Origin of the sequence: Halodesulfovibrio spirochaetisodalis, assembly GCF_001672295.1 — a bacterium.
In the GTDB taxonomy this organism is placed as follows: Bacteria; Desulfobacterota; Desulfovibrionia; order Desulfovibrionales; family Desulfovibrionaceae; genus Halodesulfovibrio; species Halodesulfovibrio spirochaetisodalis.
This window is the reverse complement of sequence record NZ_JXMS01000005.1, coordinates 115,343-156,378: the sequence shown is the minus strand read 5'-3', so window position 1 is coordinate 156,378 and position 41,036 is coordinate 115,343. Positions and strand designations below refer to the sequence as shown.

The 41,036-nt window shown below is 46.3% G+C and carries 29 protein-coding genes and 1 tRNA gene (1 of these 30 cut by a window edge); 6 read left to right on the top strand and 24 right to left on the bottom strand.

Going from position 1 to position 41,036, the window contains the following annotated elements:
- Positions 1-215 precede the first annotated feature (215 nt).
- Positions 216-1,403, bottom strand: coding sequence for a class I SAM-dependent rRNA methyltransferase (locus tag SP90_RS04650; RefSeq protein WP_066853090.1), 1,188 nt, complete (start codon positions 1,401-1,403; stop codon positions 216-218).
- 160 nt (positions 1,404-1,563) lie between these two features.
- Positions 1,564-4,203, bottom strand: a complete 2,640-nt coding sequence (gene polA / locus SP90_RS04645) for a DNA polymerase I (RefSeq protein WP_066853088.1) — start codon at positions 4,201-4,203, stop codon at positions 1,564-1,566.
- A 360-nt stretch (positions 4,204-4,563) separates the two neighbouring features.
- Between polA and SP90_RS04640 the strand changes: the two genes are divergently transcribed.
- From SP90_RS04640 to SP90_RS04630, 3 genes are all read left to right on the top strand, one after another.
- Positions 4,564-4,641 (top strand) — tRNA-Glu (locus SP90_RS04640).
- A gap of 230 nt (positions 4,642-4,871) precedes the next feature.
- Positions 4,872-5,864 carry a hypothetical protein gene (locus SP90_RS04635; RefSeq protein WP_066853086.1) on the top strand — a complete coding sequence of 331 codons (993 nt, stop codon included), beginning with the start codon at positions 4,872-4,874 and terminating at the stop codon, positions 5,862-5,864.
- A 784-nt stretch (positions 5,865-6,648) separates the two neighbouring features.
- A complete protein-coding gene (locus tag SP90_RS04630) occupies positions 6,649-7,434 on the top strand; it encodes a DUF1963 domain-containing protein (RefSeq protein WP_066853084.1) in 786 nt (261 codons plus the stop codon).
- Positions 7,435-7,830: 396 nt separating this feature from the next.
- Here SP90_RS04630 and SP90_RS04625 read toward each other — a convergent pair whose 3' ends face one another.
- The 11 genes from SP90_RS04625 to SP90_RS04575 all read right to left on the bottom strand — a co-directional run bounded on the left by SP90_RS04625 (position 7,831) and on the right by SP90_RS04575 (position 20,591).
- Complete coding sequence (locus tag SP90_RS04625) at positions 7,831-8,748, bottom strand: SdiA-regulated domain-containing protein (RefSeq protein WP_082936297.1); 918 nt, start codon at positions 8,746-8,748, stop codon at positions 7,831-7,833.
- A gap of 496 nt (positions 8,749-9,244) precedes the next feature.
- On the bottom strand, positions 9,245-10,705 hold the full coding sequence (locus SP90_RS04620; protein WP_066853083.1) for a pyridoxal-phosphate dependent enzyme: 1,461 nt from the start codon (positions 10,703-10,705) through the stop codon (positions 9,245-9,247).
- A gap of 166 nt (positions 10,706-10,871) precedes the next feature.
- Positions 10,872-11,882: a TRAP transporter substrate-binding protein DctP gene (gene dctP, locus SP90_RS04615; RefSeq protein ID WP_066853082.1), complete on the bottom strand. Its 1,011-nt coding sequence runs from the start codon at positions 11,880-11,882 to the stop codon at positions 10,872-10,874.
- A gap of 41 nt (positions 11,883-11,923) precedes the next feature.
- Positions 11,924-13,198 (bottom strand): TRAP transporter large permease, encoded by a 1,275-nt coding sequence (locus tag SP90_RS04610; RefSeq protein WP_066853081.1) that lies wholly within the window; start codon positions 13,196-13,198, stop codon positions 11,924-11,926.
- Position 13,199: 1 nt separating this feature from the next.
- The gene (locus SP90_RS04605) at positions 13,200-13,718 is read right to left on the bottom strand and encodes a TRAP transporter small permease (protein WP_066853080.1); all 519 of its coding nucleotides are present in this window, start codon (positions 13,716-13,718) and stop codon (positions 13,200-13,202) included.
- Between the two features lie 93 nt (positions 13,719-13,811).
- On the bottom strand, positions 13,812-14,582 hold the full coding sequence (locus SP90_RS04600; protein WP_066853079.1) for a maleate cis-trans isomerase family protein: 771 nt from the start codon (positions 14,580-14,582) through the stop codon (positions 13,812-13,814).
- 59 nt (positions 14,583-14,641) lie between these two features.
- Entirely contained in the window at positions 14,642-15,022 is a 381-nt protein-coding gene (locus tag SP90_RS04595; protein ID WP_066853076.1) for a RidA family protein, read from the bottom strand.
- A 14-nt stretch (positions 15,023-15,036) separates the two neighbouring features.
- Complete coding sequence (locus SP90_RS04590) at positions 15,037-16,248, bottom strand: YgeY family selenium metabolism-linked hydrolase (RefSeq protein WP_066853074.1); 1,212 nt, start codon at positions 16,246-16,248, stop codon at positions 15,037-15,039.
- Between the two features lie 8 nt (positions 16,249-16,256).
- Positions 16,257-17,417: a M24 family metallopeptidase gene (locus SP90_RS04585; RefSeq protein ID WP_082936296.1), complete on the bottom strand. Its 1,161-nt coding sequence runs from the start codon at positions 17,415-17,417 to the stop codon at positions 16,257-16,259.
- Positions 17,418-17,452: 35 nt separating this feature from the next.
- On the bottom strand, positions 17,453-18,661 hold the full coding sequence (dpaL, locus tag SP90_RS04580; RefSeq protein ID WP_066853070.1) for a diaminopropionate ammonia-lyase: 1,209 nt from the start codon (positions 18,659-18,661) through the stop codon (positions 17,453-17,455).
- Positions 18,662-18,854: 193 nt separating this feature from the next.
- Positions 18,855-20,591 (bottom strand): sigma-54 interaction domain-containing protein, encoded by a 1,737-nt coding sequence (locus SP90_RS04575; RefSeq protein ID WP_066853068.1) that lies wholly within the window; start codon positions 20,589-20,591, stop codon positions 18,855-18,857.
- Between the two features lie 233 nt (positions 20,592-20,824).
- Here SP90_RS04575 and SP90_RS04570 point away from each other — a divergent pair, with 233 nt between their 5' ends.
- Entirely contained in the window at positions 20,825-21,646 is an 822-nt protein-coding gene (locus SP90_RS04570) for a DUF169 domain-containing protein (RefSeq protein ID WP_066853065.1), read from the top strand.
- Positions 21,647-22,175: 529 nt separating this feature from the next.
- On the top strand, positions 22,176-23,306 hold the full coding sequence (locus SP90_RS04565) for a glycosyltransferase family 4 protein (RefSeq protein WP_066853063.1): 1,131 nt from the start codon (positions 22,176-22,178) through the stop codon (positions 23,304-23,306).
- An 84-nt stretch (positions 23,307-23,390) separates the two neighbouring features.
- Here SP90_RS04565 and SP90_RS04560 read toward each other — a convergent pair whose 3' ends face one another.
- From SP90_RS04560 to SP90_RS04535, 6 genes are all read right to left on the bottom strand, one after another.
- Complete coding sequence (locus SP90_RS04560) at positions 23,391-24,080, bottom strand: DsrE family protein (protein ID WP_231895531.1); 690 nt, start codon at positions 24,078-24,080, stop codon at positions 23,391-23,393.
- Between the two features lie 572 nt (positions 24,081-24,652).
- Positions 24,653-25,924, bottom strand: coding sequence for a sensor histidine kinase (locus SP90_RS04555; RefSeq protein WP_066853061.1), 1,272 nt, complete (start codon positions 25,922-25,924; stop codon positions 24,653-24,655).
- Complete coding sequence (locus tag SP90_RS04550; protein ID WP_066853058.1) at positions 25,908-26,594, bottom strand: response regulator transcription factor; 687 nt, start codon at positions 26,592-26,594, stop codon at positions 25,908-25,910. The genes SP90_RS04555 and SP90_RS04550 overlap by 17 nt, the downstream gene beginning before the upstream one ends.
- A 44-nt stretch (positions 26,595-26,638) precedes the next feature.
- Positions 26,639-29,806: an efflux RND transporter permease subunit gene (locus tag SP90_RS04545; protein ID WP_066853057.1), complete on the bottom strand. Its 3,168-nt coding sequence runs from the start codon at positions 29,804-29,806 to the stop codon at positions 26,639-26,641.
- Complete coding sequence (locus tag SP90_RS04540) at positions 29,796-30,974, bottom strand: efflux RND transporter periplasmic adaptor subunit (RefSeq protein ID WP_066853055.1); 1,179 nt, start codon at positions 30,972-30,974, stop codon at positions 29,796-29,798. The genes SP90_RS04545 and SP90_RS04540 overlap by 11 nt, the downstream gene beginning before the upstream one ends.
- Entirely contained in the window at positions 30,964-32,403 is a 1,440-nt protein-coding gene (locus SP90_RS04535; protein ID WP_066853053.1) for a TolC family protein, read from the bottom strand. Before SP90_RS04535 ends, SP90_RS04540 begins: the two co-directional genes overlap by 11 nt.
- A gap of 408 nt (positions 32,404-32,811) precedes the next feature.
- Between SP90_RS04535 and SP90_RS04530 the strand changes: the two genes are divergently transcribed.
- The gene (locus SP90_RS04530) at positions 32,812-33,699 is read left to right on the top strand and encodes an outer membrane beta-barrel protein (protein WP_066853051.1); all 888 of its coding nucleotides are present in this window, start codon (positions 32,812-32,814) and stop codon (positions 33,697-33,699) included.
- Positions 33,700-33,946: 247 nt separating this feature from the next.
- Here SP90_RS04530 and SP90_RS04525 read toward each other — a convergent pair whose 3' ends face one another.
- The 5 genes from SP90_RS04525 to fdnG all read right to left on the bottom strand — a co-directional run.
- Positions 33,947-35,620 carry an FmdE family protein gene (locus SP90_RS04525; RefSeq protein ID WP_066853050.1) on the bottom strand — a complete coding sequence of 558 codons (1,674 nt, stop codon included), beginning with the start codon at positions 35,618-35,620 and terminating at the stop codon, positions 33,947-33,949.
- 29 nt (positions 35,621-35,649) lie between these two features.
- Positions 35,650-36,528, bottom strand: a complete 879-nt coding sequence (fdhD, locus tag SP90_RS04520) for a formate dehydrogenase accessory sulfurtransferase FdhD (protein WP_066853047.1) — start codon at positions 36,526-36,528, stop codon at positions 35,650-35,652.
- 16 nt (positions 36,529-36,544) lie between these two features.
- Positions 36,545-37,480, bottom strand: a complete 936-nt coding sequence (locus SP90_RS04515) for a formate dehydrogenase accessory protein FdhE (protein WP_066853045.1) — start codon at positions 37,478-37,480, stop codon at positions 36,545-36,547.
- Positions 37,481-37,541: 61 nt separating this feature from the next.
- Entirely contained in the window at positions 37,542-38,270 is a 729-nt protein-coding gene (locus tag SP90_RS04510) for a 4Fe-4S dicluster domain-containing protein (RefSeq protein ID WP_066853043.1), read from the bottom strand.
- Positions 38,271-38,315: 45 nt separating this feature from the next.
- On the bottom strand, positions 38,316-41,036 hold the 3' portion of the coding sequence (fdnG, locus tag SP90_RS04505; RefSeq protein WP_157471186.1) for a formate dehydrogenase-N subunit alpha. 321 nt of this gene lie beyond the right edge of the window; the window shows 2,721 of its 3,042 coding nt (coding positions 322-3,042); the start codon falls outside the window, past its right edge; the stop codon is at positions 38,316-38,318.

Here is a 41,036-nt window from a genome sequence, read left to right as displayed (position 1 = left end):
TGTATTTATTTTATTTTTATTGATTAGAACGTTGTAGTTATGAGAAACAAGACTAAAATGGTAAGGTTTTTTATATAGAAAATTCAAGTTGTTATCTGAGGGTAGCGAAGCGAGGGGAATGGTGTAGTGCAGGGATTTTGTGAGGTGTTGCAATAAAAAAAGCTGGTGGAAGTGATTCCACCAGCTTGATGATGCAAAAAGGTACGCGGTTAAGCTTAGCTTTTAAAAACGCGCACTGTGTAGCTTTTAAGGTAGTGTGTTTCCGGCATTGCAGGATGTACCGGATGATCCGGCCCCTGATGACCCTGAATGAGGGTCTGGATGCGGGTTTTGGATTTGGAGGCAGCATGCAGAAGTACGCGGTTCAGGTCCTGTGCACTCAGGTGCTGGGAGCAGGAACAGCTTGTTACAATGCCGCCGTCTACAACGAGATCCATAGCAAGCTTGTTTACTCGCTGGTATGCAGAAAGACCTTCTTTAAAGGCTTTTTTACGCTTGATGAATGCAGGCGGGTCTACGCAGATTACGTCAAACTGTGCGCCGGAGTCCTTGAGTTCCTGCAAGGTGTCGAGGGCGTCACCGTATACGGTATCAACTTTGTCAGGAGAGCCGTTGAGACCTGCGTTATGGACTGCTGCATCAAGAGCAATTTGGGAAGCGTCAAGGAAGGTTACTTCTTTGGCACCGGCTTTTACAGCATTGCAACCGAAGCTGCCTGCGTAGCAGAATGCATCTAGAACGCGTTTACCGTTACAGAATGACGCAAAGTCTCTGCGGTTGGTACGCTGGTCGTAGAACCACCCTGTTTTCTGTCCCTCAATCATAGGAACTTCAAATTTAACGCCGTTTTCTTCAATAGCAACTTTAGCCGGAACAGTGCCTACTGCCTGCTCAACATAGCGGTCGAGTCCTTCAAGAGGACGGTTTGCTGAGTCGTTGCGGAAGAGGATTGCTTTCGGGTGAACAATGTCACACAGAACAGAGGTGATCTGGTCTTTCATTTTTTCCATGCCCGCAGTGGTAAGCTGCGCAACCAGCAGGTCGTCGTAGCGGTCGATGACCAGACCCGGCAGGAAGTCGCCTTCTGCGAACACCATACGGTAGAATGGCTTGTCGAACATGGATTCACGCAGGGTAAGTGCCTGAGAGATACGTTTGTCGAGCAGTGCCTCAGTGAGCCCTTCATGCGGACGGTTGCTGATCATACGTGCGCAGATAAGGGAGTTCGGGTTCACATAAGCAGAGCCAATAGCACGTCCCTGAGCATTAACGACGACTGCGTTTTCACCCGGTTCAAATTCTTTGAGCGGGCTTTTTTTAGTGTCTACTTCGTTGCTGAAAATCCAGAGGTGACCGAGGCGGATACGACGGTCTTCACCTTTTTTAAGAATAAGTTGTTTCATCTGTTCTATTCGGTTTCCTGTAAACCGTACTGTTATGTTTGGGTTCGCTGTATGCGCCCCGATAAAGGCAGTGTGCCTTAGGTGGGTAAGGGGTACATGTGATCGCTATGCCTGATGTGTTTGGCTTCGCGGTACTCCCTCACTCCCCTTCCAAAAAGTGTTAGTGTGCTTCGTTCCAGCGGTCGCCGATTCCGGCATCAACTTTAAGTGGAACATCCATCAGATGTTTTCCGTCCGGTGCCACGTTGGACATGATTTCCTGAAGGCGTTTTGCTGCTGCCTCTGCATGTTCTGCTGGTACTTCAAGTACCAGTTCATCGTGAATCTGCAGGATGAGCTGAGCACCAAGCTGCTTAAGCTGCTGGTCGTGCGCAGTCTTGATCATGGCTATTTTGATGATGTCAGCGGCGCTGCCCTGAATAACGGTGTTGATAGCTTGTCTGCGTGCCTGAGACTGTAGCATGTTGTTACCGGATGTGATTTCCGGCAGGTACCGGCGACGGCTGGCAAGGGTGGACACATAGCCGTGCTGTTTAGCGTCCTCTTCAACCTTGTCGTAAAATTCTTTAAGGTGCTGCAGCTTTTCAAAGTAACGGGCAATGAACTCTTTTGCTTCCTTAAGGGAAATTTTGAGCTCGCCAGCCAGCTTCTGTGGTCCCATGCCGTAGATAAGACCAAAGTTGATAGTTTTGGCGTCACGACGCTGATCTGCAGTAACCTCGTCAACAGATGCCTCAAACAGGAGTGCTGCTGTGCTGCTGTGGATATCCCTGTCGTGTTTGAACGCATCAAGCAGTGTCGGGTCTTGTGAGCAGTGTGCAAGTACGCGCAGTTCAACCTGCGAGTAGTCAGCAGATACCAGTTTTTTGCCTTCCGCAGCGATAAAGCAGCTGCGCATGCGCGTGCCGAATTCGCCACGTGCAGGAATGTTCTGCAGATTCGGGTTACTTGAAGACAGTCGACCGGTTGCAGTTGCCAGCTGGTTGAACGTTGTATGAATACGATCATCTTTGTCAGCAAGCTTCGGCAGTGGCTCAAGGTAGGTGGAGCGGAGTTTCTCAAGCTTTCTGTACTCAAGAATGCGATCCACAATCTCGTGCTGGCCTGCCAGTTTTTCCAGAACAGCCTGTGAAGTGGAAGCCTGACCTCCGCTTGTCTTGGTTTTGGAAACAAGACCTAAATCTTCGAACAATACTTTTCCGAGCTGCTGGGCAGAGCGGATATTGAACGGCGTGCCCGCGATGTCGTAGATAGTACGGGTAAGATTGTCGAGGTCGGCCTGCACTTCCTGAAGAAACTCTGCAAAGGCTGCGCGGTCGATGCGGATACCTGCTTCTTCCATTTCAGCAAGAACACCTACAAGCGGGAGCTCTATGTCGAGCATGAGCGGACGCAAATGGCCGCCGTCGAGGCTGCGTTCAAGTTCTTCTGCAATGGCAAGCGCAAGGATGCCGCCGTTTTTGCGGGAGATTTCCAGTTCATCAGCCTTACGGGAAAGCTTTTTCCATGAGTAATCACGGTCTTCCGGATTCAACAGGTATGCCATTAAACCAAGATCGAGCAGCTTGTTCGGATCTATGGAAGACCATCCTGCGTGCTGATGGAAGAGTGCTTTGGCATCTGGAGTAATGATTTGCTTTGCTGCTTTACAGAACTCGGCAAGTTCATCCATTTTGCCTGCATATAAAAACTCTGTCTTATCAATAGCAACCAGAACGGAATTGCTTTCTGTCTGATCAGCGAGAAGCACTGCAACACGCTTATCTGCACAGGAGGTAAGGCCGGTCACGTCATTAACAGACATGGCAGGGCTTGCGTCAGGCTCTTCCGGTGTGAGTTTTTCTCCGCCTCCAAAAAGACCGAGCTGGTCTGTGGCGACTTTTTTCTTTTTTGGTTCCGGCGCAGGTGTGTCTGCATGTGCGATGGCGTTTACCTCGCGTGCCAGTGCTCGCAGTTCGTACTCTTTTACAAAGTCGAGCACGGTTTCGCGGGAGATCGGCTTTAGTTTGAAATCTTCAAGCTTTTCATTGTCGCAGGAATCGGTTCCGAGCGTAGTAAGCTTTCGGAAAACAAACATATTGTCGAGATGGTCTGCGAACTTTTTTTGCAGGTTCGGCTTGAGTTTTTCAAAACCGTCGCGGATTTCTTCCAGTGTTTTAAATTGGGTGAAAATTTTGTCAGCAGTTTTAGGGCCGATGCCCGGCACACCCGGAATGTTATCTGAAGAGTCACCGATAACGGCCTGATAGTCTGCCCACTGGGCAGGGGTAAGGTTTGTCTCTTCGATAAAATCTTCAAGAGAGGTGAGCTTTTCCTGCTTTGCGCCCGGATCCCATAGGTATACGTTTGTATCGAGGCACTGTTTTAAGTCTTTATCAGCCCCGACAATGACAACCGGATGGTCTTTTTTCAGTCTGCTGGCAAGAGAGGCAATGCAGTCGTCTGCCTCGCAGCCATCGGAAACAATAAGATGAATACCGAGGTGCTTTACCATCTCTTTGATAGGCTCAAGCTGGAGAACCAGATCTTCCGGCGTGGCAGAACGGTTCGCCTTGTACTCTGTATACAGGTCGTGGCGGAAGTTCTTACCGCGTCCATCAAGAACAAAGGTGATGTATTCAGGAGATTCATCCCGCAGCATTTTTAATAAAATACGAGAGACAATAAATAGGGCGTTTGTTGGGAATCCATCAGCACGCTTGAGATGCTGCATGGCGTAAAATGCCCGAAAAATGAATGCGGAACCGTCAATAAGGTAGACCGGCTGTGAAGAGAGACCAAGGCGTTCTTGTAAAGACATATGATAGATGGGTGGTTCGGGTTGTTAACAGGCGGCAAGGAAGTGTCATCAGAAAAGTGAACGTGGGAAAATGGCTGCCGCTTCATTTACCTTTGTGCGAAAAAACGCTGCGCAAAAAGTGATGATACTCACTTACTCTTTTGCCTGCAAATACTATTAGTCATGAATGTTAGTCTGTAGAGAAACAACGTTGAAATATAAAATAAGAACTAACTATCTGAATTAATGTGTTATGTTTTGTTAAAGCGATTGCCTGTCTGAAATTAATACAAAAAAAGATAAAAAACAGTTTGACACTCGGCATAGTTTTCCATAGATACGTTTTCGCACGTGAGGGAACTCACGAAGCACGAACCAAGCGTCCCCATCGTCTAGCCTGGCCCAGGACACCTGCCTTTCACGCAGGCGACGGGGGTTCAAATCCCCCTGGGGACGCCAACGCAAGTTAAGCTCTTACACGAAAGTGTAAGAGCTTTTTTGTGTTTGTCATCCGCTCAGATAGCATCGTCGGGTAATACTGTTCATTTTTGCATGTCTACTTTGAAGTAGTTGTTTTTCGACGGATATAAATATTTGAATATATGTTTATTTATTTCAATTGCAAAGAGTCTTTGCTAGGAAGAGACATAATTTCATGAACAGTTGATTTAAACGAACTAGGATTAAAAATGAGAAAGATACTCGTGATGTGCTTGCTTGTATCCAGTCTTGGACTATTGGGTTGTGCAGCAAATCGAATGAATACACCTTCAGGCTTGCCTGAGGCTTCAATTAATGCTCCCTTAGGAAATGTGCAAGAAGCTCTGATTACATTAATGCTAGAAGATGACTATGTTCTTGAGTCGAAAAGCCGTAATAGCATGTTGTTTAAGAGGTCTGCGATGAGTTCTTTTGTACCAGCACTTTACAGTGTTTTGACGCAAAAGGAAAATTTAGTATTGAAGGTTGCTTATAGGTTCACTCCTTTAGATGAGGGTTACCTGACAACCGTTAATTTAAGAGAGGAGTATATAGATAAACGAGGCGAATTTCGGATTAAAGACTCCACTGCTGGAAAAGGTGCTGAAAAATATCAGAAGCGTTTGGATCAAGCCAAAAAAATTGCAGAAAAGGCTGTAGTGAACTCGCTTAACAAGCAATCAGTTAAGTCTTATTTATTCTCTTTTAGAAAAACCAATTGGGGAATGACGAAACAAGAGGTTAAGCAATCCGAGACAGCTAACCTTGTTACTGAGCTTGGAGACGCTCTAATGTTCGAAGATTACCTACTCCAAAGGGAATATGAGATCATTTACGTATTTGTTAAGAACAAGTTGGTCAGAGCGAAGTATGTTCTGAAAGATAAATATAGCAATGAAAATATGTACTTATTTGCATATCGAGAAATGTCTAATGTTCTTACAAAAAAGTACGGTACTCCCATTGGCGATGAAAAGTTCTGGTCTAACTCTTTATATAAAGATGATATTGAGAAGCATGGATTCGCTGTAAGTATAGGACATCTTTTACAGTACCAAGAGTGGGTGCTCCCTGAAACAGATATTTCTTTGAATATGCAAGGGAACAACTACGAAGTTAGATGTGCCGTTGAATACAAGAGTACGAAGTTTCGTAGTCTCGAAGAGGCGTTGGAAGAAAAGAAGAATATGGACGCATTCTAAACTGTCGTGGTCAGCACTTAATCTAACACATATCCTTATAGGTTGACCGCCGTTAGGTTTATCTAATGTCGACGTCGCGTATTGTTTACTGACACTTTCTCATAGTTTATCAAGGCTGTCATGATTTTTGCTTTGTTAACTTAGGGTAACATCCTGATAATATTAATTGATTCTAGTGACTGTAAAACGATACAGGCTAAAGTTATTTTCGTTTTAAACGCAGGATAAGCGTCCGATTTATAGCTTTACTTTCTGCTTTTCACGCAGGCGACGGGGGGTCAAATCACCCCTGGTGACGCCAATGCAAGTTAAGCTCTTATACGAAAGTGTAAGAGCTTTTTTGTGTTCGTTGCCTTGCACGGTGTAAGTTTTCAAACTTTCACTTTATTTCCATGATCTGGAAATGGCTCTCTTTTTGTCTGTCAGCTCTCTAAGCTAATGGTAAGGCCGATTCTTATATTTCACCAAATTCTTTGGCATTCCTACTACTCCTTGATCTCGTTTATCACAGAGCAAAGCAGCATTTTTCTTGAACTCAGGATCGTATGATCTACGCTCTTGGACATTCATCTTCATCTCACTCCTCTCTTTAGAGCAGGGTAATGACTAAATGATGTATCTACACGCTTGTTGCAGTGTCACTATCACTTCAAGATGATTTAATTTTTGTCCTAAACGAGTCTGTACAGAGAAGCTTATTTTATATATTGCCTCAGCTTAAAAATCTGGGACGCGTTACAATGAGCGAATCCAGACAACTATCCAGTGAGAGAGGACTTTGGATATGAAATTACCAGAATTGTTGGTCTCGTACAAAGCAGAGATCGAAAAATTTAAAAAAGTTGCTGTTGAAATCAATCTGACTTCTACGGGCTGTCACCTTATGGACGATGATTCATCCCTCACCACCTCCAAGTTTTGCGGTAAACCCTTTGTGCCTAGCGGGATGGATTATCCAGTGGGCAAATACAATAAAATGCCTATGTACTTGGTGGCTCAGATCAACTTTGAACAGTTGCCCCTTTTAGAGGGCTATCCTCGGGAAGGACTGCTGCAGATTTTTAGCGAAAGTGATGATGACACCATTTTTGAATCTGCAAAGGTAAGGTTCATATCCAAAGAGCAGATGCTCGAGGAGCCGATGACTGATTTTTCCTTCTTGGATAAAATAGCCGATGATGCGTATCTGGAATCCCCAACACATCTTTTTGCCTTCAAGGAAAGAGAGGACTACGGGAACACAGCCAATGCTTCCACCATAGAGATTAACGGTCATGATAATTTTTATGATTTCATTCAGGAAGTAGCCGAGGAAAACGGCTTAGATGAAGGTGACCATGAAGATCTGGAAGACAGTTTTAATGAGTCGTCCATCTATAGTAAAATCGGTGGGTACTCGGCAGGTGTTCAGGAGCCCTTTAGCGAAGATGAGCTGGCACTTGTGCTGCAGCTGAACTATTCGGACATAGAGAATGCTCAAGGGGATGGCTCGATATTCGTTCATGTGCCGAAAGAGGATCTGGTGGACTCAAACTTCAGCAAAGCAGAAGTTGTTTATGAGTGCACCTAACTCCAGACAGGGTAGATTGAAGTTTACAATGTAATGATTTTCCCTGCCGTTCAAGTTGCCTGCATTGTGGGTGTTTTTCAGAAAGAAATCAGCATCTGTTGTTAGGCATGGTTCCTGTCTTTCATGCTGGCGCAGGGGAGGCAAATCCCCATGTGGCGTCAAAGCAAGTTAAGCTCTTACACGAAAGTGTAAGAGCTTTTTTATTCTATGAGTCGGGAGAGCCGTTCATTATGTATTGAAGCTTGAGGCATATCATGAGCATACGTTTTTACTTTCAGCATGAGTGTGCTCTATTTACATTAGGTTGTGGCAAAATACAGTGCTATCGGTATGCCTTTGGCTGCAAGAAAAGAACGCGTTATTAGCTTTCAAAAGCTAGTGCACAAATTGTTGGAGCTACTTGCCACTCTTTTTGAATCGATAGATCAGGTTAGGTTCACTGACAATGTAGAGATTTCTATCAGCGTCCATTGTGACCCCTTCTGCTTGGGGAATTTTATCTGTCAGGCCAAAAAAACCTGCTTCTAAGTCGAAGTAGCTAATGTCATTTTCTTGCATACTAACTTCCACAAGAAGTTTGGACTCGTCGCTTAGCATCAAAAGGTGGCCTGTTTTTGAATCAAAGTGCAGACCGGATAAATCTCTAAGGTTAAGAGAGGTGACATCAATGTTTGGGGGAGTACCAATCTCGATACCTCGCTTTCCGTCTGCTAATCCTGAAATGGTAATTATCTTTAAAGGATTTCGTTCCTGAACCGCAAATATGACATTGGTCTCAGGATCTATTGCAATCCCTTCTAAGCCGATGTTCTCTGTACCACCTTTTTTAAGCGTGATGTGCTTTAGATTTTGGCGATCAAGTTCTGTTGTCTTGGGAGTAACAGGTGCGAGAACAATGGAAAAATCGCGTTCATCCGCAATAACAAGGTGGCCATCACCCATATATGCAACAGCCTCAGTGTCAGAAAAGTTTTTAAGAGATATTACTCTGATAGGATTCATCTCCATATCCAGCTCAATAAGTTCTTGAGGCTGGTTGGTGATAATCCACAGTGTGTTGTTGTCGTAGTCAAAGGTAATACCGGATACATTTTTATCCACACCGGTAATTGGCTTTGCTTGCACATCAACTATGTAGTTGGGTAGCCAGATAGATTTTTCTTTAATTGTTTCTGACGTCTTCCAGTCCATCCATATACTGTGAATTTTATCATCCAGTTCGAAAAACAGGAACATGAAGAAGGCGCAGAACGTTATCAATCCGATTAGTAATGTGCTTTTGATAAGCCTGATGATAGCTTTTTTTGAGAGCATTCAGTGTTTCCTTACTGCGGGTACCAGCTGACAATATGCCAACAGTGCATAGAATAGGCTGGCTTTATAATAACACAAACGTTTTCATTATTTATTTTTCTAATGTATGCTGGAATCATTCACTATTATTAGAACTTCGGTAGTAATAAACAAAGGCTACGATAAGATAACCGAATAGTTACCAATGAGCGTCGGTATTCTGCTATATATTTATTTGAGGCTTGCTACCGTTCGAATCAAATCAAGGGTAATCTTAGCAAAATGGTTGAACTGCACCTATTGTTGCAATATCTGCAAGATACGGTGCTAAATGTTCAACAAGCCCTACAATTTCGTGTAATGATTTACCAGAATTTTCTGTAAGAACAGTGGCGTAACGTTCTAGTATTAAATTGATATTGGGTACAGTGTGTTTTGCTTCCAGATGACTAGAAATAAAATACCCCTCTGTAGCAGTGGCTACAGAGGGGTATTGATTATGCTATAGAACGATTAACTAACGTGAAGATACCTTCGCATTAAAGGCTGTAATAAGGGCATCAAGCTCTTCTACTTGCGCAAAGGTTTTTGTCCAGTATTCTTCATGGTCGTACCACTGTCTGTTAAGCTCTTCAGCGGTCTTTCCTTGCTGTTCAACCCAAGTGAAGTACTTCAGATTATGGATTGCTTTTTTCTCGTAGTAGGTAAGTTCTTTTGTGTAATCAAAGGTGATGGACTGCAACAGTTCAACATCTCGCTCTGCATTTGCTTCCGAGTACTTGCCTCTTTCTTCTTCAAGCTCCTGTAAGCGGGAGCCATAGAGTTGCAGAGAATCTGTAGCAATACTTACTACGTAGTCGTCTTCGGTAAGTTCATTATATTTAGCAAACTTGATGGCAGCAACAAGGTTGCCTATGCCGGAAATTCCGAGGAAGTTCAGCGTGTCTAACAACTCTTGCGAAACCCCTTCTTTTGCCAAGGAAGCTTTGCCTTCTGGGGAGTTGAAGAGGCGAAGCAGGCGAATTGGTACCTCATCATCGACAGCAATGGTAAAGTCTGTGTTTTTGCAGTCGTGAATCCACGGAATATGCTTATCGCCGATGCCTTCAATGCGGTGGTCTCCGAAGCCGTTCTGGAGCAAGGTCGGGCACTGTAATGCTTCAGCCGCACCTACTTTCATGTGCGGGAATTTTGTCTTCAGGTAATAGCCTGCGCCCAGTGTTCCACCGGAACCGGAGGAAGATATGTACCCTGCGAGTTTTCCATGTTCACCAAGGTAGGCGGAGGCTGCTTCTTCAATGGCTGGGCCTGTTACATTGTAATGCCACAGCGGGTTACCCAGCTCATCGAACTGGTTGAAAATCTGCAGATCTTCACCGGAGTTGCGCAGTTCCCAACACTTATCAAAGATTTCTTTAACGTTGGATTCACAACCCGGAGTCGCGATTACTTCACCCGCAATTTTATTTAACCATTCAAAGCGTTCTTTGCTCATTCCTTCCGGTAGAATGGCAATAGCTTTGCAGGCGAGCAAAGCAGAAATGTATGCGCCGCCACGGCAGTAGTTACCTGTGGATGGCCATACTGCCTTGGTCTTTTGCGGATCAAACTGGCCTGTGACTAGTCCCGGGATAATGCATCCGTATGTTGCGCCTACCTTGTGTGCTCCGGTAGGAAACCATTTGCCCACCATCATGATTATGTTGGCACGGCACCCTGTCAGTTCCGGTGGCAGAACAATGTGGTTTACGCCCCCAAAAAGCCCGCCGTTATCAGTCGGCTGGTTCTTCCAGGATATTCTGAATAAGTTTGCTGGATGAATATCCCACAGACCGACCTCTTCTAGCTGTTCTTGAATCTCAGCCGGAATGGTTTCCGGATTTTGCATCATGCTGAAGGTCGGCAGGGTTATTCCTTTCTCACGGCAATAGGCGATATTTTTTGCCAAAATTTCTTCATTAATAGTGAGATCGATCATGTTTCATCCTTTCGAGATAGCATGTTAATTTCTTTCGTGGTCTACGGCTGTATGCGTGGGAAAAGACAACGCATACGTAGCGCCGGATTGTGCTAAGCCGGTAAAAATATAAGGAAGAGGAGAAATGCCGGAGCATGTGCATGCTCCGGCATTATAAGAGGTAGAATTATTTGTAGGCAGCAAGCTCGTTTTCAAGCTTGGTTAACATGCTTGCACAACGATCGCTTAATGTCTCTTTGTAGTATTTACGTACAGGCAGAGCAGCTTTCTTGAACATTTCAACCTGTTCTGGGGACAGCTCGATAACTTCTGTGTGCTTTGCAAGAGTTTTTGCAGCATCAGCATTTGCTTTTTTCTGAAGTTCGTAAGCGTAGTCATGCATTTCAGCAATAGTATCGCTGATGATAACCTGCAGATCTTCAGGCAGGGAGTTAAAGAAGCGGTCGTTTAAGAATACGCCTTCAAGGTACATGATGTGGTTGGACATGATGAGGTACTTCTGTACTTCGTACCATTTCATATCTCTAAGAGCGCCGAGCGGGTTCTCTACACCGTCAACCATGTTCAACTGAAGCGCGCTGTATACGTCAGTGTACGCTACAGGAGTTGGGTTAGCGTTGTATGCTTCGTAGTTTTTGATAATGAGCGGAGTATCCATTGTACGGAAAGGGAGACCTTTGAAGTCAGCAGGGCTGGTGATCTTTTTGTCGCTCAACCAGTCACTTGCGCCAAGCGGCCATAAGTCCATGAGGCGGAGGTTTTTCTCTGCGTACACTGCAGCAAGATCTTTCTTAACAACTTCACTCTGTGCGAGGAAGTCGTATGCTTTTTCTACACTGGACGGGAGCAGGAAGTGCAGCGCAAACATCTGACCTTCAGGAACAATGGTTGCCACGTTACCCGGGCTGATAATAGCCATCTGGATAGAACCGGTAAGAAGGTGTTCTACTAAGTCAACACCAACGCCGAGCTGGCCTACCTGATAGATTTGAAACTCGATTCTGCCGTTACTTTTTTCAGTAACGCGACGTGCGAATTCTTTTGCATACAGATCAGGAACTGTATCTGCATATTCTTCATGGGTGATTTTAAATGTGTAGGTATCTTTGGCTGATGCTGAATATACACCAGCAAACAGAACGAACAACATGACAGCGAGTGAACAGAACTTTCTCATCTTTTTCTCCAAAGTTATTTATGTATTACTTAGTTGATGAATTACTTCATCAACCCTCCCAGGAATAATGAGATTTCAGGGAATGCTGAAATCAGGAAACAGGCAAACAGTAGTATAGCAATGTACGGCCCTTCATTTCGAATAACCTCGATATACGGTTTGTCGAAAATGGCACAGCAAGTGAAAATACTTGTCCCGAATGGTGGTGTGCCCGAGCCGATGGCAACTTGCAGCGTAATAAGAATGCCCAGATGCACCAGATCAATGCCTGCATTGTGCGCAATAGGGGCGAAGATAGGGGTGAGGATAAGGATTACAACAACTGCTTCCACAAACATACAGCCGATAAAGAATACAAGGTTAACTGTAAGCAGGATGAGGAAAACAGAGGCGGAATCTCCAAGCAGACCCTGTGTTAGCATCTGAGGGATTCGGTCGTATGAAATAACCCATGAGAAGCCTTGGCCGACAGCAACCAGAATGAAGACAACAGTGGTAAGAACACCTGTGGAAAGCGCGATGCTGAAAAGGTCTTTAGGCTTAACCGATTTGTATATGACCATCTCAACGAATGCTGCATAAAGAACACTTACCGCAGCTGCTTCAGTCGGGCTGAAAATACCTGAGTAAATTCCGCCCATGATGATGATAGGGAAGCCGAATGGCAGAATGCAGCGCTTGGTTGCCAGCAGGCGTTCAGCCATGGATGCTTTAGGTAATCGTGGAATGTTGTTTTTGGTTGCGTAGAATACGTTGTACGCAGAGAACAGAAGAATGATAACAACAGCAGGGCCGATGCCTGCAATGAAGAGATCACCGATAGAGGCACCACTTGCTACACCGTATACAATCATCCCGAGGCTTGGCGGGATAAGGTAGGCCAGGTTACTTGAGTTGATGATAAGTGCCATAGCTTCGCTATCACTGTAGCCTCGAGCCAGAAGTTTCTTTCTGACAGGTGTGCCTACAGCAACAACTGTTGCCTGTGTGGAGCCGGAAACCGCTCCGAACAGCGCACAGGTAATGGAGGTTGTGGAGGCGATGCCGCCATTAAGGTGACCCACAAGGCTTTCAACAAAGTCCAGCAGGCGCTCGGATGTCTGTCCCATACTCATAATGTCAGCGGCGAGAATGAACATAGGAATCGCCATGAGAACAGGTGCCTGCACCCCGAGAATCATTTGCTGAACTGTGATGAACGGCTGAACCATTGGTGCGTAAATGGCAACGTACGCAAGGGTGGAAAGCAGCATTGTCATCATCATAGGGAAGCCCATGATCAGCAACAGGATCATTATACCGAAAAGTACAAGCATTCTATTCTCCCCCTGCTGTTTTTTCAGTACCAATATAAAGTTCAGGTTCTTTAATATTGATAATAATGTTCATGAAGTACTGGATGGCACCCAGTCCGAACCCTACTGGAACAACAGCAGCACGAATCCAGTCAGGCATTTGCAGGGCGGAGGTCACTTTGCCCAGCATTTTGGTGTATTCGATATATTCGAATGCGATAAAGCAGACGTAGATATAGGTCGCCATGGTTACAAAAGAGATGAATACCATGAGCCATTTTTGCACCTTGTGCGGAAGCGTATCGAAAATAGCTGTCATTCTGATGTGACGGCCTTTGCGAGCAGCGTACCCGATTCCGCTGAAGGTTACTAAAATGAGCAGAGAACCACCTAATTCATCTGCCGAGGCCATACTCTTCATAAATATTTTTCGAGAGACCACATTGCAGATAAGGAGTCCGGCCATGAGGAGAACTCCACTGGCCAGCACCCACTCTGTAATAAGCGCGATGAGGTCATCTATTTTCCAAAAAAGCTTCATGCTATCCCTTCTTGCCCGTCCCGTGCGGGGAGCTACTTTTTTCTTGATAATTGTCTGGTGACAGTAACAGCGAGGAAACAAACCACACTTTTGCTATCCTGCTAACAGCTGTCCAAATCCCTCAATTTTAGGCTGTTTGCCTACAAGCGTCATTGCGTGCCAGTACATTGCCTGCGTGCTTGTGACGATAGGAACCCCTAGTTCAGCCTCAATTTTTTCAATATGTTCTAATGCCCGTAAATTTGTGCACGACATAAAAAGAGCATCGGTTGGCGAATGTTCAAGGATGCGTCTTGCCCCTTCCAGCATTGATTCAAACGAAACCGTCGTAATGTCGGTATCTTTTTCGATTCGTAACGCTCCGATGGTCGGTACTGTAAAACCTTCAGCAACAAGTTGCTGGTAGAGCGGGTAATTCACCTCTGTTGGGTAAGGTGAAAAAATCGAAACACGTTTTGCTCGTAAATGCTCAAAAGCGGCGAGTGCGCCCATCCATGGATTTGTTGCAGGAATTCCGGGGTTATCTACCGTAAGCAGTTCTCTGATTTTATCATTACCGATTACGATAGATGCGGAAGTACACCCGAAAGCCATTACATCCATAGGAAGTCCAGTTGCGATCAGACTGGCAGATTTAGTGATCCCCTGGGAGATTTCAGCAAGAGCTTCTTTTGTCATGGAGCTGGAGTAGTACACTCTGTTGCTGAAGATCATAGCTGACGATCCGATCAACCTGTTCAGATCCGCTTCAATCGAATGGTCTGTTGAAAGCTGAACGAGGCCGATATGGACTTTGTCCGGGCGCGGTGCTTTTGAATGTTCAAGAAAAAGTTCGTTTGTCTCATACTCATGTTGGGTCAGCATTCTATCACTCCTTGCCCACTTTCACGTAAACCGATGCTCTTTGGTAAAAGAACCCGTTGTTACTTCAGAACAACAATGGCTTCTATTTCAATACGTGCGCCAAGCGGCAGTGCCGCTACCTGAAATGCGCTGCGTGCCGGATACGGCTCGCTGAAGAATTCAGCGTAGACTTTGTTGGCAGCAGGGCCGTCAGCTACGTCTGCGAGGAAAACAGTCGTTTTTGCTACGTCATCCATTGTTGCGCCTGCTTCTTCAACAATCGCCTTGAGGTTGTTGAGGGATTGTCTGGTGCTGTCTTCAATAGAGCCTTCGCAGATTGCGCCTGTTGCAGGATCAATAGGGAGCTGACCTGAAATAAAGAGCAAATTGTCCATGCGGATGGAGTGCGAGTACGGGCCTACTGCTGCCGGTGCGTCTGCCGGTTTTATTTGAACTTTCATACGTGGGTCTCCTGTTATTGTTTATTTGTGGCGTAAGTCAGGCACATTGCGGCATACATCATGGCAGCCTTGAGCACCTGTTCTTTTTCTACGTATTCATCCGGTACATGGCAGGCTGCAAGAACGCCCGGTCCGTACCCGATGACTGGAATATTGTGTTTGCCCATAATGGCGACACCGTTTGTGGAAAACGGCCACGTTGTCAGTGTTGGCGCTTTGTTGAAGAGTTTTTCGTACGCTTCAACAGTACTGCGGGTTACAACGTGATCTTTCTCAATTTTCCATGCAGGGAATGTGCACTCTTTTTCTGGAACCAGTCCTGTGTAGGACGGCTCCTCAAAGGTGTGCAGTGTGACAGTAGCCTGAGCTGCGATAACAGAAGGCAGCTGCTGGATTTGCTCTAAGGCGTACTGAGGGGATTCTCCCCATGTCAGGCGTCTGTCGATAAAGATTTCGCAAAAATCAGCTACAGATGAGCGTGACGGGGCGTTTGACGTAATATCTGAGACAACAAGAGAGCCTTTGCCTAACTCTTTGTCTTCAATCTCCAGATTGTCGTTAAGCTGTTCCAGCTCTGAAACAATGGCAGCCATTGCGTAGATGGCATTGTTTCCCATATGTGGTGCGGATGCATGGGCACTTTTTCCGGAAACGGAAACTTTAAGCTCCATGCGTCCTTTCTGAGCGAGGGAAATCAGGTCGTCGCTTGGTTCGGCAATGATGACAAAATCAGGATTTAGGCCTTCTTTCTCAATCAAATATTCCCATGCCAGACCTTCGCATGGTTCTTCCTGCACGGTGGCGCAGACCATAAAGGTTATGGAATCGGTGAGCTGCAGATCTTGAACAACTTTTCCGGCATAGACCATGGATGCGATAGCGGCTTTCATGTCTGAAGCGCCGCGGCCATAGATATGCTTGTCATCCTGATCACCTGAAAACGGAGAACGACTCCATTGTGATTCGTCCCCTGCACCGACGACATCCATATGGCCGTCCGCACAAATGAGTGTTTCGCCTTTTCCTACAGAGCCGCGCACGTTGCCCATTGCGTCAACGGTGACATCATCAAAGCCGAGCTGCTGCATTTTTTGTGTAACGAGCTCTGCAACTCCGCGTTCATTTCCGGAGCAACTTTCAACTTTGATGAGTTCACTGGCAAAGTCATACAGATCCTGTGCATAGGTCTGTGTATGAGTGGCAATTTTAGTAAAGATGTCGTTCATCACGGTTCCTATGTAATAATAGTGATGTGCTCGGATGCTCTGCGGGAGAGCCATTCCGCACCGTTTTCTGTGATAACAATATTCTCTTCGTGCACCATTTCTTTACCGTCAGCGTAGGTCATACCCGGTTCAAGGGTAATGACCATTCCTGCTTCAAGCGGAGTATTGTCAGTAGCTGTATTGGAAGGCCATTCTGTAAGCTGGATGCCAAGACCGTGTCCCAGACGACCAACCCCGTTCCCGAGAGCACCGCCTGCTTCCATAATGGACCACATGGCGTTGTACACGTCGGTTGTGGTGGCTCCCGGGCGCGCTGCGTTGAAACCAGCTGTGGTTGCTTCGTATACGCAATCGTAAACCCGCTTGGTTTCGTCGCTGCAGTTGCCGAAAGCAAAGTTACGGTCAAAGTCGGAGAAGTAGCCGTCATATACCGCACCGGTATCAATAATCAGCACGTCACCGTCTTCAATTTCTCGTGATGTAGGCCCCATGATGATACTTTTGTATCCGTCAGGGCCTGAACCGGAGATGAGGTATTTTACGAACTCCGCTCCGCCGTTGAGCATGTTGATGCGCATCTGCTTGCATATTTCCCGCTCTGTCTGGCCGACTCTGGCGTGAGACGGGATTGCATCGAACGCATCATTTGTGATTTCACATGCTTTTCGGATTTTAGCGATTTCAGCAGGGGATTTAACTGAGCGCAGGTAGTGCATATCTTCAGCAATATCGACAAATTCTTTGCCTGTTACCTTGCTGCATAGAGTCATATAGTCTGCTGTAGGCATGCGCAGGTAAGACTGTAATCCGAGCGTTGCGCCAATTTTTCCGAAGCGGGAAGGCAGGGCGTTGATAACGCCAGCAACCAGAGAAATTCCGTCATCTTCGGGTGCCGGTGATGACCAGGTTCGGATATCGTCTATCCATGTCCCGCGCATGCCGCTTTCTCCGATTCCCGGTATGACGGCAACAGGCTTGCCTTCAGCAGGGACTACCAGAAACCACGGTCGGGTAGGGCTTTCCCAGAACTGGGTATAGTATCCAGTGAAGTAACGGATATTGGGTTCTGTCGTAAGAAAGACAGCATCCAATTCTTTTTCGCGCATTACTTTTTGTAAGCGTGTTGTCCTTTCTTCAAATTCCTGGACAGCAAAACCAAATTCTCGCACAACCAAACCCCCTTACGGTTCGTAATAATTCTTTGTTACAGGGAATTTTTACAGGACCACATAATCTCTTTGTACAGCTCTGGAGACGTGTCGCCTTCCGTGCTGAAACAAAGGACAGTGGAATTTTCGTTCAGTTCAAGACGCTCTTTTGCTTCGCGTCCTTCCTCAGTCTGCATGAGCCAGTACAGCAGTCCCATGGTAGCAGCGCCGGATTCACCGGAAGTCACAGGCGGATCGCCTTTGATCGGTGCTCCAAGAACACGCATTCCTGTAGCTGCAAGCTTGTCTTCACAAGAGGCAAACGCCACAGGGTAATCCAGCAGCATTTCCCAGCTGGTGAGGTTTGGTTCACCACAGGCGAGACCAGCCATTAAGGTAAGCAGATCGCCATCTACGGTGTGCGGTTTGCCGTCTTCGGCACAAGCGGAAACGTAGTAGCAGTTTGCTGCATCTGGTTCGACAATAATAAATTTCGGGCATTTTTCGCCGTACACGGACATGAAGAAGCCGAGCATTGCACCTGCAAAACAGCCTACTCCGGCTTGCAGGAAAATGTGGGTAGGGAGAAATTCCTGTCCCTGCATTTGCTCCAATGCTTCCAACGCTAACGTTGTGTAGCCCTGCATGATGGCATTAGGTATTTCTGTGTATCCTTCCCATGCAGTGTCCTGAACGGTTACCCATCCGTTTTCTTGTGCTTTTTCTGAAGCCATACGCACGCAGTCATCGTAGTTTAATTCGGTGATGGTGCATTCAGCTCCGTGTGCTTTAATATTGTCACGACGAACGGGAGCTGACCCTTTCGGCATGTAGATAATGGCTTTTTTGTTGAACTGTTCAGCTGCCCATGCAAGGCCGCGTCCGTGGTTACCATCGGTAGTTGAAGCGAAAGTAATGTCTCCCACTGCATCTGATGCTTCTTGAGAACGCAGGTACTCGCAGCTTACTTCACTGATATCCTTACCCAGCTTTTCAGCGAGAATTTTACCGACAGCGTAGGAGCCGCCCAGAACTTTGAATGCATTCAGGCCGAAGCGGTATGACTCGTCTTTCACTAACACTTCGCCAAGCCCGAGGTGGGAAGCAAGTTTTGTCAGTCTGGCAAGCGGAGTCGGTGCATATGCAGGAAAGGTGCGATGAAAAGCACGTACTTTTTCTGCAACTTCTTTGCTTAGTAATGAAACATCAGCGCCTGTATTAGGAGCTTTGGGATTTTCATTGAATTTAATTCTAACCTTTGACAACGCAGTTCTCCCTTGTGGAATAATTAATCTGCAGCCTGTAGAGCAGAGAGCATGCCAAAAGTGTTTCTGCGAAAAATATTCAGTAAAAGCAGTGTCTTTTGTTTTTGTTTTTCTTCGGTTGAGCTGTTCTTGGTGATTCTCAAAATGAGAAAATTCTTATTTTGAGAATCACCAAGACAAGATCAAAGGGGTGCTACTGGTCTAACTTTCGGTAGAGCGTTGCGAGGCTGATACCGAGGCTGGATGCAGCCTGTCTTTTCCCTTGTGTGGTATTGCCAAAGAGTTCCAAAGCTCGGTTGATAGCTTGTTTTTCCAGTTCCTTGAGAGGGATAACAGGGCGGGTGGAAGAGGCGGGTGCGCTAGGCTGTACGGTCTCTTGCGAGTAAAGGAATCCGTCATAGAGGGCGTGCTCATTTATTTTTCCATTTTCTTCTGCAATATTAACGAGATATTCAATGGCATTTTCCAGCTCCCTGATGTTTCCGGGCCAGCTGTACTTACGCATTTTATTCATGACGGATGCAGGCAAGGTAATAGGTTTTTTCCCGAACAGTGAAGAATACTTAGTGATGAAGTGGTTGATTAGCAGAGTCAGGTCATCCATGCGGTTTCGCAATGGAGGGGTTTGAATGGGGAAGACATTGAGCCTGTAATAGAGGTCAGGACGGAAGGTGTTGTGCTGCATTAAGTCCTGAATATTATCGTTAGTGGCTGCAATAATGCGTATATCGACAGAAATTGGACGGGTGGCACCGAGTCGGGTGATGGTTCGTTCTTGAAGAACTCGCAGGAGTTTTACCTGAAGGTAGAGAGGCATGGAGGATATTTCGTCCAAAAAGAGAACACCGCCTTCTGCCAGTTCAAATTTACCAATTTGTCCTTGTCTGAGGGCTCCGGTAAACGCGCCGCCTACATAGCCGAAAAGCTCGCTTTCCAGCAGTGTGTCAGGAATAGCCCCGCAGTTAATGGCAATAAACGGTGCACCTGCTCTGTCACTGGTGGCGTGGATAGCGCGGGCTACCAGTTCCTTACCGGTTCCGCTTTCTCCAGTGATGAGGACAGAGGAGTTCGTGGTTGCGGTTGCCCTGATTTGTTCCTTGAGGGTGTAGACAAGAGGCGAGCTGCCTATGATGTGGTTAAGAGAGGTGTCATCATCGATTCCTTGTTGCGTATGGGAAACAGCAGATTGCAAGGTGTCGAAGACAAAAACAGAAGAAAATGAGCTTGTTGCGGCGGTAAGGTTAAGTTTTTTACCAATAACAAACTGTTGTCTGTCTTCTTGCTCAACAAGATATTCATCCTGTCCGGAAAATGTGATTCCAGTCGGGGCCACTGTGAAATTCTCAAATTGAGAACGTGTGGTTCTTTCTAAAATTTCCTGTGCACGCTGGTTGTTATACACAACCTTTTCTTGAGCATTAAAAATGAGCGTGCCTTTGTCATTCATGTTGACGACTTCGGACATAACATCAAGCAGTCCTTGAATATCCTGAAGTTCCTGCTTTTCGCGAACACGGTCAGCGATACTGTTTGCCAGCAGAAGAAGGAAGTTTGTGTACACGTCGCGTTGAGTTATTACCCGCTCACGTGCGTCAGGTGAAAAGCAGATGAGTTCAATGGCTCCGTAGGTCGTATTCCCGTCAGAAATCGGAGCGCAAATGGAAAGAAGTTCTTTGCAGCGGCTTTTGGTCTGGCAGCCTTCGCAGATGGGGTTTTTCCTCGGATTCTCAATGAAAAGAGGCTCAGAACCTTTGAGGGTAGTCTTGAGCAGATTACCGGCCTGCTTGATATTTGTTCCCACACCTGCAGCATAGGTTCCTGTGCCTGCAATCCGGACAAGAGAGGTATCAACAACTTCTACGTCCAGTCCTGTCACAGTTGAAATAGTATCCGCATAATACTGAATCTGATTTTTCACACTACTGAGCATATAATCCTCCCGAGGCTTGAGCTATTGCATAGAATTCTCATTTTGTGAAACGCTTGTGCTGAACTATGCGCAAGCTCTCAACCCCCGATAAACTCGAGGCTTGCAGTTTTATATTGAGTAGATTGGATCGTTTTGAACTATTAGATCTAATGTGCTGCAATTAGTGTGAAAAGAAAGTAGGTTGATTATGTTTTATGTGGAAATATGTGGGTGTGAATTGTCAGGAGGAAGGAATGAAAAAGCAAAATTTGGAGCAGTTTTTGGAAAGATTGGGGCTTGAAGAAGAACCAATGGGAATCTTTTTTACTGATGAGAAACCGCTGGAGGGCTTTTCACCGAAAGTCAGTGAGCTGCCGACAAGGGAAAAGGAGAAAGCTGGTCTTATTAACTGGGAACAGGTGTTCAGTTCCTTTTCATGCACAATGGGGCACATATGGCGGGCAAGAAAGAAGCATTGTGCAGCATATTTTTCACGTGAACAGTTTGGTTGTGCCGGAGCAGCGTTTTGGATGGGATTTACGAAACCGCAGACAGAAACGATAGTTCAATACGTTTCCACAGGTATTCCCAACTGGAGCGAAGGGGAGTGGTATTGCAGTTCACCTGAAGAGTTACGCAAAATTTTTGAATATGTTGACCCTGAGCCGGTTCCTGAAACGTACTGTGTAATAAAGCCAATCAGTCTGTTTGAAGACCATGAAAGACCGGAGCTGGTGGTGTTTTTTTCACGACCGGAATCGTTATGCGGCTTGCATCAGCTTGCAACCTTTGTAAGCAATGATCCTGAAGTGGTTCAATCGCCTTGGAGCGCTGCCTGTGGGAGCTTGTTTGCATGGCCCATGCACTATACTTCTAAAGGGCAGGAAAAGGCTGTCATCGGAGGGTGGGACCCTTCAGCCAGAAAATTTTTGAAGAATGAGGAGCTGACATTTACTATTCCTTTTTCCATGTTCGAAGGCATGATTGCAAATTATGAAAGGTCTTTTCTTGGGAAAAAAGGATGGGAGACTGTCCGCAAAAAAATAGCCCGCAGTAACTCAATGTTAGGAGCGTAGCAGGTATACTGCAGAAGGAGAGACGCTGTTTGAAGACAAAGAAGTTTGCTGAAGAGCATCTCCCGATAACTATCCATAAAAAAAGCTTCCGTACAGAATGTGCGGAAGCTTTTTTTACGGGCTGCAAGGTGCGGCTTCACAGATAATATGGTGGTTGTCTGTAAGTAGGTACTCTGTATCTTTTTGAAATTTAACATCTCTGTAATGTATCTGTTTGAGTTTTGAATGAGGGGGCTTTGTATAACGGCATCAGTGAATGACTCACTTTCTTTTTTAAAAGTATTGATATTGGCGTGTTGTGAGTAGGGAATAGACAGTACTACAAGGCTCTTTTTGAGAAATTGCAGTTATAAATTCCTCACAACTACTGCTGGTAAAATATTGAATAGACGTTCTAACGTGCTGAAAGCCGGAGCTATTTAAAAATTCCGTCGTATGACTTCAGTTACGCAATAACACAATATCAGGTGCACTGCTTGTAGAGGTTGCATCAGTATTTCAAAAGGTTGTTGTAAAAAAGGGTAGTATTTTGAAAGTAATCATTTTTTCTACTGCTGAAAATTTAAGTGGCGGAGTTCGGCAAGCAGCAAATCTTGCGAAAAGTCTCATGCGAAGAGGCCATGATGTGGTGTTCTTTGTTCAGCAGACAGCGGAGATTCCGTCAGTAGATCCGTCTATTGATTGGCGTCGTTTGCCGGAAGATAAAAAACTGTGGCGTTCAGAAGTTGAGAAAGAAGTTATCAGTGCCAACGCAAAGGGAATCCCTTGTATTGTGCAGGCTTTTCATAACAAAGCAAATAAACTTGTGGCGTTGTGGACGGGACTTTGGGCAATGCCCGGCTCTATCTATAAAGCATATGGGGTAGGGTACCGCGGTGTTACATACCGGCCTAGAAACCCGCTTCCATATTGGTCATGGGGTATTCGTAAAGTCATTGTTAACTCTGCTGCATGCGGAAAATTGTTGAGCAGACAATATGGCATCTCCAGTAAAATAGAGCTGGTGTATAACTCGTTACCTGAGGGCAGAAATATTCCTCATCGTTCTCCAGAGGATGTTCGCCGTGAGCTTGGGCTGAGTGCAAACAGCGTTGTGTATGGCACAGTAACTAGCCGTAAAGCAGATAAGGGTAACGATGTTCTTTTGAAAAGCTTCAGCAAGATTCAGTCTCCAGACAAGAAGCTCCTGCTTGTCGGTTTGAAAGAACGAGACTGGTTACCTATGTGCAGAGAGCTCGGCATCGCAGATCAGGTACATTTTGTATCGTATGCAGAGCATGTTGCTGACTATCTGCAACTGATGGACTGCTTTGTTTTTGCCGGTCGAAAAGGTGACAGCACACCGAATGCGCTGCTGGAAGCTATGAGCGTGGGGGTAGCCTGTGTTGGTACCAGCATTGGCGGGGTTCCTGAAGTGCTTGCGAATTGCGGCACGGTTGTGCCTATCAACGGTGTGAATGAAATGGCTGAAGCGATGCAGCATCTGCATGATGATCCGGTATTGCGCAAAAGCATGGCCACTGCATGTCTTGAAAAAAGCTATGACTTTACAGAAGAAAACCGCGCAGAGCGGATAGAACGAATATATTATGAAGTAGCAGGTAGTCGCGTTTCACCTGCCTACATCAGAGCTTGTGAATTTGACCGTTCCCGCGCGTAACATTCTCCCCCTTATGTTGCGGCAACTCCGAATCGGGAACTTTTCATATTCACATCATTACTACCCGCTGCCTTGCAGGCCAAGTTACGGTTTAATGTAGACATAGGCTTTTCGTTGAAGGTCTACGATCTTGACTAGACCTGCCGGAACGATCCGGCCTGCAGGGAGCAATGATTCAGGCTTGATGTTAAAGTGCTCAATGGCATTATTGCAAAGACGTATTTGTAGTCCCTGTTCTGCGAGTTGGGTGAGCTTATCCGCATGGGGACTGTCTTGCAGCAACAGCTTTATCCCAGGGCCGTTTACAACAAGATAGGCTGAAAAAGTAAGCGCAGAAAGTGCAGAAAAGTAGTTAGTGATGTTGCTTACGGTAATATCAAGTTCCGTAGTTCCCTTATCAAAGTGGAATACTGCATCATATTGATTTGAGATATGATCGGGATGTTTTGCCCGCGCACGTGTGTGGTAAAACAAGGAGCTTGCCTCCAGATTTGTATACAGAATCTGGTTTATCAGCTTGTCATGGAACTGCATTCTGGTGAAGCCTCTACGTATAAAATATATGCCCAGTATCAGCATAATGATACTGCTGGCTCCAAGAATAATGAAAACAGCTTGTTGAAAAGTACCGACAATTCTGGATGCCATGACAAGTATGAAAGAGGAAATAGTCATGGAAAACGCGCTCAGCGCAATACCTGAACGCAGCGTTGTGTGAGCGGTACGTTTTTCTGCAAGCAGTAAGGTAAGTTTTTGAAAGTCGTTTTGTGACATGTCTTGCTCGTTACCCATGATGTATTTGGTACTCATTGTGTTTAAACGTGTCTGTAATCATAAAGAGCTCAAATGCAGAGTCACCGCCAGTATAGGAAATGATATCGGCAACAGCGTATATTGTTAGTATAAGGTGCTGGTCGGGTTGTATTATTCAGGATTCAGGTATTACCTATTGGCTTGAATGTTGATGCTGTAGGATGTCGGATAACGGGCTGCTCTGCCTTAACCATGCACAGCGATTTTCTTAAAACGTGGAAAGCTTTCGAACTTGTTCGGGAGCTTTCTTTTTTTGGCGAGAGCTTTTTTGGTGCAAGTTCGAATAGTATGAAAGGTGCTGTTTTGCTGAGGCTATAGAATTACTTGCGTGATGATTGTCTGGTCAGAAAAATACAAACGTCCTTGCAGTATGTTGCAAGGACGTTTGTGTAATTTGTTTGAACTACTTTTCAGGCTCATAGAGCGTGGAGTAGTTACAATAACTGCAGCAGAACTTCTGTAAGCATCATTGCCATAATGTTTTACAGGAAGGTGCACTGATATGTGCGGACAAGTCAGACAGTGTCATCTGTTTATGATTCTTTCGTTGTCTGATCTGAAAGTTGCAAGGTTACGGAGAAGAAGGAGTCAGAATCATCAAATATGATACTCCAACCCATCTTTGTTACGAGTTGATCGATAAGCATAATACCAAGCCCGTAACTTTCAATAGTAGATGTTCCTTCTGAAGATTTAGTGTTGAACACAGCAAAGGAATCTTCTGTGTTATGAATGCTTATTTCTCCCTCGAAGGTATGCTGGAAGGCATTACGGACAATGTTGTTCAGAACTATTCGAAGTACTTGTTTTGAAGCAAACACAGTATCGTCCGTCAGCGATTTCATAACAAGAACTGACTTGTCTTTAAGCAGGTATGCATTTTCTGCAATGACATCGTTAATGAGCTCTCGCATGTTTACTGTTGAAGGCTCAGGGGCTGACGCACTTTTTCTGCTTGCCCAAAGCAGGGTTGTGGTCAGGTGCTGCATGTTTTGAACAGAATTGGACATGCGCGAAAACGATGATGAAAAATTAGGATCTTTATCAAGTCCTTTGTATTCAAGTAGTTCAAGGTTGTTTTTTAGGATCGCAATCGGGGTGCGTAATTCATGACTGGCATTTTCCAAAAAGCGTTGCTCTCGCTTGATGCCGGATGCAATTCGCTTGGCGTTATTATATATCAAATCAGCTAACTGATTTAATTCTTTGTATTTAAATTTTTTTTTCTTGTCGTCCAGATTGTCCAGTTGCAAATCACTTGCCCACACTTGCAACTCTTCAATAGATCGGGAGATGTGGTGGAGGTATATGAATAATAACAGGATGATAATAACAAAGACAGAGACACTTACCTTGCCTATCAGTTTTGCCATCATAAACATTTCTACGAACAATGCCTGCCGTTCAGAGGTAAATTTAACAGTGAATATAAAGTATACCCATTTTTGATCAGGACGTTGCCATGGATAAATAAACCGTAGCTGGTCAGTATCTTCAGGGTCAAACGTCTCCATTACTTTTGATTCAAACATTCCGGGCGGGAATTCTTCTTTTATTCTTTCCGGCAGGGCTTCATAGCCAAGGATCGTTTCAAAGTTTGTGTACTGTGGCAGCGGTGTATTCGGGTTAATGGCAAATTTTTTAGAATACGCCTGTTGTTCGATCTCCAGTCTAACCTCATTGGCAAGGTCAAGTCCCCGTTCACCTATGTCGACGAGCAGGATTGTATATCCTGCTATAAGTAGCAGGCAGAATACAATAACAGAATATATGATTGTCCGTTTAAGGCTACGAGGCTTTCTCATTATCTATTCTCAATATAAAACCGTGGCGGGGAAGAGTCGTTATTAACGCAGTTGGAAAAGGTTTATCTACCTTCTGACGTAATTTATGCATATGCACTTTCAATGTGTTGCTTTCTGGAGTTTCATCACCCCATACTGCGCGGATAAGCTGATCTCTGCTCACTACTTGCGGACTCAGGCGTGTAAGTTCCAGAAGAAGTTTCCACTCGGTTGGTGTGAGCTGCAACACTTTGCCAGCTCTGGTTGCGGTAACTGAGTCTGTATCCAGTTCCAGATCACCCACGGTGTACTTGCGGGACTGGCTGCTGCGGCGCTTTGCCAGCGCTCGAACACGGACAAGCATTTCTTTCAATGCAAATGGTTTGACCAAATAGTCGTCAGTACCAACATCAAAACCGGCAATTTTATCTTCCAGTGTATCACGGGCTGTAAGCATAAGTATCGGAGTATCAACGCCTTCTTTACGTAATGCGTCGCAAAGGGACAGACCGTCCATTTTAGGCATCATGATGTCCGTCATGATTACATCATATTGATTTTGCTTAATAAGCTCGATGCCATGTTGGCCGTTTGCAGCATGGTCACAGGTTATGTGCTCAAGTTCGAGAAATTCCACGAGAGACGTTGCTAGATCGTAATCATCTTCAACCAATAAAACATGTAAATTCATAGTGTTCATCCTTAATTTTCTTATCAGCATAACTGCTGTTTAGTTTAGTGCAGGTTTACTTTTTCATGCATCGGCTTGTGCTGTGCCCCATAAGCAGCTGGAAGCAGTTTTGCCAGTGCCTCGCTGAGGTCATGGAAAAAGCGAATTAACGCAGGAACCAGCACAAGGGTAATGGCAGTGGCAAACAGAATACCATACCCCATGGATATTGCCGCAGGGATAAGATATTGCGCTTGCTCCGAGGTTTCAAGCAGTAACGGAAAGAGTCCGATAAACGTTGTTATTGAAGTGAGCAGGATCGAGCGCATACGTTTGCAGGCTGCGGTGAGTAGTGCGTCATTAATAGATAAGCCGAGCTCTCTTTGAGTCGCGTATTCCGTAACAAGCAGGAGGCTGTCGTTAACAACAACCCCGCACAGTGCCAAAATCCCGAAAAGAGATAGCAGGCTGATAGGATATCCCAGCAACATATGACCACCGATGGCGCCGATAAAACCGAAAGGAATTGCCGCCATAATGATAAATGGTTTGGTATACGACTTCAAAGGGATCGCGAGTAAGGTGTAGATCATTATCAATGTAATGATGAATGCTCCCCACAAGGACTTTGTCGCTTCTGCTTTTTCTTTTGCCTCACCGGAAAAGTAAACTGCAATGTCCGGATAGCGTTTCCGTAAAGATGGAATGAATGTTTCACTAAGATCATTCAAAACGTCGTCAGGAGACGTAATATCCTTGTCTGTTGAAGCATAGATGTTGGCTACCCTGTTGCCGTCGGAGTGGTTGATTGAAACAGGGGCGTGTCCCGGAATAATATCCGCAACAACTTCAAGAGGAACAAGTGAGCCGTTTGTTGTCGGTATCCGGGTGTTACGCAGGTTTTCGTAGTAACGTCGTTCTGTTGCAGGATAGCGCACTTGAACTCTGACATCATCCTGACCTTGTTGAAAACGTTGCGCTTCGTATCCTTGGAATCCACCGCGAAGTTGTGAAGTAAGATCATTCTGAGTTACGCCTAAGTTGCGTGCATCCGGTTTAAGCCGGATAGAAAGCTGAGGTTGTCCCGTTTTGACATTATCACGGATGTTGTAAACACCTGCGTATTCTGCGAGCTTATCGGTAAGCTCCTTTGTTGCTCGTTCCAGCATAAGAGGTGACGAGGCCACAAGTTCAATATCAATATTTTTCATTTTAGAGACAGTGGCGTCAAAGAACGTAAGGTCTACCCCTTCCATGGCACCGACAGTTTTCTGCCAGCGGGTTGCAATTGTCTCCGGTGAGATATTGCCTTGCTGGTTTAACTGTGCGGTTACGGTGAATCCGGTTGAACTGGTAACATTTGCCTGTACATTTGTGACCGGAGAGGCTTTTTCTTTCCGTTCATGTTGCAGTGCAGAACTGGTTTCATACAATGCTTTTTCTACATGCAATGCATTGTTCAATGTCTGTCGCGGGCCAGCTTCCTGATCCATCTCAACGGTGGCACTGATGATGTTGCCGGTAATATTCGGGAAAAAAACAACGCGAATACGGCCGCTGAACATCAGGGCAAACAAACAGATGAGCAGGCAGCAAAAACTGAGCAATGTAATTCCTGGCACTTTAAACACCACTCGCATGAACGGTGTGTAGATACTTGTTTTAAAGAACGTAAGTGAACGAGTTACCTGTTGCTGCGCATAGATAAGCATCGCTGATAAGCGTGACGGATTAGTAGATGTTGTTAATTTGGTCTGGGCGAGATGCGCCGGGAGAATGAATTTAGACTCAATAAGCGAAAAGAGCAGACAGCAGATTACGACAATTGCAAATTGTCCGAAAATCTGTCCGAATTCACCCTTGATGAATGCAAGAGGAAGAAAAGCAGCCACCGTTGTCAGCACTCCAAAGGTTGCTGGTGTTGCTACCTCTGATGCTCCGGCAATGGTCGCTGCAACGGGGTCATTCCCTTCGCTACGGGCTGTAAAAATGTTTTCCCCAATGACGATAGCATCGTCCACAAGAATGCCGAGCGATACAATAAAACCGAATGAAGTAAGCTCGTTAAGTGTGTAGTTGAGGACATTTTCTCCCATGATGATAAATGCCCCTGCAATGGATACAGGAATGCCGAAAGAAACCCAAAACGCCAGTCGTAAATTCAGGAATAGCGCCAATACAATAATAACAAGCGCGATACCTGAAAGTCCGTTGGAAACAAGTAGCGATACGCGGCTGTTAATGTACTCGCTTTGATCGTACCATGTGCTGATGGAAACCGTATCCGGCAATAAGCCGGATTTTTTGATACCATCAATGACATCATATGCTTCTGCGGCAGCAATAGTAATGTCTGTTCCACCAGTATCAACAAGTTCCAACCCTATGGAAGGCGCACCTTGGAACCTGTTGAGGATAGTTTCTTCTTTGTAGGTGTCGCGAACGTTGGCAATATCACCCAGCGTGATAACGGCACCGTTGGCAGCAGTGCGCAGAGGAATCGCTCGAAAATCTTCTTCGGTGTATGCCTGATGGTCAGCACGCAACGTAATGGTAAATAAATCTGTTTTCAGTTCGCCACCGGAATCAATGACGGACTCTTTCTGGATTTTACTGGTAATATCCTGAAGGGTCAGGCCGCTGGCTTGCAACATGCCTTCATTTACTTCAATAGCAATCTCTTTTGTGCGTCTTCCCTGATAGCGTACGGTGCTGATATTAGGTTTCAGCAGTAACTTGCGGCGGATTTTGTCTGCCAGTGTCTGCAATGTTTCCTGAGGGGCATCCCCGTACAAGTGAATATACAGAATATGCTCATCCCACTCTTCCTGAGAAACAACAGGACGATCCGCTCTTGCCGGTAATGTGTCAATCGCATTAACCTTGCTTTTGACATCCCGCATAAGTGTGGAAAGAGGGTATCCTGTTTTCTTTTCTACAACTACGGTGCTGCCTGACAGACTGGATGTGCTGTATGTTTCTTTGATTCCTCTTACGCCGTTAAGTGCTTCTTCTATTTTGATGGTAATGCTTTGCTCTACGGATTCGGCAGAGCTGCTCTCATATCCCACATGGATAGTGATTGTTTTTGGCGGAAAAGGAGGGAAGGCCTGCTTAGGGCGGCTGTATCCCACAATGCATCCACCGATAAGAATAAGAAGAACAACAAGGTTTGCGGCCACGGGGTTGTGAACAAACCATGCAATAGCTCCTGAACGCTGTTTATTGCTCATCCATAGCCTCGACAGGTTGTGGAGAAACAACTGTACCCGGCAGGTATGAACCTAACGGTTTAAGCACAATGTTCATTGCAACATTTGTTTGGGTTGCGGTCGGCAGCTGAGTGTAAATAGTCCCTTGTTTGCGAAATTTAATGTCGGCTTTCATTTTTTGCAGAGTGTTTGCAATATCAACAAACCAGAGGTTGCCGTTTTGTGTCAAAGAACTTTCAGGTACTGCAAAAAGGTCATTTAATGTGATTCCTGAAAGTTCAGCTTTTACAAATGTGCCCGGAAGTAAAGGATGTTTAGCATCAAGCGGATTTTTGATACGGACAATGGCAATACGCTGGCGTGTGTTTTTTGTTATCTGTAAATCGACAGTAATAAGAAAACCTTCCCACTTGAGGGTTGGGTCGGTTACGGAAGACAGCAGTACAGGTGTTTTGCGCCAGCTGGTGTCCCTTGAGTCCATGGAGATAGGGAGCAAGTTATACTGTGCTTCAGTGAGAGGGAGCTGCACCTCAAGGCAGTCAATCCCGTAAAGTGACCCCACCACTGTTCCGGCAGAAACAAAAGAGCCGATTGCTACCTTACGGCTGATGATAGCTGCATCATATGGTGCTGTAATACGGGTGTTTTCAAGATTGTTCTGTGCAGTGGCAAGAGATGCTTTTGCTGCTGCCAATCGAGCCTGAGCTGCTTCCAGCTGTGGCTGATGAAGTACAAGTGCAGATGTCGGCTCAGCTCCGTTCCCCATCCGCTTCCAATCTTTCTTAGCCTGCAGCGCTCTGCGCTCTTCCTGTAAAAGAGCTAACTTGGCGTCTGCAAGTTCTTTTTGTTGCAAGGAAACCGCAGATCGGTAGGCAACATCTTCAACAGTAGCCAGAAGTTCCCCTTTTGTTACCCGCATTCCTTTATCAAAAGCTGCGCTGCGCTGAACAACACGTCCGGATACAGCGGAAACAATGTCCGTTTTTCTGTACGGTACAACCTGCCCGTATGCCACGACGGACGCAGTGTGAGGCGCAGAGTTTACGCGGATAATGGAAACAGGGTGTGGCACTGTTTTTTCTTCTGTAAGTGCGGGCTTAACCGGTGTTGAAATAATCCAGAAACATGCAGCGGTGGTGAGAGCCAGCATGGTCAGACCTAACAGCAGAGTGAGATATTTAATTTTCATAGGTGTTTTCCTTAATACTGCTGGTAAAAAAAGGTGTCGGGACATTCGGGGTATGTTTTTGGCTGCTGAGTCCTGCCGCAATTGCAAGTGTCATCCGGTTGTTCACTCGTGAAGTTCGAACGTCGAGTAATTGCGCCTCAGTATTCAGTTCATTGTTTTTTGCGGTGAGCAGGTTCAGAATATCCGTCAGCCCTTCACGGTACTGCTGCTCATAGTTTATGCGGCTCTGACGCGCATACTTCAGAGAGGATTCAAGGAATGCTTCCTGCTGTTGCAGGTTAGACTCTGCTTCCAGCGCATTTTCTACTTCAACAGCCGCATTTAGAACCACTTTCCGGTAGTCTTCCCATGCCGCCTTGCATTCCTCAGAGCGTGCTTGTGCGGTGTTAATTAGTTTTCCGCCCATAAAAAGGGGCTGACTGACTGAGCTGACCAGATTCCAGACAGAAGGACCGGAAGCGAGCTGGTTAAACGCATTGGAAGAGTAGCCAAGGTCGGCAGAAAGCGTGAAAGACGGAAGCATCGCTTTGTTGGCTGCGGCAACGCTTTTGTCACTTTGCCGCACTTTGAGCCACGCAGACTGAATGTCCGGTCTGGCTGTAAGCACAGAAGAAGGCATGTTGACCACAGGAGAGGCCAGTACTGGCAGCGTTGCCTGCCCTTTAATGATTCCTGCAGGGTATCTTCCAAGAAGTATTTCAAGAGTTCTTTTGGCTTTGCTTACAGCAAGCATTTTTTGAATAAGTACCTGTTTTGCACTCTCTGTATTGGCCTTTGCTGTGGCAAGATCCTGTGGTTGACCTATGCCCATATTGTATCTGTCGAGCGCAATATCTTCTGTATCTTTCAACGCTTTGATTCTGCGTTGCTGGATTTCTACGGCAAGTTTTTGAGAAGAGAGTGTGACCCACCCTTGGATTACACGGACAATAAGGGCATTACGAGCAGCAATATAATCTTGCTTGCTTGCTGAAACACCCAAAAGCTCCGCGTCGTATTGATCCGCCAGTCTTCCCCATAAATCAATTTCCCACTGAATAGTTCCCGTTGCAGAGTATGAGTCTGTTTCGCCGTCTTTGGTATGCGTGCGGGTTGCTTTGCCTCCGAGGGTGACAGAAGGCAGCAGGCTGGAGGCTGGAATGCTGAGAAGCAGGCCGGATGCGCGCAGGCGGTACGCAGTAGCAGTAATATTGGGGTTTGCTTTGAGTGCTTCTTCGATAAGTGCTTTAAGCTCTGGATTTGCTGTTAGTTCCTCAAGGTGCGCAGCTGTTCCTATGGTAGCGGCAGCCTCGTGCCATGCGTTGGGCAGTTGCTGAGAGAACGCTGCTTGCTGCTCCGTGAGGTTGAGTCGAGAGGCGCAACCAGTGAGCGTAACTATTGTGTATACAAAGAAAAGAACAGTCCATTTAGAGAATGGTAACTTCATCATGGCGAATGTTGTGTCCCGACATAAGTAAAAAATGAACTCCGTAACCAGACGGTATTGGGGCTCGTGGCGTTTCAGTATGTGATTATCTATCAGGCCGGTTGTTAATGCATGGTTAAAAGGAGAGAACAATGTTTACCTGTGGTTAGATTATACAATTCAAAATTTACGTTCGGTGACAATCGTTGGGCTGTTTATAAGGATACATTCCATGAAAAAGGTAGAATTCGAGAGGCTGTAATGTTTTTGAACTAAACATTTTTCATAACCATTCCATAACGATACTGCTGCTACGCTTTCTTGAATCGTAGACAAACATTCAATGCAATAATGAGGAGCAGTAGTGTGGGCTTGCTAAAATCAAGAAAGGGATTGTTATGGTATGCAGTGTGTATTTTAATAAGCATATCTATGGCACTTCCTGCTGTTGCAGAAGATACGGAACTTGAAGATGAGCAGTTCAGAAATCTGAATTACGATAAAATTCAAGAGGTAGAAGATGATGACGGGCTGGGCCTTCAATTCTCTGCCAACGGCAATTACGTTGCGAAGTCAGAGTTTAATAATTCAGGGGCGGCATTTACACAGGGGGGCATAGGCTTTCTTGCTGCATACAAGATGTTGAGTTTTGAATTTCAACAAACCCGATATTCATGGACAGATACAGAGAAGCTTAGCTTCGGGCGGGATAAGTCTCATGATCCATGGAAGTATCTCAATTCTATGGGTGTAGGGCTGAATATTCCCTACGAAATTAACGATACATGGTTTTTGGCAGCAAATTTAGGGGTAAGTTCTAATTTTGAAACAACTATTACTTCAGACTCCATGGAATATTCGGCAATGGGACTGGTCGGATATGCGATAACGGATAACATTACGCTTTCTGTTGGTGGAGGTGTGGGTAGAAACGGTGTTAAAACTGAATTTATGCCGTATATCGGCCTCCAATATGCTGATGACACATGGCTCGTGGCGCTCGGTTTCCCTGAAGCGATTGTGGAATATACGCTGAATGAAGAGTGGACGTTCAGAGCGGAATACGGTTCTACCGGAGGGCGCTACAAACTGTCTTCAACAAGTGCAGCAGAACGTAACGGGTTTGCGGATATCGAAGGAAGTTTCGTAGGTCTGTATGCAGATTGGAGCATAACTGAAAATATGTTGATCACAGTCGGCCCTGAGTACCATTTTGCACGTAGCATGCGCTTGTATGACAAGGACGGGCATAAAGTGGGAAATAAAAGCAAACCGAAAAATGCTTTTGGTGGAACAGTGAATCTTTCATACACGTTTTAATTTTTGTCCATTCTTCTATCTCTGGTGTTGCCGGTTACGCCTTCAGAATCCCCCCCTTGACGTAGCTACTCCGGCAGCGATTAGGATGAATCAGAGATAGAAGCACAGGCCGGCTTGCCGGTCTCCCCGATAGAAAACTCGAGTTGAGTTTACTTCGATCAAAGGGGCTCAGACGTCTGAGCCCCTTCTCCGGGTAGGTTTTCAGCGTGCCGTTGAATACCTTGCCATTCTAAATCCATTTTCCGGATTATTTACCGAACGGACATTTAGGGAATGAGCAGTTTGCACAATTCATACACATGCTGCCTTCTCCCATAGCTGCAAGTTCTTCTCTGGTTATTTCAATTCCTGCTAATAAACGGGGTAGAAGAAGGTCGAGACTGGTGTGTGTAAAGAATAAGGCACACGCAGGTACCCCCAGCAACGGGATAGATCCGATTTTTCCTACAAGTGTCATTGCGCCGGGGAGAATTGGAGCACCATAAAGAAGATTACGCGCGCCCGCATCAATAAGTCCTTGTCGTGTCACGTCATCTGGATCAACAGAAAGTCCTGCCGTGGTTATGATGATATTGCAGCCTGCCTGAACAAACTCCTGAGCAGCATTAGATATTGCCGTGCGGTCATCCGGCACAATAGTTGAGCACTGAATATCCCCTCCCAGTGCAAGGAGTTTTTTGTGGATAATGTTATGGAACTTGTCTTCAATAACCCCGTTGTACACTTCGTCACCAGTTATGAGGACACCGGCTTTTGCTGTGACGAGCGGAAGAACTTCAAAAAGCGGTTTTTCTTGAAGCCGTTGCAAGGCCTGTTCAAATTGAGGGCGCTGCAGATAGAGTGGGATAGCCCGGGTACCGGCGATGTCGGTTCCTTTGCGTACCAGCGTGTTGCCGTTGCGTGATGCAGCCATTACCCCTGCGCACATATTAAACCGCTTCATGCCCTCGGTATTGACTCGTAACAAACCATTACGATCAGCCATCAGGGTTACTTTCCCTTCATGAGGAGCGTCTTTAGGGCACACACCAGTGCCGCACATGGCTTTGGAAAAGGCTTTTGCACAGGTATCTTCATGTACCCAATCGTTGCCTATCTCTGACTCCGCAATGTAGACGTTGTTTTTGCCCATTTGTTGAAGGCGACATAAGTCCCCTGCGCCAAAGGTGTCACCGCGTTTAAAGGCAGCCCCCTTGCTTGTTCCCGGTACGATGCTGGTCATGTCATGCACTGCATTTTTGCCTATGGCCGTGTCTGCAGGGATAGTCCGTAATTGTTCCGGTACCGGAAAGACAATGTCTTCTGGCGTAGTAAGTGTGGCACATCCAGCATACGGGGATTCTCCCTGACAGGCTCTGCATACTGCACCGTGGGCGGAAGGGTATGGCTCTCCGCATGAGGAGCAGGGAATAATGGAACCTTTGCTGCGTTTAATCAGCTTCGGTTTAGGGATAGTGATGGGGGTAGAGGAGAGAATATCTGCTCCGTACCATCCTATTTCTTTGCGTAACCTGTCTGAGTCCTGTTCCTGTTTCGGCTTTTCTTTCATGAGCCAAACCAGAATTTCTGAGTCTTGAGGGATTTTTGTGATGTCCAGCCAGACGCGCACCCCTTCCCCTGTATGTTTGTCATACAGGCTCATGGCGTATCTGCCGAGATTGAGTACATTCATCCAGCCGTTGCCGATGGTACAGGGAGTAAGCATCTGGATTGCGTCCGGCAGACACCACGTGGTCTCTGAAATGGCTTCGTACAATGTTCCTTCCGGCATGTGCTTGCGAGCTTCTTCCACCATGTAGCCGCCTATAAGCAGACCCGGAGCAGGATAATTGTGGAAAAGTGTGGCCATATCTATAAATTCATCAAAGGTGTGGGCACCTATGTTTTTAAAAGCAGTGGAGAGGTCGTGAGCTTGAGCCATTACGTTGCTCCAGTTGGTAATGTTGTGGGTTATGAAACGTAGGTAACAGGAAGTGCGTCCGCCATAACATGTGGCTCTGGCGATGAGAGCCCGAGGCGTTCGCTGTGGGAGTAAATGTTCATTCTGCCGTTGCGTACAAAGCCGAGAAGAGTTCTGTTGGTCTGTTCTGCCAGTTGTATTGCAGAGCTTGTCACAGCGGAAAATCCAGCAACTACCTGAGCGTTAACTGCTGCTGATTTGCGTACCATTTCATGACTGACACGTGAGGAAAGCAGAATAAGACGGATGTCAGCAAGATAGCCGGACAGCATGGTCTGCCCGATGGATTTATCAAGCGCGTTGTGGCGTCCCACGTCTTCACTGTAGGCAATAAGAGAAAGGTGCTTATCGTACAGCGCACAAAAATGTGTTGCGCCGGTGTTTCTGAAAAGCTCCTGACATGCCTCGGATTCTTTTTGCAGTGAATGAATCTGGGCAGGGGTAAGAACAAAGTCATTATCAACGGTTGCAAAATCTGATGAGCACATGCAGGAGCTGTTTTGATAGCAGGAACTGCTGATACGGACGCCCTTGTTTTGCAGTAATTGATACACACGGTCTTTGCCGCCCTTCATTGCAAGAGCGACTTCGGCTTCTTCAGGGAGCGTCTTATGATAAAGAAGAGACAGTTGTTCCGGATGGGTAACAAGCTGTTCGGTAATACAGAATCCAAACGCCAGAGCAACCTCGTTACCCGGTGTACACTCCAGTCTGGCTATGGGCACCCCGTTGATACTGATGACAAGGGGATGTTCTATAAGAATCTGATCATCAGACGGATGTGCTTTTTGTTCGCGATACCGGAGTATTGTACGGGTAAGCATTTGCCGGAGCGGAGAGGACGTTGAAGCTGCGGAAAGTGTTGTCATACGGTTTCCTGTTACACTAGAAGGTGTTCCAAAGAGTACGGACAAGAGGAGTGAGCTGTTTTTGTGCAGCCTGCATATCCAGATGAATCAGTGTAAGCGGTGCTACTGAAAGGTCGGGCGTCGCAGTGGTGTTTCGCAGGTCAATATTGTTGAGGTAGGTGTTGCAGCTGTTGCAGTATTCAACACGCTCTCCAGTGTTTCCATCTACATGAAAGTAGTGGATGGCACCGGCTTCGTCGTTGTTACATGCAGGGCAGGTGCCTCGGCGGAAGTGCCACTGATGTGAGCAGGTGGAGCAGTGCAGCATTTTTTTACCACCCCCGCCCGCGAGAAATTCTGACTGGTCTGCATCTGGGCGTTGGAGGATACTGATATCAGGGAAAGAACCGCATACCGGACAGTACGCTTCACGCCAGAAAATATTTTGTACAGTTTCTTTATGTACGTGTACGTAAGCACTCAGCAGACAACTGAGCATTTGCTGAGATATAAAGATGAAGACTGCGTATTCAATATTGGCTTTCTTCGCCTGTGCTTGTAACATAGACTCATTGGAATTCAGCAGCGCGTCAAATAGTGATTCAAGTGAGAGCTGCTGTGTATCAATAGCTTGTTCGAAAAGCGTAATTGAAGATTCCAGAGAAGAAATGTTTTTTAGATGAACGAATACTGTTTCCTTGAGCTTTGGATAACAGGAAGCTGCCCATGTTGCGTTGCTGTCGGAAAGAACCGGTACACCGTGTTGTAGTTTTTCTTCGTTGATTACCGGTACTGGACAGTTTGTGTCCTTTGCCAGTTGTTCGGCAAGCGATGCAATGAGTTCTGCACGGATAGAATACAGTTCAGAAAAATGCTCAATAAGTGGAGCAAGCGCAGGGTGGCGTTCACATGCGGTATGGATGGTTTGCGCTACCGAAAGAGGGGCGCTGGAAGAAGGGGCAACGTTTGGCATGTATGTCTCCTGTACAGGATAGGGAGCGACCCGAAGGCCGCTCCTTACAGTTCTTCAATAGCTAGGATTTAGATACAGATGTCAAAGAGGAACGCACGGAAGCAAAAAGCTGCTTGCGTGTGTTACGCGCAGGAGCTTGAGCTACCGCTTTGGTATGGTAGCGTTCCGGTGCTTCAGCAAGCAGGTAGATGACACTGACATCTTCCTGATCTGCCAGCATGGCGTTGGGATGATCCTTTTTGACTTTTGCAAGACGCTCTTTAGCAAGAGCCAGCATTTCGCTGCGTTCTCCAAAGTTCATGGTGCCTGTAGGGCATGCAAGTACACATGCCGGAAGCATTCCTTCACGAACTCTGTCTATACACATGACGCACTTGGCAGGACGTTTTGTTTTCGCATCCCAACGAGGGATATCGTACGGGCATGATTCCCGAACGTAATCCAGATCCTCGGTGGAGAATTGCGCCATTTTGTCCGTAAAGATAACTGCGCCTGTGGCTTCATCTTTGATAACGGCACCTTCTTCCACTGTATCAGCCGCACCCTGACAAGGTGGTTCGATACAGTGACGGCACTGATCCGGGAAGAAGTTCCATGTGATGGTCTCTCCGTCCAGATGCTCGTTGAAGCGCACCAATTTATAGTTGTTTGCGTTCAAATCAGGTGGATTCTGATGAGTGCCCACCTGCTTGGTTTTATTTGCCGGAAGCTCGTACCATTCTTTGCAAGCAAGCTGGCAGCCCCGACAAGCCGTGCACCGTGTGGTGTCTATAAGAAAGGCTTTTGACATGTTCTTGCTCCTTTACTGTTGCTGCCTGTGCAGCAAACGGATGATCTACATTTCAATTTCAGTAAGCTTGTCTGCTTTACGGATATTGACGCAACTAGCCTTGTATTCTGGGATAGTTGTATTCGGATCACCTACAGAAGGAGTAAGCCTGTTCGTAGAATCACCTGTTCCCGGTGTGGTCCAGCCGAAGCAGAACGGCATGCCCACAAGATGGACAGTTTTGCCTTTTACTTTTAGCGGACGCATACGCACTGTTACCATTGCAATGGCTTCAACTTTACCGCGAATACTTTCCACGATGACACCGTCACCGTTTGCAATGCCTTTTTCTTCTGCCAGCTCAGGGCTCATCTCAACGTACAGTTGAGGTTCGGCTTCAAGCAGGTTCGGCACGTTTCGTGTTTCACCACCGCCACACCAGTGTTCTGTAAGGCTGTATGTGGTGAGAACAATAGGGAAGTTCGGGTCAGCAGGTTTGGCAAGTTTATCCATGGAACTGTCCACAAACTTGTAGACCGGACTGCTGAGCTGTTTAGAGAACGGATGCGAATCAATAGGTGTTTCTACCGGTTCGTAGTGTTCCGGAATTGGACCGTCTTTTCTTCCCGGGCCGAAAATCTGTCCGTGTCCATGTTTGCTCATGATGAACGGATGCTTGCCTTTACCACTGGAAAGAGGTTTCCAGCCGCCGTCCGGCACATCGCCTACCCATTTTTTACCGTCCCATTTGATAACGGCCTTTTTAGGGTTAAGCGGCATACCGTCTGCATTTACGGAAGCTCTGTTGTAGAGGATACGGCGGTTTACAGGCCAGCACCAAGCCCAGTTCGGGTACAGGCCGATATTTGCCTGCATTTTTGTTTGCTGAGGATTACGACGTTTGGCTTTGTTTCCGCCTTCTTCTGTGTAGCTTCCGGTGTACAGCCAGTTAAGAGACATGGTGGAGCCGTCATCACTCAACGCGGTAAAGGATGGAACCTGCTGTCCTTTTTTGTACTTTGTGCCTTTGACTACGGTGTCCTTGGTGAACTGGCCGTTGATAAGGCGTGTCCAGTACTCGGGATTGTATGTCTTCGGCCAGTTAAGCAAGGTAATTGCTTCCGGCAGTTTGCCGCCTTCCTCTTTGTACAGTGCACGTACTTCATTCATCATCGGTACAAATGCAGCACCGAAGGAGCGTGCGTCTGCTTCCGGCTCAATGGCTTTGTCATGCCAGCCGAGCCAGCGACCGGAGTTGGTTACTGTGCCTTCTTTTTCTACACGGTGTGCAGACGGCAGGAGGAAGACTTCGGTTTTGACTTTTTTAGGGTCAACACCGGGACGGTGCCAGTTGTCTGTTGTTTCTGAGTGGTGCAGCTCCTGCGTTACCAGCCAGTCCAGATTATCCAGCGCCTTACGTACTTTGTTCGAGTTCGGCACACTGTTCATCGGGTTCAGGCCAATGATGAAACCACCGGTAATCTCATTGTTGTACATGCGGTCGAACAGGAACATGTAGGAGTGGTCTGCGCCTTTTTCAATTTTTGGAAGCAGACCGTAACAGTATCCGTTTTTCGCAGTAGCATTTTCGCCGTACCAGCCCTTCAGCAGACTGGTGAAGTATTTCGGCTTATGCTGCCACCAGTTGGCACTATGGGGATCGGTTGAAACAGGGGTATTGGCTTTATTGTATGCATCATAAGTCTGCCAGTCGGCACGCGGCATAGCCATGTAGCCCGGAATAATATGATAGAGCAGAGTGTGGTCAGTAGACCCCTGAACATTCGGCTCACCGCGAAGGGCGTTAATACCGCCGCCAGCCACACCAATATTACCGAGAAGCAGCTGGAGGATAGCTGCACTGCGGATGTTCTGTACGCCTACAGTGTGCTGGGTCCAGCCAAGGGCGTACATAATGGTACCGGCTTTATCCGGGGTACCGGTGGAGCTGAAGGTGGAATACACTTTCTGCAGGTTGTCTTTGGATACACCTGTCACTGAAGATACGTTTTCGATGTTGTATCGTGAGAAGTGTTTTTTCAGCAGATTGAAAACACAACGCGGATGTTTAAGAGAAGGATCCTTTTTAGGAACTCCCTTGGAATCAAGGTCGAATTTCCACGAGCTTTGGTCATAGGTACGACTCTTCGGATCGTAACCGCTGAACAGGCCGTCGTTAAATTCAAATCCCTCACTCACAATGTATGAGGCGTTTGTGTAGTCCACCACGTAGTCTTTGTAGTACCTGCCGTTTTCAAGCACATAGTTGATCATACCGCCCATGAACGCGATATCTGTGCCCGAGCGGATAGGTACATGGAAATCGGAACGGGCTGAGGTACGGGAGAATTTAGGATCAACATGCATTACTGTTGCCCCTGCATCTTTCGCTCTCAATACCCATTTAAAGGAAACAGGATGGTGTTCAGCGGCATTACTGCCGATGATAAGGATGGAATCGGCATTCTTGATGTCGATCCAGTGGTTTGTCATAGCACCACGTCCGAACGACTCTCCCAGAGCCGCTACAGTTGCGCTGTGTCAGATACGTGCCTGGTGGTCCATGTGGACAACACCGAGGCCGCGCATTGCTTGGTGAATAAGGGCACACTCTTCGTTGCTGGCATGCGAAGTACCAAGCAGGAACATGGAGTCCAGACGGTTGACTGTCTGTCCCTTATCATTCTTTTCAATAAGTTCTTTGTCTCGAGTGTCTTTGACCCTGCGGGCAATTTTGCTCAGTACCCAGTCCCAGTCTTTTTCTTCCCATTTTTCACTGTACGGAGC

Excerpts from the sequence above, each read along its gene's own strand:
- SP90_RS04650 (WP_066853090.1), bottom strand. The coding sequence starts at position 1,403 with ATGAAACAACTTATTCTTAAAAAAGGTGAAGACCGTCGTATCCGCCTC.
- polA (WP_066853088.1), bottom strand. The coding sequence starts at position 4,203 with ATGTCTTTACAAGAACGCCTTGGTCTCTCTTCACAGCCGGTCTACCTT.
- SP90_RS04635 (WP_066853086.1), top strand. The coding sequence starts at position 4,872 with ATGAGAAAGATACTCGTGATGTGCTTGCTTGTATCCAGTCTTGGACTA.
- SP90_RS04630 (WP_066853084.1), top strand. The coding sequence starts at position 6,649 with ATGAAATTACCAGAATTGTTGGTCTCGTACAAAGCAGAGATCGAAAAA.
- SP90_RS04625 (WP_082936297.1), bottom strand. The coding sequence starts at position 8,748 with ATGCTCTCAAAAAAAGCTATCATCAGGCTTATCAAAAGCACATTACTA.
- SP90_RS04620 (WP_066853083.1), bottom strand. The coding sequence starts at position 10,705 with ATGATCGATCTCACTATTAATGAAGAAATTTTGGCAAAAAATATCGCC.
- dctP (WP_066853082.1), bottom strand. The coding sequence starts at position 11,882 with ATGAGAAAGTTCTGTTCACTCGCTGTCATGTTGTTCGTTCTGTTTGCT.
- SP90_RS04610 (WP_066853081.1), bottom strand. The coding sequence starts at position 13,198 with ATGCTTGTACTTTTCGGTATAATGATCCTGTTGCTGATCATGGGCTTC.
- SP90_RS04605 (WP_066853080.1), bottom strand. The coding sequence starts at position 13,718 with ATGAAGCTTTTTTGGAAAATAGATGACCTCATCGCGCTTATTACAGAG.
- SP90_RS04600 (WP_066853079.1), bottom strand. The coding sequence starts at position 14,582 with ATGCTGACCCAACATGAGTATGAGACAAACGAACTTTTTCTTGAACAT.
- SP90_RS04595 (WP_066853076.1), bottom strand. The coding sequence starts at position 15,022 with ATGAAAGTTCAAATAAAACCGGCAGACGCACCGGCAGCAGTAGGCCCG.
- SP90_RS04590 (WP_066853074.1), bottom strand. The coding sequence starts at position 16,248 with ATGAACGACATCTTTACTAAAATTGCCACTCATACACAGACCTATGCA.
- SP90_RS04575 (WP_066853068.1), bottom strand. The coding sequence starts at position 20,591 with ATGCTCAGTAGTGTGAAAAATCAGATTCAGTATTATGCGGATACTATT.
- SP90_RS04570 (WP_066853065.1), top strand. The coding sequence starts at position 20,825 with ATGAAAAAGCAAAATTTGGAGCAGTTTTTGGAAAGATTGGGGCTTGAA.
- SP90_RS04560 (WP_231895531.1), bottom strand. The coding sequence starts at position 24,080 with ATGTCACAAAACGACTTTCAAAAACTTACCTTACTGCTTGCAGAAAAA.
- SP90_RS04555 (WP_066853061.1), bottom strand. The coding sequence starts at position 25,924 with ATGAGAAAGCCTCGTAGCCTTAAACGGACAATCATATATTCTGTTATT.
- SP90_RS04550 (WP_066853058.1), bottom strand. The coding sequence starts at position 26,594 with ATGAATTTACATGTTTTATTGGTTGAAGATGATTACGATCTAGCAACG.
- SP90_RS04545 (WP_066853057.1), bottom strand. The coding sequence starts at position 29,806 with ATGAGCAATAAACAGCGTTCAGGAGCTATTGCATGGTTTGTTCACAAC.
- SP90_RS04540 (WP_066853055.1), bottom strand. The coding sequence starts at position 30,974 with ATGAAAATTAAATATCTCACTCTGCTGTTAGGTCTGACCATGCTGGCT.
- SP90_RS04535 (WP_066853053.1), bottom strand. The coding sequence starts at position 32,403 with ATGATGAAGTTACCATTCTCTAAATGGACTGTTCTTTTCTTTGTATAC.
- SP90_RS04530 (WP_066853051.1), top strand. The coding sequence starts at position 32,812 with ATGGCACTTCCTGCTGTTGCAGAAGATACGGAACTTGAAGATGAGCAG.
- SP90_RS04525 (WP_066853050.1), bottom strand. The coding sequence starts at position 35,620 with ATGGCTCAAGCTCACGACCTCTCCACTGCTTTTAAAAACATAGGTGCC.
- fdhD (WP_066853047.1), bottom strand. The coding sequence starts at position 36,528 with ATGACAACACTTTCCGCAGCTTCAACGTCCTCTCCGCTCCGGCAAATG.
- SP90_RS04515 (WP_066853045.1), bottom strand. The coding sequence starts at position 37,480 with ATGCCAAACGTTGCCCCTTCTTCCAGCGCCCCTCTTTCGGTAGCGCAA.
- SP90_RS04510 (WP_066853043.1), bottom strand. The coding sequence starts at position 38,270 with ATGTCAAAAGCCTTTCTTATAGACACCACACGGTGCACGGCTTGTCGG.